The sequence below is a fragment of the Lysobacter yangpyeongensis genome (assembly GCF_042655745.1).
Taxonomy (GTDB): domain Bacteria; phylum Pseudomonadota; class Gammaproteobacteria; order Xanthomonadales; family Xanthomonadaceae; genus Agrilutibacter; species Agrilutibacter yangpyeongensis.
The window spans coordinates 627,920-685,590 of sequence record NZ_JBHSNM010000001.1 but is presented as its reverse complement, the minus strand read 5'-3'; the positions used below and the strand labels follow the sequence as shown (position 1 = coordinate 685,590).

Annotated in this window: 23 protein-coding genes (2 of these 23 running past the window's edge); 5 read left to right on the top strand and 18 right to left on the bottom strand. The window is 65.6% G+C overall.

Annotation, left to right across the window (positions count from 1 at the left end; all coding sequences use genetic code 11):
• The 18 genes from ACFPN1_RS02975 to ACFPN1_RS02890 all read right to left on the bottom strand — a co-directional run.
• Positions 1 to 1,508: the 5' end (the start) of an autotransporter outer membrane beta-barrel domain-containing protein gene (locus ACFPN1_RS02975; RefSeq protein WP_386752854.1), read on the bottom strand. It extends 3,379 nt beyond the left edge of the window; only the first 1,508 of its 4,887 coding nucleotides appear in the window; its start codon is at positions 1,506 to 1,508; its stop codon lies off the left edge, out of view.
• A gap of 86 nt (positions 1,509 to 1,594) precedes the next feature.
• Positions 1,595 to 3,139, bottom strand: a complete 1,545-nt coding sequence (locus tag ACFPN1_RS02970) for a M4 family metallopeptidase (protein ID WP_386754016.1) — start codon at positions 3,137 to 3,139, stop codon at positions 1,595 to 1,597.
• 389 nt (positions 3,140 to 3,528) lie between these two features.
• Positions 3,529 to 4,578, bottom strand: coding sequence for a Csu type fimbrial protein (locus ACFPN1_RS02965; RefSeq protein WP_386752853.1), 1,050 nt, complete (start codon positions 4,576 to 4,578; stop codon positions 3,529 to 3,531).
• Positions 4,575 to 6,938, bottom strand: a complete 2,364-nt coding sequence (locus ACFPN1_RS02960; protein WP_386752852.1) for a fimbria/pilus outer membrane usher protein — start codon at positions 6,936 to 6,938, stop codon at positions 4,575 to 4,577. The genes ACFPN1_RS02965 and ACFPN1_RS02960 overlap by 4 nt, the downstream gene beginning before the upstream one ends.
• Positions 6,935 to 7,741 carry a fimbrial biogenesis chaperone gene (locus ACFPN1_RS02955; RefSeq protein WP_386752850.1) on the bottom strand — a complete coding sequence of 269 codons (807 nt, stop codon included), beginning with the start codon at positions 7,739 to 7,741 and terminating at the stop codon, positions 6,935 to 6,937. Before ACFPN1_RS02955 ends, ACFPN1_RS02960 begins: the two co-directional genes overlap by 4 nt.
• A 14-nt stretch (positions 7,742 to 7,755) precedes the next feature.
• Positions 7,756 to 8,283, bottom strand: coding sequence for a Csu type fimbrial protein (locus tag ACFPN1_RS02950; RefSeq protein WP_386752848.1), 528 nt, complete (start codon positions 8,281 to 8,283; stop codon positions 7,756 to 7,758).
• Between the two features lie 58 nt (positions 8,284 to 8,341).
• The gene (locus ACFPN1_RS02945) at positions 8,342 to 8,884 is read right to left on the bottom strand and encodes a Csu type fimbrial protein (RefSeq protein WP_386752846.1); all 543 of its coding nucleotides are present in this window, start codon (positions 8,882 to 8,884) and stop codon (positions 8,342 to 8,344) included.
• Between the two features lie 220 nt (positions 8,885 to 9,104).
• Positions 9,105 to 10,004: a LysR family transcriptional regulator gene (locus ACFPN1_RS02940; protein WP_386752845.1), complete on the bottom strand. Its 900-nt coding sequence runs from the start codon at positions 10,002 to 10,004 to the stop codon at positions 9,105 to 9,107.
• Between the two features lie 583 nt (positions 10,005 to 10,587).
• Complete coding sequence (locus ACFPN1_RS02935; protein WP_386752844.1) at positions 10,588 to 11,334, bottom strand: MHYT domain-containing protein; 747 nt, start codon at positions 11,332 to 11,334, stop codon at positions 10,588 to 10,590.
• Between the two features lie 28 nt (positions 11,335 to 11,362).
• Positions 11,363 to 12,178, bottom strand: a complete 816-nt coding sequence (locus ACFPN1_RS02930) for a hypothetical protein (protein WP_386752842.1) — start codon at positions 12,176 to 12,178, stop codon at positions 11,363 to 11,365.
• 426 nt (positions 12,179 to 12,604) lie between these two features.
• Positions 12,605 to 25,525, bottom strand: a complete 12,921-nt coding sequence (locus tag ACFPN1_RS02925) for an autotransporter-associated beta strand repeat-containing protein (protein WP_386752840.1) — start codon at positions 25,523 to 25,525, stop codon at positions 12,605 to 12,607.
• A 166-nt stretch (positions 25,526 to 25,691) separates the two neighbouring features.
• The gene (locus tag ACFPN1_RS02920; protein WP_386752838.1) at positions 25,692 to 26,504 is read right to left on the bottom strand and encodes a sulfotransferase family protein; all 813 of its coding nucleotides are present in this window, start codon (positions 26,502 to 26,504) and stop codon (positions 25,692 to 25,694) included.
• A gap of 198 nt (positions 26,505 to 26,702) precedes the next feature.
• Positions 26,703 to 26,954: a hypothetical protein gene (locus ACFPN1_RS02915; protein WP_386752836.1), complete on the bottom strand. Its 252-nt coding sequence runs from the start codon at positions 26,952 to 26,954 to the stop codon at positions 26,703 to 26,705.
• A gap of 498 nt (positions 26,955 to 27,452) precedes the next feature.
• A complete protein-coding gene (locus ACFPN1_RS02910; protein ID WP_386752834.1) occupies positions 27,453 to 40,823 on the bottom strand; it encodes an autotransporter-associated beta strand repeat-containing protein in 13,371 nt (4,456 codons plus the stop codon).
• A gap of 618 nt (positions 40,824 to 41,441) precedes the next feature.
• Positions 41,442 to 45,167 carry a PAS domain S-box protein gene (locus ACFPN1_RS02905; protein ID WP_386752832.1) on the bottom strand — a complete coding sequence of 1,242 codons (3,726 nt, stop codon included), beginning with the start codon at positions 45,165 to 45,167 and terminating at the stop codon, positions 41,442 to 41,444.
• 269 nt (positions 45,168 to 45,436) lie between these two features.
• Positions 45,437 to 45,847 carry a hypothetical protein gene (locus ACFPN1_RS02900; RefSeq protein ID WP_386752830.1) on the bottom strand — a complete coding sequence of 137 codons (411 nt, stop codon included), beginning with the start codon at positions 45,845 to 45,847 and terminating at the stop codon, positions 45,437 to 45,439.
• Between the two features lie 253 nt (positions 45,848 to 46,100).
• Positions 46,101 to 46,724: a response regulator transcription factor gene (locus ACFPN1_RS02895; protein WP_386752828.1), complete on the bottom strand. Its 624-nt coding sequence runs from the start codon at positions 46,722 to 46,724 to the stop codon at positions 46,101 to 46,103.
• A gap of 13 nt (positions 46,725 to 46,737) precedes the next feature.
• Positions 46,738 to 47,052 carry an Hpt domain-containing protein gene (locus ACFPN1_RS02890; RefSeq protein WP_386752826.1) on the bottom strand — a complete coding sequence of 105 codons (315 nt, stop codon included), beginning with the start codon at positions 47,050 to 47,052 and terminating at the stop codon, positions 46,738 to 46,740.
• A gap of 156 nt (positions 47,053 to 47,208) precedes the next feature.
• Here ACFPN1_RS02890 and ACFPN1_RS02885 point away from each other — a divergent pair, with 156 nt between their 5' ends.
• The 5 genes from ACFPN1_RS02885 to ACFPN1_RS02865 all read left to right on the top strand — a co-directional run.
• Positions 47,209 to 48,426, top strand: a complete 1,218-nt coding sequence (locus tag ACFPN1_RS02885; protein ID WP_386752824.1) for an EAL domain-containing response regulator — start codon at positions 47,209 to 47,211, stop codon at positions 48,424 to 48,426.
• Positions 48,427 to 48,587: 161 nt separating this feature from the next.
• Positions 48,588 to 53,753: an ATP-binding protein gene (locus ACFPN1_RS02880; protein ID WP_386752822.1), complete on the top strand. Its 5,166-nt coding sequence runs from the start codon at positions 48,588 to 48,590 to the stop codon at positions 53,751 to 53,753.
• Between the two features lie 446 nt (positions 53,754 to 54,199).
• A complete protein-coding gene (locus ACFPN1_RS02875; RefSeq protein WP_386752820.1) occupies positions 54,200 to 54,997 on the top strand; it encodes a methyltransferase domain-containing protein in 798 nt (265 codons plus the stop codon).
• Positions 54,998 to 55,245: 248 nt separating this feature from the next.
• Positions 55,246 to 56,046 carry an NAD(P)-dependent oxidoreductase gene (locus ACFPN1_RS02870; protein ID WP_386752818.1) on the top strand — a complete coding sequence of 267 codons (801 nt, stop codon included), beginning with the start codon at positions 55,246 to 55,248 and terminating at the stop codon, positions 56,044 to 56,046.
• 78 nt (positions 56,047 to 56,124) lie between these two features.
• Positions 56,125 to 57,671: the 5' portion of an EAL domain-containing protein gene (locus tag ACFPN1_RS02865; protein WP_386752816.1), read on the top strand. 190 nt of this gene lie beyond the right edge of the window; only the first 1,547 of its 1,737 coding nucleotides appear in the window; its start codon is at positions 56,125 to 56,127; its stop codon lies beyond the right edge, outside the window.

Here is a 57,671-nt window from a genome sequence, read left to right as displayed (position 1 = left end):
TAGCCCTGGCTGGTCAGGGCGTTGGCAGTGATCGAGCCGGAATTGGAAACCCCGGTCTCCGAGTAGCTGTTGGTCGCGAGGGCCATGACGCCGATTGCCTTGGCCTGCAGGAAGCCGTAGCTGCCGGTCATGTCGTCCTGGGCGAGCGCCGTTGCCTCGATCGACCCGCTGTTGTCGACCTGCGACGCGTAGTAGACGGCCATGTTGTACACGCCCAACGCGTAGGCCTCCGCTTCGCCGTAGCTGGCTTGCCCGCCTTCAGCGACCGCCAAAATGTCACCCTGGTTGATGGTGATGGCATCGCCGATGTAAAGCGACGCATTGACGGAGCCGTACGCACGAGCCGCCTCGCCCTGGGCTTCGGCGAGGATGCTTCCGGTGTTGGTGGTGTAGGCACTGAATGCCATGCCCACCGAATAGGACCCCATCGCCGTCGACACATCCGCGCCCGTGGCACTGACGTGGATGTCGCCTGCGTTGTAGACGGTAGACCCGTAGAAGCCTGCCGAATCCGCGCCGCGTGCAACGGCAGTGCCGCCGTCGGCAGTGGCGATTGCGGTGAGATCGCCATAGCTGTAGACAGCCGAATACGAGCCGTAGGCGCGCGCCGCACGGGCCTCGGCGGAACCGCCCTCGCCCGCCGTGGCAATGGCGGTGCTGCTGACGTCGTTGAATACGCTGGCGACATTGGCGTAGGCATATGCGCCGGTCGCATAGGCCAATCCGCCGGCGCCGGCAGTGGCTTCCGCCAGCAGGTCGCCGCCATTGATGAGGACGCCGATGCCGCCGTTATAGGCGCCATCGGCCACCGCCGCATACGCCTGGGCATCGCCGCCTTCGCTCGTCGCGCTGGCGGTGATTCCTGCGTAGTTGTACAACGTGGCGGCGTCCCAGCCCTGCGCCAGCATGCCGACGGCGAGCGCGTCGCCATCTTCGGCGGTAGCCGTCGCCGAGATCGAATCGTAATTGCTGGCGAGCGTGAAAGACTCCGTCGCCTCGACGCTGCCATAGCTGATCGCGTCGTCGGTGCCAGTGGCGGTCACCCTCTCTTCGATGATCGCGAAGGCTCCCACCATCGGCGCGTCCGCCGAAACCGCGGCCGTATCGCCGTTCACCACCGTCAGATCGTCGACCATCGAGTCGAGACCACCGTGCGCATCCCACCTGGCGGATGCACCGGCATCGCTCGCAAACGAGACGCCGATACCCGTCGACGACGACAGCATGTCGACTGCAGTTGCATCGCAACCCTCGCTTACCAGCGTCGGATCATCGATGGGTGCGAAATCGTTGTCGCCGGTTTGCTGGCCGATGCGTTGGACGGCCTGTGCGTGCGACGTCGACAGCGTGCAGCTGCCGATGACCTGGGCCGACACGGGTGCCGACAGCACCAGCATGGTGGCCGAGACTGCCAGAGCGCCGCGCACGGCGCGCGCGATGGGAGCGATGGCAGGAGTCGCCTGGGCGCGTCGCGTGGACGCACCGACATTACGGATGGAACCGATCATTTATGCCCCTGGGAGATTCGTTGCTTGTCTAAGAACTGAGCCAACCGGCGGTTCGGCCTCGGCCGAACCGCCCACGCCCGATCCGCTCAGTTGACCTTGACCGCGGTCCACGCCCTCGCGACCGCCGTCGCTTCGGTGGACGTCGTGCCGTACAGGTCTTTTGCCGCCTGGATGGTCGCTGCGCGCGCGCCCGCGTAATCCGTGCTGGAGGTGAAGTACAGGCTCAGCGCGCGATACCAGATCTTCGCCGCCTTGGCGCGGCCGATACCCGAGAATGTCGCGCCGTTGCACGTCTTGGGAGCGTGTTTGACGCCGCTGAACGTCCTGGCGCTCGTACCTTCCGCGAGCAGGTAGAAGAACAGGTTCGCCACACCCGAGGAATGATGGACATCGAGGGTGCCGATGTCGCTCGAATAGCAATTACGGGACAGGCCGTCCGCGGCCGGATTGAACATGAAACGCAGCGCGCGCTGGTCCGCGCTTCCCGGCACGTTGGTCACCACGACTTCTTCGCCGATCATGTAATCGGGCGTGTCCTGCGGATTGTTCGCATGGAACTCGACCATGGTCCCCAGGATGTCCGAGTTCGCCTCGTTCAGGCCGCCGGATTCGCCGGAGTAGATTAGATTGGCGGTGTTCGCGTTCACGCCATGACTCATTTCATGGCCGGTGATGTCCAGCGCGACCAGGGGACCGATAGTCACGCCATCGCCGTCGCCATAGGTCATGCAGAAACAGTTGTCGGACCAATAGGCATTGCTGTAGCGGCGGCCGTAATGCACGCGGCTATAGCTGCCCTTGCCGTTGTTGGCGATGCCGTTCCGGCCGTGGACGCTCTTGAAATAGTCCCAGGTGACGGAAGCGCCGTACTGGGCATCCGCCGCCGCAGTCGCGCGATCGTCGTTGCTGTAGTTGCCCCAGGTGTTGTCCGAATCCTTGTAGACCTGCCCCGCGGTGCGGCTGTTGGATCCATCGATGGTGAAAAGCCCGCCACGCGAGGGATCGCGCAGCTCGTACCCGCCGGAGACCGAATTGGTGACGATGGAGACTTCGCCCGAGTACAGCGTCCTGGCCTTGCCGGTGACGGCCGCCGTGTGAAGGTTGCTCCATCGCTCGAGAATGCGGCCGTTTACGGCATCCACGATGTATGTCGAATCGGCGTTCTGGTTATGCAGGCGCACCTGCCAGGCCAGCCGGGGCGCCTTCTTGCCTCGTGCATACACCGCCAGGACGGTATCGGGAGCGCCGACGAAGTCGGCGCCGAATTCGGTGCCCGCGATCACCAGCGCAACGGTCGCCTTGATCGACGGACGGGTCGACAGCTTGAGGGCAGCGCCCTGCGTGACGGAGGTGGATTTGTACTGCCCATTGCGCGAATGCACGACCAGGTCGCCGCCGATCACGGGCAAGCCTTCGTAGGTGCGGTCGAAGCGGACATGCTCGGTGCCGTCGGCATCCACCACGACATCCCGGGTCACGAACTGATCGCCGGCCGAGGTACGGGTCGCCGCCTGATGATTCCTGATATGGCCCAGTGCCCGGCCTGCGGCGGCGGAGCGGTCCACGACCGCCGCCGAGGCGGTACTGGATCCCAGAATAGCCAGCAAAATCGACGACGACAGCTTGCACATCAACGACATGAACGCCCTCCCCTTGCACGAATAGCCGGATGCTCCCGGCAGTTCGACGGGAAGCACAGTGAGGGTTCGAGTAGAGCCGCGCCCGGGCGGAAACTCGCCCCCCATTTTCGGGGGGGGCTCTCAGTGCGATGGGCGGGGCCGGTCCGGAAGGCCTCGAAATGGGGGCCGCGAGCGCCAGAAGGCGTGGTGACGATGGCGCTTTCGTTCTACCCGCAAAAAGGACAGAAAATGCAAAGTGGCGACTCAGCGCCCCCTGCCACACGACCCACTGGCCACGCCCGTCCCGTTCCGCTCTCGGAACGGGTGACTAGGCCGGCGCGGTACGCGCGACGACCGTCTTCGCCCGCTTCCGGGGAAGCCACAGGCACGGGAGCCCGGGTTCAGAACTCGACCGTCACCTGCACACTGTCCACATACACCCCTGGAGGAGGCGTTGATTGGGAGGCACTGATTTCCGCCCGGTATACGAAACCCTGACTGGAAGTCCCGTCCGGAGTCCCGGCATTGACGTCGGCATCGGTGTTGCTTCGACGCTCGCTGCCCAAGCCCCCCCACCGCGCAGTCGTGCCCGACTTGTAGATTTCATACGCAAGGGAGCCGCTCCCACCCTGCAGGAGTCGCTGGCCATTGAGCGCGTGCAGCCCATCGGTCAGCCCGACCTGATACGCCTGGTCGCGCGTGCAGCGCACGTTGATTGTCTGGGTGACGGGATTGAACACGCTGACGAGAGGGGCGCTGCCGAAGTCGATATCAGGGGCATCTATCAGACAGTCCGCGGTGACGATCAGGCTGATGTTGATGAGCGTGGCCTGGCCGCTGCCCCAGTTGGTGACCTGTCCGGTCAGCAGATTGACGGTAAAGCCAGGGCTGCTGCTCTGCCCCAGGCAGATCCCGAGCGCACCGATGCCCGAGCACGTGTAGTAGTACCAGCGCACGGCGACGACGCCCGTGTACACACCGGCCTTGAGTGCGGAACCCGGCCCCGCACGCACATACATCGGGATACTGCTGTTCGGACCCGAGAACAGGCCGAGCAATGCACTGATCAGGGCGGTCTGGGACACGAAAACGACTTCGTCGCCGTTCCCCAGCGGCGCGCCGCCGGCGCTCGTGGCCAGCCGGAAGGAGACGGTGATGCCATCGGGGCCGGTCAGCACGCCACTGCCTCCCGGCAGCCCGCTCTCGATGAGTGCCTTGATGTGGGCCGGCGTGCCGATGCCGATCAGGCCCGGATCGCAGGCCAGGCCGCTGGCGGTCTGGGTATCGCCCGTCGGTGCGGACTCCAGTGCGAGCGACGTGTAGCTGCCCAGGTTGGCGGAGGCGGCCGACACCGAACAGGCCGCCTCGACACCGGGAGCGCCCAGCAAGGCGACGATGAAAAGCAGCAACTCGATGCGCGGATACGCGCGATGGACGAAGCGGAATGTCATAGCCTTGCCTCCGCACGGCAAACCAGCGGCCCGATCTGCGCCACCTGCGGTGTACCCGTATCGGCCTCGAACCGGATCACGCAGCGCCCGGTCGGCGCATCGATCGAGATTTCGTTATCGGCGCCGACCGATTCCAGATACAACACGCCATCCCAGCCGATGGTTCGTCGCTGCCCGTCCGCAGTCGTGGCCACGGTGCCGACCGGCATGGGGTTGCCCTGCTCGTCGTGCACGGTGATCACCGCGCTGGTCACTGCGCGCAGAGGGAATCGGACGACTTGCCCGCTGCCACCCCGCACGGCGACGCGTTGCTCCACGACGGGCGTCTGCATGTAGGCGGGCAGCCGCTCGGCCTCGATTTCGTACTTCGCCGCATACCAGGCAGTTACCCACGGCACGAGCAGGCGGCCGTTGCGGTCGGTGGTTCCCACCAGCTGGTTTTCGTAGCGGACTCTCACGCCCGGCTGCCCGTCAGTCGTCACCAGGACGAAGGCATCGTTGATCCGGTTGCTGGGGAATATCCCGCCATCCATCCAGACCAGCGATCCGGTCGCATTGCCCCAGACCGTGTGCGCATCCTCATCGCCGTAGACGCCCACGCGAAGCTGCAGATTCGGGTTGCGCCAGTGCAGGCCCGCCTGGCCATAGCGTGAACCATCGGGTTCGCGCGCGACACCCAGCTGCCACCCCAGCCCGCCGTAGGTGGGCACGGCCTGGTCGTAGTCGAAACGCAGTCGATTCTTCCCGAAGCGGTTGCGGTCGTAGCCGGCGTGGGCGGTTCTGCGATCGCCCAGCGACACCAGCCATTGCAGGCCGAACGACCAGCCGTTGTCGTCATCGAGATCGCGACTTCCGGACAGATACACGTAGCTGTTGCCGAAGCTGCGGCTCCAGGACAGGTTCCCCAGCCTGCTGCGCGTGCCGTCGGCCGCTTCGATATCGAAATATCCCAGGCCGACGTTGCCGAACGAGAACAGATTGAAGGCTCCGGTTGCTTGCAGTGTCCTGCGCGACATGGTCGAGCCATCGGGATAGGCGGCCAGGTCCGCATAGAGGCGATCGCGATGCGTGTCCTGGATCGCCACGCTGAAACGGCGCGAGCTGTATTGATAGCCGACGCTCGTCTGCCTGCCTCTGTCATCGTTGCGCTGGCTGGACGCGTAGGACGCATTCACGACGCCGTAATGCCCCAGCGCCATCACCGCGCCCACTCCGCCCAATTGCAGACCCTGCGCGTGCTCCGCGTGGGTCTCGAGCGTCAGGCGATCGCTCAATCCGTAACGCAGCGAGCCAGCCACCGCCGCGTCTCCGTACGCGAAATTCTCCCGCCCGTACTCCTGCCGCAAAGCCCCCGCGGCGATCGAATAGTCCATGAAGCCATCGGCGAGCAGCGAACTGCTCACGTAAAAGGGCAATGTGGTCGAAACCTGGCGCCCCATTACGTCGGTCGTCACCACCACCGCTTCGCCTGCTCCGTTGATATAGGGCAGGCTGGTCAACGTGAACGGACCGGGTTCGAGCGGTCGGCTATCGATCTTCTGCCCCGCGATGAATACGTCCAGTGTGCTTGGCACCGCTGCCTCGCCGGAAAAGACCGGCAAGGGATACGTCACCACGTCGGGACGTATCGCGAAATTGCGCGACACGCCTACACCGCCGAGACGAACCGTGCTGTTCCAGCTCAGTCCACGCGTGATCATGTCGCCCGCTTCGAAGGTGAGCATCCGCGCGGGGTCCGAGTATTCCCATCGCGTATCGAAGCGGGTGTACCCGTTGCGGCCAGGGCCATATGAATAGGTACCGCTGCTGGTGATCGATCCCCATGGACCGAACAACCTCAGCTCATTGGCGATAGATGTCGTCGTGGATGCATCGCTCGGCGCATTGACGAAGGCGTCGTAGTTGAAGATCGCGCCCGTGCCGCTTGTCGCGGGCTCATAGGCGTTGCGACGGTAGTCGCCGACGTACTGCATAGGCAGCATATCGGCGGGCACCTCAAGCAACAGCCGCAAGTTGTTCTCGTCGTAACTGAATTTCAGCCAGGACAGATCGTTCAGCGTGACCAGATCGGAATCGTTGCCGAAGACAGGCAGACCGAATGCGCGCAGATCGCCGACCGCCACCCGGAACCCATCTCCGCTGCGAAGCACACGGACCACTTTCCGTGTGGACTTCTGGTTGACGACCAGTTCGAGGTACTGCGGCTGTGCGTCATCCAGCGAGGCGGGATCCGGAGGCGTCACCACCTGCGCCTGGACACTCAGGCACGTGACGGTGGCGAGCCCACCCAGAATGGCCGACCACAGGGGCCGGTAGCGCCGGCACCTCTCTCGGGCGAGATGCCTGCGCGCGCCGATCACGGCATCTCCCTGTCCAGTTGCCTGACCTCTCCCCCATCGATGCCGGACAGCACAGCTACCGGCGCGGCCGCGTTCACGGGCAGTTGCCAGCGGGCGTAGCTGCCTGCCAGCACGTAGCCGAGCTTGCCGTTCTCGGCATCCAGTGTCTTGCCATTACTGTCGCGCACGCTGATGGCAGCCAATTTGGCATGCGTCTGGCCGAGGTTGCGCACTTCGATCCAGCGCCGGCCATCGTCCGTCCCTTGGCGCCAGACCAGTTGCGGAGCGTTAGCGCCGCTGTTCTTCGAAGAGGCCAATCCGGCGCCGTAGCTGAAAAGCGGAATCGAATACCGAACCTGGAAACGCAGGCCGGCGGCCGGGGCTGACACAGCCGAGGTTTGCGCCGAAGCGACGGAAGCTTGGTCGGGGACCTCGTCGATCAGCAGCCGGTAAGCCACTTCCCGGGCCGATGCGGGCATCTGCGTCCGCGTCAGACGGATCAGCTGGCGCTTGCCGGGTTCGACCCGGAACATCGCAGGCGTGCCGACTAGCGTCGACTGCGGCATGTACACGTTGCGTCCTGCTTCCTGTGTCCAGGAGAGCACCCGCAGCTGCATCGTCTGGCCCTGAGTGCCGCGATTCTCGACCCATAGCGCAACCCCGGTCTGATCGCCTTCGATCACGGGATCCAGCGGCCAGATCATCACTGCCCCGAACGCGCCCACGGGCAGCAATCCGGACGCCAGCCAGAATGCGACGACAAGGACGATTCGCCGCAACGAGCGCGGTGATGTGAAGCGGTTTCGGGAGAAGTTCTCCTGCATGCAGATTCCTTTGCCTACCAGGTCACCGTCACCACCAGCGTGTCCTGGTAGGTACCTGGTTCGGCATTGCCGGGCAGGACCACGCAGCCATGAATGGGGATGACGACGTTGTCGGACGAGTTCGTCGTATCGATCTGGAGGTCGAGGGAAACCGGAATCTCGTCCGTGCAGTTCGCCTGCCGGAAGATCCGATACGACAACAGCGTGTCGGCATCCAGACGCAAACGACGGTTGCCGTTAAAGTTCTGTCCACCATCCACTTGCATCGCCAACTCGGTTCCCGGCGTGCACGACAGGACTACCCCGGCATTTCGGATCAGGCTCGCCTGGACCGTAGCCGTGGACAGGCTGGAATGAGTTCCGAAGTCCAGGATGCCCAGATCGCCCAGATCGGCCCCGTCAGCGGGAATGCCTGCATTGACGAGGCAGCCCGCTTCGATCTGCGCACTCACCTGGAACTCTCCCGGTGTCACGGCCAGACACGGCACTGAAAACGCCGCAAGCAGCCACCCGACGAAGGCCCGGAAGGGATCGATGCGCATGGAGGAGCGCTGCACGCCAACATCTCGTTGCCATGCGCCGACAGGAAGGTCGACCACGTCAGAAGGTCAAAGTGACAGCGATTGTGTCCGTGTAGCTGCCTACGATAAGGCCGCTTTCGCCGAAGGCGCGGCCGTAGACATTCACCGTTTGCGCGGTCCCATCCGCCGTGAACGGCCCGATGGTTCCGTTGACCGCCAATGGCGTCACGCGTGCCTGATCGTCATACAGGTTGTAGGTCACGAAGGCGTTGGCGGCAGTGTGCTTGAGTGCGCGCAAACCCAGCGCCGCATTGGCATCGGCGGAATTCTGGCCGCCATCGAAGGCCATGCTGTACTCGGTCCCCGGCGTACACCGCACGCTGATGCCCGGGCCGTTATCCGAGATTTCGCCATCCGCTTGGGCGAACAGCGTGGGATGGGTTCCGTAGTCCAGGGTGCCGAAGTCGACACCGGACGTGCCGGGCGCGCCATTTACCTCGCAGGCGGCCTCGAGGGTAATGGATGCATCGACCGAACCGCTGACCACCTGGGCCGCGACAGTGCCGTGGAAGGCAAGAGCAAGGACACAGAGAACGAGAGACTCGCAGACACGGACTTTCATGGCTTTCCCCCTGGACGAGCAATGAAAAGGCAAGTGACGAATTGCGTTCGACTACGTCTGATGCTGGTGTCCTGCGACCTCCTTCACGATGAGCGTGTTCGGGTCATTACTATCCAATCGTCAGCGCGGCGTCCAGACACTCCACGCGCAACTGGTGTTGCAGGATCCGCAACACGCACTGTGCGTTCGAGTCGAACGGACTCGGCTCCCAATACCACCATCAGAGACCGGGAGACTGCAGTTCCCACGCCGACGGTCGCGGAATCCGCTCGGCAAGAAAATCGGCCAGCGCCTGCACTTTCGGCGACTTCCTTCGTCCCGGGGGATACACCACGGAGATGGGGCGATGGGGTGGCGCACAAGCCTGCATCACCACGCGCACCTGGTCTGTCGCGACGGCATCGGCAATCAGGTAGCCCGGAAGTAGCGCGATGCCCAGCCCTGCCACGACGGCGTCCAGCAGCTGCAAATAACACGCGCTGCGAAGCCGCTCGCGCACACGGTACAGGCGCGTCTTTCCGCCGCATCGCAGCACCCAGCCGGAGAGCAGTTCGCCGCCCGAATGCATGAGGCATGCGTGCTGTTCCAGTTCGTCCGGAGTTTCCGGGACGCCGTGATGCTGCAGATAGCCCGGACTGGCGCACAGCCAGGTGCCGGTGGAGCCTATCGCCCGGGAAATCATGCTCGAGTCCGGCAACTGTCCGATTCGAACTGCAATGTCGAATCCGGTGTCGCGCAGGTCCGCGTCCCGCTCCTCCACATCGATCTCGACCCTGAGGTCCGGATACTTTCCGGCGAACTCGGTAAGCGCAGGCGCGGCAACGCATTCGCAGAAGTATCGGGGAACGGAGACCCGGAGCGTGCCCCTGATATCTCCGTTGAATCCTGCAACGAAATCGTTGGCAGCCTCGATCGACTCCAGGATCTGGACACACCTGGCGTAATAGACCGAGCCGATTTCGGTGGGTGTGACGCGAGCCGCCGAGCGATCGATGAGCCTTGCGCCGAGGTGGCGCTCGATCTCGCTGATCCGGCGGCTGATGACGGACTTCGAAGTACCCAGCTTGCGGGCGGCCCCCGTGAAGCTTGCCGAATTGACGACGGCGACGAACGCGGACATTCCCGCCACATCGACAAGTGGAGCTCCGCGGGAGATTTGAGGGGCTGCTTCCTGATTCATCGCTTCGGCCTGTGAGACATGTTTTCAGGCGCGACGAATCCGCACCTCACTTCGCCGTTTTCACGGCTATCAGGTGTCCAAGTTCGATCCCCCCTGTGAGTCCCGGCCGTTGTGTCGGAGGAATGGTCCCGGACGCTGGCCAATGGCTGGTTCGTGCTGGGACTTTTGCTGTTCAAGTCACTCCCCCACCCCCCCCATGGCGGGGGGCATGAGGCCCGAGGCGCACACGAGTGCATTTGCGGCGACTGTTGCTGTGGGCTTCGATACGAAGCGTCTCCAGTTCGGGGCACAGGTGTCCGGACGTTGCCGGTTGGACAACGTCGCGTTGCCGCCGCCGTTTCCTTCGCTGTCATAGTCTTGTCGCGCGCCCGGGGAGCTCGCGACCACCCCTGTGTCGCGACCTGACGCACCATCCGCCCGCCCCAAGGCGGATAGGGACTGTCGTGAGGCAGCCAGGACGAGGTGGTCTTTCGGCCACCTCGTCCAAGTTCCTGGTCAGGCGGGCACTGTCCGCATGGGAAAATCAGATCTGCACGAGGTTGCGCTGGCGTTGGCGGATCAGGCTGGTCGACAGCACCGCCACCAACAGCACTGATGTCACCGCGAAGATGCCCATGCCCAGGTTGGCGCCGCTGAGTCCGAACTGCTCGGCCTGACTGCCATTGGGAATAAAGGTGGCGGCCTGCATGCCGGTGTAATGCATGCCGCACACCGCCAGTCCCATCACGAGCGCGCTGCCCAGCATCTGCCACCGGCCACGGAGGTTGAATGCCAACCAGAGCGCGACGATCGAAGCCACAACCGCGATAAGCGCGGAGGCCGCCACGATGGTCATGTCGTAATGGGTGTTGGCAGGCATCAACATCGCGGCCATGCCGGTGTAATGCATGCCCGTCACGCCCAGGCCCATGAACAATCCGGCCAGCACCAGCTTGCCCCAACTGAAAACCCCGGCGCTGGCGATCGCAAGGCCGGCCATGCACGAGGCGATCCCGATGACCGCGGAAGCGGCCGTAATGGCCAGGTCGTAAGACACCTGGAGATCCATCTGGCAGGCCAGCATGGCGATGAAATGCATCGCCCAGATCGCACCGCCCCCCATGGCGGCACCGGCATACGTGATTGCGCTCCACCGCTGCATCAAGCCGCGTGCGGCCGGGATGGCGATCGCCAGCTGCAATGCGGTAAACGAGCCAAGTACTGAAACCAGGTAAGACAGCATCATCAGCAGCGGATCATGTACGCACTGGATCGCGTGTTCGTGCAGCATTGGTTCTCCCCCGTTTTTGTGGCCGGTTTCAGTGGTGGAATTCGAATGCGCAGGCGGCCGCCCCCGCATTGCGGCATTGGGCCTCGACGACCCGGAACGTGTTGGTGCCCTGCGCGGTATCCAGCAAGCCGGCGAGCATTCCCCCAAGGAAGTGGCAGCAGGCGCCCTTTCGCCCGCGACCACAGAAGGGACTGTTGGTCACATGCAGCTGCTGCCCCTGAAGTTCGGCCTCAAGGACCTGGCGCATCGCCGGAAGCGCGATGCGCCTGATCGCCTCGCCGGGCGGTAGTTGTCCGCCCAGCGCAAAGTCGCGCTTGTAGACCCAGGCACCCACGCGCCGACCGATGTACTCAAGCGTCGCGTCGTATTGCTCGGCCGTCAACTCGTACTCCAGCGCCCGCAGGTGCACGAAGATGTTCGGATACTCGCGGGCCAGCAGCGGCAGCAGGGCCTGCACGCGGGGCATCTGTGCAGGATCATGGATGATGACGGGCGCCTTCGATGGTGCGGTGGCAGGCGCCGCCATCGGTGCCATCGTTTCCCTGGGCTCCGGCCTGACGGCAGCGCCATCGATCGGCGATGCCTCGAAACTTCGCACCAAGGGATGCGAACCGAGATTCTCTTCCAGTTGCAGCAACCGGTTCTCGGGACCACGCACATGCATGGTCAGCGAAGCCCCCTCGCTGCCCGCCACCATGCGTTGTCGCAACAAGGTGAACCCGTTGGCGATTACGACCTGCCCCAATGCCAGCAACAACCCTTCGCGCTGTCCCCCGACCACGCGAAACTCGACATCAATCATGAGCCCCCGAAATTTGCAGATGAAATGACCGGTGCCATGCACGCCCTTCCCCGCGGATGCGCATTCGCATGAACTCCGACGCGGGTGCCATGGGCTTGTCGCCTAAGTGCACCATGTGCCGGCACACCTTCACACAGGCCATCGTTCCACGGCCAGACGAAAGTCGGAAACATTAGGTTTCTCCGCCAGCAACGCTTCCGGAATATGCGCACATTGCATCCGGAGCTGCGGGCCTGCGTCGCTGCGATGCGACCTCGCAATGCCCGGCAGGATCGTCGATCGGCTTGCCAGAATGCGATCCGTGAAGTCGCGGTGCGCGTTCTCCACACCATGTTCGCGACAGATGCCGCGCGCGTTGGGACCAAGCCATGCGGAAGACAGTTGCCTCACGTCGCCCGACCCGCTGGAATCACACTGCTGGAATCACGAGCTGCACCGCCGCTCCCGGCGGTGCAGCTCGTCATAGCGTTACCAGCGCACGCGCATGCCGAGATAGCCGCCAGCCTGTTGGTAATCGGTGCCGTCCAGTTCCTGACCCAGCGACAGGACGCCGAACGCGCTGACGCGCTGGTTGAACGTTGCCTCGAATCCGATGTCGAGCGTCGCCGACGTGCCCAGGTCGTGGTTCGGAAATGCCTGCGAATCGCCGTCCACGGGCGCCAGGGACACGCTGTCGCGGTTCTGGCCCATCACCCGCTGCACGGCCAGCGTCGCCCACGGCCGGATCACGCCGCCGTTGGCGCGCGCGATCTCCTTCTCCACGCGCAGGCCGGCGCGGCCGGTCGCGATCAGGTCATCGTCGAAGATCACTTCCTTGCCGGATGCATCCACCTTGCCGCCCCAGCTCTGCGCGCTGACGTCGAGTTGCAACTGCGGTTCCAGCTTCCAGCCGTCGCCCAGTTCGTAGCGGTGCCCCGCGCGCGAGCTCAGGGTCAGGCTGTTGCCGACGATGCGTTCGCTGAAGCCGTCGGGCGTGTGGATGCGGGCGTGCGGGAGCTGACCGGTCAGCACGAAGTTGACATAGCCACCCTTGTCCCAGGTGTGGCTCATGTACATGCCGCCGACCGCGGTATCGATGTCGACATTGGCGATGCCCGAGCCCGGCAACGCGGTGGAGTTGACGCCGGTCGTCCAGTAATTGCCGTGGCGATAGCCCAGGAACACGCCGCCGCGCAGCGTGCGGCCCGGACGGTCGAAGGCGCTGTCGGCACCGACGAACAGGCCGATATCCTCGCCGGAGACCTCGAAGCCCGGATTGGCGCCCAGCTTCACGTCGTTGTAGGACACCGCGGTCCAGATGCCGCGGCAGTCGTCGATCACACCGGTTCCCGCGCGCTCGACCGGCCATTGCGGCCGGGCACCGCATTCGGGCAGATCGTCGCCACGCACGCCGGCCAGGCGCTGGTGGATCAGGTTGTCGTTGTTCTGTGCGGCCAGCAGGCCCAGGGTCGGCAGCACCGCGTAACCGGGCGTTTCGGGCAGCACGCCCGCTTCCGCGTTCAGGTACCAGTTGTTGTCCGCTTCCTGGCCGAAGCTCCACGGCAGGATGCTGCCCTGCAAGCGGACCACGCCGTCTCCGGTGCTGTCCGGCACGAAGCTGCCTGCCGTCGACGTGTCGTCGTTCGGGCTGTCGATCACCAGGATCGATGCGGTGCCGCCCGCGGTGAAGTCCGTGCCGTCGCTGTCGAACACGATGTTCGTCGTGCCGGTCACGTCGCCGTCGATGTCCAGGCCGCCGGAACTGAGCGTGCCCGGCGATACCGTCACATGCAACGCGCCTTCCTGGCCCGCGTAATTGCCGCTGATCGCCAGGCGGTTCGCGCCCACGTCGATCAGACCCGCGTTCTCCACGTTGCCGTCCAGCGACGCAGCCGCGTCGGCCAGCCACTGCGAGCTGGCATCGATGAACAGGGTGCCGCCGTCCAGGTCGAAGGCGCTGTCCTGGCTCAGCGTCGTGTCGCCCAGCAACTCAATGCGCTGCCACTGGCTGACCACGGCGAGGTTCCCGTCGTCCAGGTCCTGCGCGCTGAAGCGCAGCACGTTGTCGCCATCGCCGCCTTCGATCGCGGTCAGGCCGCTGATGTCGCCGCCGATGAAGTGCGCCGTGTCGTTGCCGGCGCCGAAGTCGAGCGCTCCGTTCACCGTGCCGCGCGAGGTGAACGTGTCGTCGCCCGCCGTACCGGTGTAGCTCCCGTCGATGTTCAGCGTCGCGCCGGCGGCGACGGTCGTGTTCTGCGCCGCCACGCTGCCGTTGGCCGTCACGTCCAGCGTGCCGCCCAGCACGTTGACGGTGGTGAAGTCCGAACTCATTGGGCCGTTGACGTTGAGTTCGCCCGCGCCCGTCTTGCTCAGCGTCTCGAACTGCTGCACCGCGCCCAAGCCGGCCACGCCGGCGATGTCGGCGTTGAAGGTGTCGTTGCCGGCACCGGCTACCACGGTACCCACGATGCGGGTGTCGTCGTGGATGGTCAGGGTGTCGTCGCCATCGCCGAGCAGCACGGCCCCGCCCAGCGTGTCCAGCGTACCGGCCACATCCAACACGTCGTTGCCGTCGCCCAGGTCGCCGCTGGCCAGCAGCGTGCCATCCGCGCCCACCGTCACCGTGTTGCTGCCGGCGCTGCCGGTCAGTTCCACCGCGGTGCCGCTGCCGGCGTCCAGCTGCCCATCGACGTTCAGCGTGGTGTCGTCGGCCATCGCGACGGTCGGCGTTGCCAACGTCCCGGCCACCGTGAGCGTGCCGCCGTTGATCGTGGTGCCCCCGATGAAGGCCTGCGCGCCCACCAGCGTCGCTTCGCCGGCGTTGTCCTTCTGCAGGAATTCGAAGTTGATCGTGTTGGTGGCGTCGAAGGTGAAGTCCGCCGCGGTATCCAGCACCACCGTATCGCCGGTGCCGTGGCTGCCGCCGCTGATCACGTTCTGCAACTCGGCGCCGTCCTGCAGCGTCAGCACGTCCTCGCCGCCGCACAGGTCGATGATGCCGTTGCCCGCCACGGTGCCGGCCACTGTCATGTGGTCGTTGCCGTCGCCGCAACCGTAGGCACCGTCGACGTGGAGCGTTGCGCCGCTGGCCACGACGGTGTCGAGCGGACCACCGGCGATCGCCACCACGCTGGCGTCCTGGCCGACGTTGAGGATGCCGCCCAGCACGCTCACTTCCTGCAGGTCGGTCGCGCCGGGACCGTTGATGTTGAGCACGCCGGTGCCGGTTTTGGTCACGCCTTCGAAGTTCACCAGCGCCCCCAGGTCGGCGGTCAGGTTGATGTCGTAGACGCGCGTGTCGAGCCCCGCGCCGCCGTCGACCGTGCCCTGCACCACCGTGCCGTCGTGGACGACGAAACTGTCGTCGCCATCGCCAAGCGCGAAGCCGCCGTCCAGTGTGTCGAGCGTGCCGACGATGTCCAGCACGTCCTCGCCCCCGCCGAGATCGCCGGTGGCCAGCGCGATGCCGTTGACGGTCACCGTGTTGGTGCCATCGCTGCCTGTGATGGTCGCAACCGTGCCGCTGCCCGCATCCAACGTGCCATCGACGGTGAGCGCCGTGTCGTCGCCCAGCGTCACGGTCGGCGTGGACAGCGCACCGACGACCACGAGTTCGCCGCCGGCGATGCCTGTGCCGCCGCTGAAGGTCTGCGCGCCGGCCAGCGTCGCTGTGCCGGTGTTGGTTTTGGAGAGGAATTCGAAGTTGACCGTGTTGGACGCGTCGAAGCTCAACGCCCCGGCGTTGTCCAGCACCACAGTGTCGCCCGCGCCATGCGCTCCGCCGTCCACCACCGCGGCCAGCACCGCACCGTCGTGGAGGATCAGCGTGTCGTCGCCGTCCGCCAGGCTGATGAGGCCGTTGCCGCTGACCGTGCCCGACACGTCCATCGCGTCGTCGCCGGCCGAACCCTGGAAGCTGCCGTCGACGTGCATCGTCGCGCCGGCGCTCACGGTGGTCGCGACCACGCCGCTGACGTCGCCGTCGACGCCGACGTCCAGCGTGCCGCCTTCGACATTCACCGTGGTGAAGTCCGACGCCGCCGGGCCGTCGATGTGCAGGGTGCCGACGTTGGTCTTGTCCAGCGTCTGGAAATTGGTCACCCCGCCCAGCGTGGCGCTGCCGGCGATATCGGTGACGAGCGTATTGCTGCCTGTGCCGCCGTCCACGGGGCCGGCCAGCCCGGACAGGTCCGCGCCGTCCTGGATCACCAGCGTGTCGTCGCCATCGAGCATGTCAATGGTGCTCGTGCCGGTGACCGTGCCGGCCACGGTGAAGAGATCGTCGCCCGGGGTGAACAGCAGGTCGCCGTCCACGTTGAGGGTCGCGCCGCTGGCGACAGTCGCGTTCTGCACGCCGGCGATCTCGCCGTCGATGCCGATGTCGAGCGTGCCTCCGAGCACATTGACGGTGGAGAACGCCGACAGCGCCGGCCCGTCGACGTGGAGCGTGCCGGTATTGGTCTTGGTCAGCGTCTCGAACTCGACCGCGCCACCGAGCACCGCACTGCCGGCCAGATCGGCAACGAAGGTGTCGATGCCGAGACCGCCGCTGACCGGCGTCGCCAGGCCGGACAGCTCGGCGCCGTCCTGGATGGTGAAGGTGTCGGCGCCGTCGCCCAGATCAATCGTGCCGCTACCGGTGACCGTACCGGCCACGGTCATCGTGTCGTCGCCATCCGAGCCGGCGAAGGTGCCATCGACGTTCAACATCGCACCGCTGGCGATCAGCGTGTCCTGTACGTTCTCGATTCCGCCGGCCGGGCCGATGTTCAAGGTGCCTTCCAGCACGTTCACTTCGTCGAAGCCCGATGCACCCGGGCCGTTGACGTTGAGCACGCCCACGCCCGACTTGGTCAGCACTTCGAAGTTGTTCAGCGCGCCCAAATCGGCGACGCCGTCGATGTCGGGATTGAAGATGTCCTGTCCCGCACCGCCATCCACCGTGCCGACCACCTGGGTGCCGTCATGGATGGTGAAGGTGTCATCGCCGTCGCCCAGATCGAAGGTGCCGCCGCCGGAGACGTCGAGGTTGCCCGCCACGTCCAGGACATCGTCGCCGTCGCCGAGGCTGCCGTTGGCACGGAGCACCGCTCCGGAGTCCACGATGACGGTATTGGTCCCGCTGCTGCCGGTAATGGTCATGGAGTCGGTGGGCAGCGGACCGCCGCCCGCGAAGCCTCCGATCTCGAGCATGGTGTCGTCGGCCATCGTCAGTGTCGGCGTCTCCAGCGTGCCGGCCACCATCAGGGTGCCGCCGTTCAATTCGCTGCCGCCGGTGAAGGCGTGGTTGCCAGTCAGCGTCGCCTCGCCCGTGTTGTCCTTCTCCAGGATTTCGAAGCCGGCGATGTCGCTACCGTCCAACGTGAACCCGCTGGCGTTGTCGAGCACCACCCGATCGTCGCCGGCATCGCCGTCGATGGGGTTGGCCAGTCCTGCAATATCCGCGCCGTCATTGAGCGTCAGTGTGTCGTCGCCGGCGCACAGGTTGACGGTGCCGCTGCCGCTCACGGTTCCGGATACGGTCATCGTGTCGTTGCCGTCGCCGCAACCGTAGTCGCCATCGACATTGAGGGTGGCACCGCTGGCCACCGCGGTGTCCAGCGCACTGCCCGGTGTCGCCACGATGCTCGCGCCGGCGTGCACGTCCAGCACGCCTTCGAGCACCTGAACTTGCTGCAGGTCGGTCGCGCCCGGACCGTTGATGTTGAGCGTACCGGTGCCCGTCTTGGTCACCCCCTCGAAGTTGACCAGTGCGCCGAGATCGGCGTTGAGGTCGATGTCGTAGACGCGTGTATCGAGCCCGGCGCCACCGTCGATGGTTCCGGTCACCGCGGTACCGTCGTGGACGACGAAGTTGTCGTCGCCATCGCCGAGGAAGAAGGTGCCGGTACCGAGGTCCAGCGTGCCGGCCACGTCCAGCGTGTCGGTGCCGTCGCCGAGGACGAAGTCGCCATCCAGGGTGTCGAGCAATCCTTCGACCAGCACCGTATCGTCGCCGTCGCCCAGGTCGCCGGTGGCGACCAGCGTGCCCCCGCTCCCCACGGAGATCGTGTTGCTGCCGGTGCTGCCGGCAATGAGCGTCGGATCCGCCGGACCGGCGTCGACGCTGCCGTCCACGTTCAACGTGGTGTCGTCGGCCAGGGCGATCGTCGGTGTCTCCAGTGCGCCGTCCACGTCCAGCGTGCCGCCGTTGATCGTGGTCCCGCCGAGGAAGCTCTGCGTGCCCGTCAGTGTCGCGGTGCCGGTGTTGTCCTTCTGCAGCAGCTCGAAGTCGGTGGTGTTGGTCGCATCGAAGGTCAGTGCCGTCGCGTTGTCGAGCACCAAAGTGTCGTCGCTGCCCAGACCACCGCTGATGGCGTTGTCCAGAACCGCACCATCCTGCAGGGTCAGGGTGTCGGCGCCGTCGCACATGTCGATGGCGCTGCTACCCGAGACGATGCCGGCCACGGTCATGCTGTCGTCGCCGTCGCCGCAGCCGAAGCTGCCGTCGACGTTCAGGGTCGCACCGCTGGCGACGAAGGTGTCGAGGGTGCTCCCCGGCGCCGCGATCACGATGCCGCCGGCAGTGATGTCGAGCGTGCCCTCGAGCACGTTCACCGCACTGAAGTCGGAGCTCAGCAGGCCGTTGATGTTGAGTTCGCCGGTACCGGTCTTGCTCAGCGTTTCGAAGCCCTGCACTGCGCCGAGGTCCGCCACGGAGTCGATGTGGGTATCGAGCGTGTCGTTGCCCGCCCCCGCCGACACGGTGCCGATGATGTTGGTGTTCTCGTGGATGGTCAGCGTGTCGTCGCCGTCGCCCAGCGCGAAGGTGCCCGCGCCGGTGTCGAGGAGGCCGGCGACGTCGAGAACGTCATTGCCTGTGCCCAGATCGCCGCTGGCCAGCAGGGTTCCGTCCGCGCCGACGCTCACGGTGTTGTCGCCCGCGCTGCCGGTGATCGTCGCCGTCGTGCCGCCAACCGCCTGCACGGTGCCGTCCACGTTCAGGGCGGTGTCGTCGGCGAGAGTGATCGTCGGCGTTTCCAGCGTGCCGTCGACATCCAGCGTGCCATCGAATATGCCGGTGCCGGCGCTGAAATCCTGGCTGCCGGTCATGGTGGCGGTACCGGCACCGAGCTTGTTGAGTCGTTCGAAGCCTTCGGTCTGGCTCCCGTCGAAGACGAGAGCATCGTTGTTCAACAGTTGCAGTGTGTCGTTGCCGGTGCCCGCGTCGACGCCGCCGCCTTCGAGCACGGCGCCGTCCTGCAGGTTCAGGAAGTCGTCGCCATCGCCCAGCGCGAGGACGCCGGCGCCGGTGTCGAGTGTCGCGTCGTTGAGCAACACGCTATCGACACCGTCGCCCAGGTCGCCATCCGCGCGCAGGGTGCCACCGAGCGTGACCTGGATGAGGTTGGAACCGGCGCTGCCGGTAATGGTGGCCGGGTCGCCGCCATCCGCTTCCAGCGTGCCGCCGGACACCAGCAACTGTGTGTTGTCGGCCATGCTCACCGTCGGCGTTTCCAGACTGCCGAGCACCTGCAGCACGCCGCCGTCGATGGCGGTGCCACTGCCGAAGTCGTGATCACCCGTGAGCACCAGCAAACCGGTGTTCTGCTTGGTCAGGATGTCGAAGGTGTCGATGTCGCCGCCGTCGAGCGTGAAGCCGAGCGCCGTGTCGACCACCAGCGTATCGGTGCCGCCGGCGCCCGCGGCATTCACACCGCTGCCCAGCATCTCCGCGCCATCATGGAGCACCAGCGTGTCGTCGCCGTCGCCTAATCCGAGCGACCCGTTGCCGGTGTCCAGCGTGCCGGTGAGGTCGATCGTGTCGCTGCCGTCGCCGAGGTCGCCGCTCGCCAATAGGTTGCCGCCCGCACCCACGGTGATCGTCTGATCTCCGGCATCGCCTGTGAGCGCGGCCTGCCCGCCAGTGTCAGTCTGCACCGTGCCATTCACGGTCAGTGCCGAAGTGCCGCTCATGTCGATGGTAGGCGTTTCGAGTCCACCGTCCACCTGCAGCGTGCCGGCGGTGATGACGGTAGCCGCGATCTCGTTATCCAGCGAGGTCAGCACGCTGGTGCCGGTGCCGATCTGCGCCAGCGTGCCGCAGGCTACCGGGCCGCACATCAGGGTGCCGTCGAAGGTGAAGGTGTCGCTGCGGTTGAGCGAAAGGACGGACGTCTCGGAATTGATGATCACGTCGCCCGCGCCGGCGTTGCCGGTGGTGCCGCCGTTGCCGATCACCAGGTTGCCGTCGTTGATGACGGTGTTGCCGGTAAAGGTGTTGTTGCCGGTGAGGATCCAGGTGCCACTGTCGTTCTTCGCGAGCGTGGTCTTGCCGGTACCGTTGTCGCCGATGGTGCCGCCCAGCGTGTTGTCACCTGTGTTGGTACCGCCTAGCGCGATGGTGCGCGCGGTGTTCGTGCCGGTCAGGGTGACCGCACCGGTGTTGGTGAACTGCAGTGCGCCGGTGCCCGAGGACTCGATGAAGGTGGTGCCGGTATCCAGGGTGAAGCGGCGGTCGGTGCTGTCGCCTGCCCCGGTGTAACGCAGGGTCGAACCGTTGCCGATCACCAGGTTGGCCGCAGCGTTGGTGGCTGCGCCGATGCTGCTGGCCTGTCCGCCGTTGGCCATCTGATCAACGCTGAGCACGCCACCATTGATGCGCGTGACGCCCGTGTAGGTACTGCTGTTGTTGCTCAGGCGCCAGGTGCCGGTTCCGGTCTTGGTCAATGAGGTGACGCCAGTCCCGTTGTTGTTCAACTGCCCCGAGAACAGGTTGTCACCGGTGTTGGTGCCGGTCAGCGTCAGGGTGCGGGCGACGTTGGAGCCGGTCAGGGCCACTGCCCCGGTATTGGTGAACTGCACCACGCCATTGCCGGACGCATCCAGCGTGCCGCCGTTGGTACTGAGCGTAAACCGGCGATCAGTGCTGCTGCCGGCACCGGAATAGAGCAAAGTGCCGCCGTTGATGATCAGGTTGGCCGGATCGGCCGAGGAGGCGCCGATGGAGCTGTTGAGGCCGCCGTCTTCCAGGCAGGTTACCTGCAAGGTGCCGGCATTGATCGTGGTGGTGCCGGTGTAGGCGTTGTTGCAACTGCTGAGCGCCTGCAGACCGGTGCCGTTCTTGACCAGGTTGCCGGTGCCGCTGATGACGCCGGCGTAGGACCGGTTGTCGACGCTGTTGATGGTGAGGGTGGCGCTACCCAGGTCGATGTTGCCGCCGGTGGTGCCGCCGCCGATCAGGGAGGTCACCACCGTATTGAAACCATCCAGGTCCAGCAGCACGCCCGCCGTGTTGTTCAGCGTCATGTGTCCCTGCGGGCCGAATGCATTGGTCGTTCCCGCGCGCAGGGTGCCGCCTTCGACTCGGGTATTGCCCGTGTAGGTGTTGGTGCCCGACAGCACCAGGGTGCCGGCGTCACGTTTGATCAGCGTCCCCCCGCCAATCACGGAGCCCCCGAACTCCAGGGTGGTGCCGGCGCTGGTCACCTGGATGGTGCCGCTACCCTGCAACTGGAAGCCGCGGTCAATGGACACACTCGCGCCGGTGTAGAGCAGCGACCCATTGTTGAACACCAGGTTGGTGGAGCCGGCGCCGGAGGCGCCGATGCCACTGGCCAGCCCTCCATCGGCCAGACAATCGGTGCGTAGGTTCGCGCCCTGCAGGGTGGTGGCGCCGGTGTAGGTGTTGTTGCAGCCGTTGAAGGTCTGAGTGCCGCCATCGGTGCGCCACACGCCACCGGTACCGCTGATCGCGCCCGAATAAGTTCCGTCACCGCTGGCGATACGCAGCGTGCCGGAACCGAGCGTGATGTTGCCACTACCGAAAAGCGGCCCGATCCGGTTGTCAAAATTGTTGAGGTCCAGGGTGGTGCCGGCGGCAAGGTTGGTGGATGCGTTGGTCGCTCCGCCGAATGCATTCGTCGCACCGGCACGCAGAATGCCGCCGTTGACGGCGATGCCGCCGAGGAAGGTGTTGGCCGTCCCGCTCAGCACCAGCGTGCCTGCGCCATCCTTGGTCAGTCGGCCGCTCTGGTTCGTTGTCCCGGTGCCCACCACGTTCCCGCTGACGGTCAGCGTGGTCGCCGCATTGCTGACGTCCACTGTGCCGCCGCCGGTGCCGTTGGCCCCCAGGGTGAATCCGCGGTTGGTGCTGGTGGTGGCGCCGGTGTACTGCAGGCCGCCGCCGTTCAGTACCAGGTTGGACGAAGCGGCCGAGGCCGCGCCGATGCCGCTGGCGATGCCGCCGTTCGTCAACGTGTTCACGGAAAGCAGGCCGCCGTTGACGGTGGTAACGCCGGTGTAGTCGTTAGCGCTGTTGGCCAACGTCAGCCTGCCCCCGCCGGTCTTGGTGAGGCCGGCATCGTCCGGGCTAGTGACCAGGCCTGAGAAAACGAGGTTGGCACTCGAATTGTTGACCTCGATGGTGGCGCCCAGGCCGCCGGACCTGGCGATGGTGAAACCACGATCACTGGTGTCGCCGGTGCCGGAATAGCGCAGTGTGCTGCCCTGCAGCAGCAGGTTGGCGGCGTCGGCGGACGAGGCACCGATACTGCTCGCCAGGCCGCCGTCGGCGATCTTGTCGACCGCCAGTGTGCCCTGGAGGACCTTGGTGCCACCCGTATAGCTGTTGCCCATGTTCGTCAGCCGGACCACCCCCTCGCCCGATTTGACGAAGCCCAGGTTGTTGCCGTTGTCGACGATCTGCGAGGCGATCGTGAAGTTGCCGGTACCGTTCTGCTGGACCGTCAGCGCATCACCTGTGCCGTTGCCGCCAGTGATCATGCCGCCGGTGATCAATTGATCGGTGTTCAGCACTGAAGGGGCTACGATGATCGGCGCATCCACGCCCAGAGTGTTGCCCGGCGTCACGGTCACGGTGGTGGACACCGGCATCGTGTATTGCAGACCGCCCAGCTGCACGCTGCCGGTGACGGTGCCGAAGTAGCCGTCGGTGTCGCCGTCGCTGTCGGAAATCACCTGGCCGCTCGCCCACAACGAGGCATCGTCCTGGTCGGTGTAGTCGGACTCCAGGAAGGCGCGGATATGACCATCCTCGACCTTGGCGTAGTCGGTGTTGTTGACCGTTGCCCAGGCTAGGAACATGTCCGCGTTGCTGGTGAGGATGCTGCCAGCGTCCGGCAGCTCGAAGTTCATCAGGCCGCCAGTTCGGGTAATGGTCCCCAGGTCGATGGTTACGCTGCCACCGCTGCCCGAGCTGGCACTGATGGTGTTGTTGCCGCCGGTGACGAACAGGCCGTCGAAGGTCTGCGTGTTGGACTCGCCCGCGGCGCCAGTCACGCTCAAGGTGCCGCCGCTCATGTCCAACGCGGAGTCGTTGCCGATGATGTTGCTGGTCGGGCCGCCGGCCGCACTGAAGTCCAAAACCAGGGTGCCGCCCTCGATGCGGGTATCGCCGGTATAGGTGCTGGCGCCGGTCAGCGTCTGCGTGCTGGCGCCACGCTTGATCAGGTCGCCGCTGCCGGCAATGCTGCCCGCATAGCTCGCAGTGCCGCTCGCCGCTTCGATCGTCAGGTTGGCGCTACCCAAGTCCAGCGTGCCGCCGGTGCCGGACAACCTCGTCACGGTCCTGTCGAAGCCATTCATGTCCAGCGTGCCGCCATTGACGACGAAAACGCTCGACGCGCCGAAGGCATCGGCCGTACCTGCACGCAACACGCCGCTGTCGACGATGGTCTGGCCCGTGTAGGTATTGGCGCCAGTGAGCAACCAGGTGCCGTCGCCTGTGCTGCGCAGGTTGCCGGTACCGGAAACGACACCGCTAACGACATTCTGGGCGCCAGTGAAGCTGCCGCCGAGACTCGCAGTGTTGGTGATGGCGACCGTGCCGCCCAGCGTCAGGGCGCCGGTTCCATTGTTGGCCAGCGTACCGTTGTTGATCGTCCAGTTCTTGTTGCTCGACTCGCCTGCACCCACGTAGGCAAGCGTGCCGTTGGAGGAGATGCTGATCGAACCGATGCCCAGCGAGCCGGCAACACCGGCATCGGAAAGCAGCGCTGCTTCGACGGTCCCCTCGCCCGTGATCTGCGCCTGCCCATCGAACGTATTGGCGGTACCCAGCCGGATCGTACGCCCGCTGCGGCTGCTGAACTGGACGGGATGGTTGTTGCCGCTGATCACACCCAGCACTTCCATGTCCGCCGAGTCCGCGAGGAAGCCGATGGCATGCCCGCCCGCGCCAGTGGCGGTAATGTTGCCAGTCAGCCGCAGCGTGCCGCTGCCGGCGTTGTGCAGGTAGGCAGCGCCGGCGTAGGCGCCCGGATTCATCTGCCAGTTGCGGTTGGAACTGTCGCCACTGCCGGTGTAGTAAACCTGGGTCGCACCCAGGTCCTGGCCGCCGCCGCGCCCGATCACGATGGTTCCGTTGGCCACGGTAGTAGGGGCTCCGAGGGCGCTGGCCTCCCCCAGGTCTCCGATCGAGCTGAAGGCGTTGTAGCTACCGCCCCAGTTTGTCGCGGTCGTGAATCGGGTTTGTCCTGTGTAGTTGTTGGCGTCGTTGGTCAGCGATATGCCATCGCCGACGGTCAAACCACCCGCTCCCGTGTAGAAGGCGCCGCCGGTTCCGGCGCCATTGATGGTGGAAAGGCCACTGACGAGGTTGATCGTGCGATTGGCCGAGATCGTGCCGGTCGACGTGAGCGTGCGCCCGTTCCCGAGATTGAGCACATTGCCGATGTTGCCCAGTGCCGGATCGCCGATCGTGCCGAGGTTGAGATTGCCGCCGGTCGCGTTGATGGTGCCGATGAAGTCGTTGGCTGCGCCCAGCGTCAACGTACCCCCATTGATATCGATGCCACCGTTGAAGGTGTTGCTTCCGTTCAACGTCAGCGTGCCGGCACCGGCCTTGGTCAGGCCACTGGTGCTGGTGATCGACGAGGCGATGGTGCTGGTGCCGGTGGTTACCGTGATGGTCGGACTGGTACCGCCCAGGGTCAGGCTGCCCCCGGTGAGCGTGTAGCCATCCGTCTGGAAGGTCAGGTTGTGAACGCTGATCGCTCCGCTCAAGGTCACCGTGCCTGCGGTACCGCCGAAGAAGGCATTGTCGAGCGCCGCGTTGTTCCAGGCACCGAAGGGCCCGCTGACGCCGTCGTTGTTGGGACTCCAGAAGGTATTGGTGGTGTTCCAGGTTCCCGTCCCGCCGGACCCGACGGCGGTGCCGTTGACGTCCCAGTACCGATCCGCAGCGCGCGCCGGTGCGTATTGCACAGCCAGTGCGAGCACGATCGCCAAGCGCAGCGGCCATGCCATGGGGGGGCCTGTTTCGGCCAGGATGCGATCGTCTGCGTGGTCGGTTACGGCGACACGCTTGTCGACGCCGCCGCTGCGCTTTCCGCGTCGCTTGCTCAGTTCAGACGTCACTACCCAAGCCTGGAGGACGTACGACCAGACGATGCGAAACACATGATTCATTTTCCCTGCTCCTCTGGTTGCACCAATGATTGCCATCCATCGCAACGCGTCAGCATTGGCACGAAATCACCAGACATGCCGTGCATCTCGTATCGGGTGGCAAGCCCTTCGATCCGCATGCACTGCGGAAACCGCGCGCAGAACGGGATACTGGAAAAAATCCGGCTCATACCACGCGCACCCCGCGGACGTTCGCCCGTTCGTTGAGCCAGAACGCCTCGTTCTCGAAGCGCCGGAAGATGTCTGGAGGCAGCACCGTCGCACGCTCAGGAGCAGCCACCCTCCTGCCGACCTTGTGCAGGCCGGGCATGCCTGTGCGTGCGTCGAACTCGTCGGCATCGAACTGCACGTCATCGAAGTCGTGCCGGAACGGCGGCTCGCCGATGAAGTCGTAGACCGCCGCCATTGCCCTGGCCGGATCGCTCACCAGCGTTTCGTACTGCAGCACCATCAGCTGTCGCGCGTGCTCGCCGTAGAACGCTTGCTTCAATGCGTTGTAGGAGAACCCCAGGATGCCATCGCCGTTGGCCATGCCTTCGGTCCGGTTGTAGACCGTACCCGCGGTCTGGAAATTGAACATGAAGGATGGGCGCAAGGCATTTTTCTGGATCGCTCGTTCCACGCTATCCACGATCCACGACACATGGCGCACGCAGGCGATCGTCTTCGATTCGGGAAATATCCCGGACAGCACCGGCTGCTTCGCGCACCATGTACGACTGGTATCGAAGACAACTTCCGCCGCGAACGCCTCGCCGTAGTAACCGGTGAAAAGGCCCTTCAGCACGCGCCGGCGCTGCTCGTCGCTGACGAACATGGAAAGCTCGTTCCGGCTGCTCATTTCCCCCAGCAGGACATCGACCATGCCGGCAAGCGGGCTGCTCATGTGCGCGTGGAATCGCGGATTCTGTCGCAGCAAGGCCGCCAGCAGCGTGGAACCGGACCTTGGCAGGCCTGAGATGAAATGAACGGATCGCATCCTATCGCCTCGCTTTTTCAAACTTGGGGAAGTCATGCGGCAGTGGCGGGCGTCCGCAGGGAACTGGGACCCCCAGAATTCGACACCCCTCCCCCCACGTGCGAGCAGATGATGCGCAACACGTGGCTCATGCCCTTTTCCCTGGATGTGCTTTCAGGCCACGCTCGGCCGGTTGTGCAAACTTGTGATTCGATGCGATCAGTCGAAGGCGACCGGGTAGTGCTCAGCGACCGCTTCCGCGTGCTCGGCGAGGCGGGCCAGGTCGTCGCGATACAGGCGGTATTCGTTGCGCATGCTGCGGGCGTCGCGCAGGCGTGCCAGCGAGCAGATTGCGAATTCGGCGCGGTGTTCGGACACCTGTTCGCAATCGATGGAGATGCGTCGCGCCAGCATACATACCGATTGCCAGTCGCCCTGCTCCGCGGCCTGCTCCATGCGCTGCAAGTCCATCAGGATGGAGCGGTATAGCGAACGCGATACCAACTGCAACTTTCTGGCGTCACCACCCAGAAGCGAATGCAACCCGGAGATGCCCTGCGGTGCATCGCGTAATTCCGTCCCACTCATCTGACCCCCTTTTCGACCCGAGAGCGGCTAGCGGATGCAGCGCGCACGGATTGGCGATGGGTTGCATATTAGGAGCGCCGGCACCCCACAGGTATTGGGAAAAGTCTTAGCTCTCTGCAGCCGTATTACTCCGCTTTTCGGCAGATGTCGCTGAGGGAAATCACCTATGCACAGCGATGGCGGCAAGACGATGCAAGGCGCTCCGATGCGCAAATCCATGCGTCAGGATGGCTTGCCGGACGCGACCGTCTGCATCGCTCTGGCAGCAGCCGAGCTTGCTTTTTTTGCCCATGGCGAACAGGAGTTCGCGGATTGGCGCCGAGGACGCCTCCGGCAGACCGAGCCGTCAAGCGGCCCGGCCCGGTGTCTTCTGCTCCCTCATTACCACTTGATGCGGACACCCACGTTCACCGAGCGCTGCTCCTGATCAGAACCGCTCACGCTGCGGCCGTAGGACGCGGCGCCAAAGAGACTGACGCCCTCGCCCAGACGGGCTTCGACACCCAAATCGATCGTCGCGGAGGTGCCAACGTCATGGGCGGGGAACGGTTGCGTTTCGCCGTCCGCACCCGGCACGACCAGCGCATCGTCCTTCTCGCCTACAGTGTTCTGCACGCCTACCGTCACCCACGGCCGGATGGTGCCGCCGTTCGCGGTCAGCCGGGTCCGCTCGACGCGCAGCGACGCGCGCGCGGTCCCGAACACGTCGTCGTCGATGACCAGTTGCTTGTCGCTCGCGTCGACGGTGTCGCCCCAATGCATGGCTGTGGCCGCGAACTGCAACTGCGGTTCCAGCATCCAGCCGCCCGAGAGGTGGAACGAATGTCCGGCACGGGCGCTCAGGGCCAGGCTATTGCCGGTGATGGTCTGGCGGAATCCGTCTTCCGTCTGGATGTCGGCATGCGGCACTTGAGCGGTCAGCGTTAGATCGACGTAGGACGACGTGTTCCACGACGTGCTGGCATACAGGCCACCGGCAGGCGCGCCCACGTTCACGTTGGCTTCGCCCAGGCCCGGCAGGTCGGTGGAGTTCGCACCTGTCGTCCAGTAGTTGCCCTGCTGGTAACCGAGGAACATGCCGCCGCGGAACGTGCGCCCGTCGTGCTCGGAAAGCATCGCATCCACGCCGGCATACAAGCCCACGGCGTCGCCACTGAAGGCGAAACCCGGGTTGGCGCCCATTTTCAGCTCGCTCGCCGTCGCCGCGATCCAGACGCCATGGCAGTCGTCCACCAGTGCGGCGTCAGCGCGACGCGACTTCTCTTCAGGACGACCGCAGGCCGGCGTGGCGTCTTCGCGCATGCCGCTCATGCGGTCGTGGACGAGGTTGAAGCCCTGCTCGCCCAAGGTCCGGCCTACGCTGGGGAGGATCGCGTAGCCGGAGATTTCCGGAAGCAGCCCGTCGGCCGCCGACGACAGGTACCAGTTGTGGTCGGCCTGTTGGCCGAACGTCCACGGATAGACGCTTCCGCTCAGGCGCACGTTGCCGTCGACCGCACCGCTGGCGACGAAGCTGCCCTGGGTGGAGAGGTCGTCGTTGGGGCTGGAGATGACGAGGATCGACGCAGGCCGAGTGGGGACTTCCGAACCGTCGGGCTTGAACACCACCGAGGTGGTGCCGGTAACGTCGCCCTGGATATCCAGCCCGCCCGCGCTTTGCGTGCCCGGCGAGACCGAAATCTCGATCGCGCCATTGCTGCCCGCGTAATTGCCGCTGATGCCCAGGCGGTTGTCGCCGACATCGATCCGGCCCGCATTCTCGACGCTGCCGGTCAGGCTCGCGCCGGCGCCGACGATCCAGCTAGACGTGTCATCGATGGCCAGCACACCGCCGCCCAAGTCGATGGCGCTGTCCGACGTCAGCGTCGTGTTGCCCAGCAGTTCGACCCGCTCCCAGTTCGCGATGCTGTCGAGGTTGTCGTCCTGCAGGTCCAGCGCACTGAAGCTGAGAACATCGGCCGTACCGCTGCCGCCGTCGATGCCGGTCAGGCCGCTCAGATCGCCGCCGACGAAATGCACCGCGTCGTTGCCGTCGCCAAAGGCCAGTGAACCTTTCACCGTGCCCATCGACAGGAAGGTGTCGTCGCCGCTGGTTCCGGTGAAGTCACCCTGCACATCGAGCGTCGCGCCGATATCTACCATGGTGTCTTGGCTGGCCAGAACCGCGTCCGCAGCCACTTCGAGAGCGCCGCTGCCGACCTGCGTCAGCGCGTAGGCCTGGTTGCCTTCGAGCACCAGGGTGCCGGCGCCGTCCTTGTACAGCGCCTCGAAGTTGACGGTCGGACCGAGCGTCATCGTCGTGTCGACCTGCGCCAGCACCGTATCCGAGCCCGCACCGCCGTCCAGGGCGTTGCCCAGGCTGCCGAGGTCCGCGCCTTCCATCAACAACAACCGGTCATTGCCGTCGGCAAGCGAGATCGTGCCATTGCCGGTGACCGATCCGGCGACCTCCATCAGGTCGTCATCCGCGCTGCCAGCGTAGTTGCCGTCCACGTTCAAGGTCGAGCCCGACGCGACGATCGTGTGCTGCACGCCAGCGAGGCTGCCGGCCGCGCCGATGTTCAAGGTGCCGCTGTCGACCTCGACCGTGCTGAAGGACGAAGCGGCGGGGCCGTCGATATTCAGCGTGCCGGTGTTGGTCTTCGTCAGGGTTTCGAAGTTGATCGCACCGCCCAGCGTGGCCGTGCCGGCGAGGTCGGCGATGAAGGCGTCGGTGCCCGCGCCGCCATCGATCGAAGTGGCCAGGCCGGACAGATCCGCCCCGTCCTGGATGGTGAAGCTGTCGTTGCCAGCAGCCAGATCGACGCTGCCACTGCCGGCCACGGTACCGGCGACCACCATCGTGTCGTCGCCGCTGGTGCCGGTGTAGCTTCCATCGACCTGCAGCGTGCCGTCTGCTGTCACGATCGTGTTCTGCGCGGCGACGCTGCCGCCGGCACTGACCTCCAGCGTGCCGGCCATAACCTCCACATCGATGAAGGACGAGGGACCGTTGATCTGCAGCGTGCCATCGCCCGACTTGCCCAGGGACTCGAAGCCCAGCAGGCTGCCCAGCGGCACGAGATTGCCGGCGCCGACGTTGACGTTGAGCATGTCGTTGCCGAGCCCGCCATCGACCGTACCCGTCATCGCGGTGGTGTCGTGCACCACGAACATGTCGTCGCCGTCGCCGAGCGAAAACACGCCGCCGTCGGTGTCGAGCGTACCGGCGACATCCAGGACGTCATTGCCGTCGCCCAAGCCCCCAGTGGCCTGCAGGAGCGCGCCGTCCGCCACGTTCACCGTGTTGGTGCCGTCGCTTCCGGTGAGGGCGGCATAGCCGCCGCCGCTGCCCTGCAACGTGCCGTCGACATTGAGCGTCGTGTCGTCGTCCATCGCCACTGTCGGCGTCTGCAGCGTGCCGGCCACGGTGAGCGCACCCGCGTTGATCGTCGTGCCGCCGGCGAATTCCTGCGTGCCGGTCAGCGTCGCTTCGCCGGTGTTGTCCTTCTGCAGCTTCTCGAAGTTGACGACGTTGCTGCCGTCGAAGCTCAGTGCACCGGCGTTGTTCAGCACCACCGTGTCGCCGCTGCCATGGCCGCCGCCGCTGATGGTGGTCGCCAGCACGGCGCCATCGTTGAGCGTCAGCGTGTCCTCGCCGCCGCACAGATCGATGGTGCCGCTGCCGGAGACCGTGCCCGCGACCGACAGCGAATCGTTGCCGTCGCCGCAGCCGAAGCTGCCGTCGACATTCAGCGTGGCTCCGGCGCCGACCACGGTTTCCAGCGTGCCACCGGGTGCCGCGGCGACAGCGCCGCCGGGGCCGATGTTCAGCGTGCCGCCGAGGACATCGACTGTCTGCAGCTCGGTCACGCCAGGGCCGGTGATGTTCAGCGTGCCGGTACCGGTCTTGGCGACGCCTTCGAAGTTGACCAGCGCGCCAAGATCGGCCGTGCCGTTGATGTCGTAGACGCGCGTGTCCAGTCCCGCACCGCCGTCGACCGTACCCAACACCACGGTGCCGTCGTGCACGACGAAGTTGTCGTCGCCGTCGCCGAGCGCGAAGGACCCGCCGGTATCGAGCACGCCAATCACGTCGAGCGTATCGTCGCCGTCCCCCAGGTCGCCGCCTGCGATTGCCGTGCCGACGATGGTCACTGTGTTGGAACCCGTGCTGCCGGCGATCGTCGCGGCGCTGCCGCCTCCTGCTTCGAGCGTGCCGTCGACGGTCAGCGACGTGCCGTCGCCCATGGCGACCTCTGGCGTCGTCAGGCTGCCCTCCACCACCAGTTCGCCGCCAAGGATGTCGGTGCGCAGGCTGTAGTCCTGGGTGCCCACCAGCGTGGCGGTGCCCGTGTTCTGCTTGCTCAGCACCTCGAAGTTCGCGACCGATCCGGCGCCGAACGTCACGTCCGACGCGTTGTCGAGCACGATGGTGTCGCCGCTGCTGTCCGCGCCGCCGTCGAGCACGCCGGTGAAGCCGCTGAGGTCCGCGCCATCGCGCAGGATGAGCGTGTCGTCGCCGTCGTCGAAGCCGACGACGCCGCTACCGCTGATCGCGCCGGCCACGTCCATGGTGTCGTTGCCGGCCGAACCCAGGTAGCTGCCGTCGACGTTCAGCGTTGCGCCACCGGCGACCGTCGTTGCGACGACGCCGTCGATGCTGCCCGCCGCGCCGACATCCAGCGTCCCTCCTTCCACGTTGACCGTGGTGAAGGCGGAAGCCGCCGGGCCGTCGACATTGAGGACACCCGTGTTGGTCTTGGTGAGCGTCTCGAAGTTGATCGCCCCGCCCAGCGTGGCGCTGCCGGCGAGATCCGCAATGAAGGCGTCGATGCCGGCGCCGCCATCGAGCGATGAGGTCAGGCCCGACAGATCGGCGCCATCCCGCAGCGTGAAACTGTCGTCGCCGTCGGCGAGGTCGATGGTGCCGCTGCCCGTGACCGTGCCGGCGACGACCATCGTGTCGTCGCCATCGGTGCCGGTGTAGCTGCCGTCTACCTGCAGCGTCGTACCCGCGCCGACCGTCGTGTTCTGCGCCGCGACGCTGCCAGTCCCGCTGATTTCGAGCCTGCCACCCGTCAGGTCAACATCGATGAAGGTCGAGGGACCGTTGATCTGCAAGGTGCCATCGCCTGACTTGCCCAGCGATTCGAAGCCCAGCATGCTCCCCAGCGGAACCAGGTTGCCGCCACTAACATCGACGTTGAGCAGGTCGTTACCGGCACCGCCATCCACCACTCCCAGCATCACGGTGCTGTCGTGCACGACGAACGTGTCGTCGCCGGCGCCCAGGTCGAAGATGCCACCGCCCGTATCAAGGGTGCCGGCGACATCGACTACGTCGTCACCACCGCCCAGGTCGCCGCTGGCCTGCAGTAGTGCGCCATCGGCGACGTTGACCGTGTTGGTCCCGGAACTGCCGGTGATGGAGGCATAGCCGCCGGCATCGCCCTGCAGGGTTCCCGCGACGTTCAACACGGTGTCGTCGGCCAAGGCAACCGTCGGTGTCGACAGCGCACCGGCCACCGTCAGCGCACCGCCGTTCACCGCGGTGCCACCGGTGAAGCTGGTAGTCCCGGTCAGCGTGGCTTCGCCGATGTTGTCCTTCTGCAGGAACTCGAAGTTGACCGTGTTCGCAGCGTCGAAGCTCAGCGCGCCGGCGTTGTTCAACACCACCGTGTCGCCCGCGCCGTGCGTGCCGCCGCTGATGACCGCCGCCAGCGTCGCGCCGTCGTTGAGCGTCAGCGTGTCCTCGCCGCCGCACAGGTCGATGGTGCCGCTGCCGGAGACGGTGCCCGCGACGTCGAGCGTGTCGTTGCCGTCGCCGCAGCCGTAACTGCCGTCGACATTGAGCGTGGCGCCGGCCGCTACAGTCGTATCCAGCGTGCCACCGGCAATCGCCGTGACACTGCCACCCAGGCCGACGTTCAGTGTGCCGCCGTCGACATGGACGATGTTGAAGGACGACGCGGCCGGGCCGTCGATGTTTAGGGTCCCGGTGTTGCTCTTGGTCAGCACTTCGAAATCGACGACGCCACTCAGCGTGGCCGAGCCGGCGAGATCGGCGATGAAGGCATCGGTGCCCGCGCCGCCATCGATCGCATTGGCCAGCCCGGAGATATCCGCGCCATCCTGCAGGGTGAAGCTGTCGTCGCCCGCGCCCAGATCGATGTTGCCGCTGCCGATGACGGTACCGGCGACCACCATCGAGTCGTCGCCACCGGTGCCGGCGAAACTGCCGTCCACCTGCAGCGTGGAGCCGATACCGACCGTCGTGTTCTGCGCGGACACGCTACCGCCGGCACTGACCTCCAGTGTACCGGCCGAGACACCCACGTCGATGAAGGACGACGGGCCGTTGATCTGCAGCGTGCCTTCGCCGGATTTGCCCAGCGATTCGAAGCCCAGCAGGCTGCCCAGCGGCACGAGATTGCCCGTACCGACATCGACGTCGAGCATGTCGTTGCCAAGTCCACCATCGACCGTGCCCAGCATCGCGGTGGTGTCGTGCACGGCGAAGGTGTCATCACCGGCGCCTAGCGCGAGCACGCCGCCATCGGTGTCGAGCGTACCGGCGACATCCAGCACATCGTTGCCGTCGCCCAGGTCGCCGCTGGCATGCAAGAGCGCCCCTTCGGCGATGTTCACGGTGTTGGTGCCCGTGCTGCCGGCGATGGTGCTGTAGCCGCTACCCGATCCCAACAGCGCGCCCTCGACATTGAGCGTGGTGTCGTTGGCCATCGCGACCGTCGCTGTCTCCAGCACTCCGGCTGACGTCAGCGCGCCTCCTTCGATGTCCACCGACTGCCAGTTCTGCGTCCCCGTAAGGGTCGCGGTGCCGGTGTTCTGCTTGCGGAGGATTTCGAAATTGACGGTCTGGGTATCGCTGAAGACGTAGTTGCCGGCGATGTTCAGGGCCACCGTATCGCCGGCGCCATGGGCGCCGCCGTCGATGGGATTGGCTCCGGTCAGGCTGGCGCCGTCGTTGAGGACGAGCGTGTCGTCGCCGTCGGCGAGACTGATCGTGCCGGCTCCGCTCACCGTGCCCGAGACATCCATGACATCGTCGCCGCTGCTCGCGGTGTAGCTGCCGTCCACGTTGAGGGTCGCACCGAGGGACACGTTGGTGTTGAGGAGGTTGCCGGCCTGCGCGACGACCGTCGCGGCGGCTTGCACGTCCAGCGTTCCCTCTTCGACGCGCACGTCGGCGAGCTCCGACACGCCGGGTCCGGTGATGTTGAGGGTGCCCGCACCGCGCTTGGTCAGGCCTTCGAACTCCTGCAATGCGCCGACATTGGCCGTGCCGGCCAGTTCGAAGATTCGCGTGTCGGTGCCCGCGCCGCCGATCACCGTGCCGAGCACCAGCGTGCCGTCGTGGACCAGGAAGGTGTCGTCGCCGTCGCCGAGATCGAGCGTCCCCGCGCCGGTATCCAGTACGCCGGACACATCCAGCACATCGCTGCCGTCGCCCAGATTGCCGCTGGCCAGCAGAGTACCCGTGGCGCCGACAACAATCGCGTTGTCTCCCAATCCACCGTCGAGCACGGTCTGCGTGCCGCCGGTGCCCTGGACGAGACCGTCGACGTTGAGCGTCGTGGTGCCCGTCGTATTGGTCAGGGCGAGCGTCGGCGTGGTGAGGCTGCCGTCCACGTCCAGGGTTCCCGCATTGATGGTGGTGCCGCCGCTGAAGTTGCTCGCGCCGGTGAGCGTGGCGACGCCCTCCTGGTCCTTCACCAGGAACTCGTAGTTGGCGACATCGTCGCCGTCCAGCGTCATCGCCAGCGCGTTGTTGAGGATCACGGTGTCGCCCACATCGTGCGCGCCGCCGCTGATCGCATTGACCTGCACCAGGCTGGCGCCATCGTCGAGCGTGAGCGTGTCGTCTCCACCGCACTGGTCGATCGTGCCATTGCCGGCAACGGTGCCCGCGACCGTGAGGGAATCGGCACCGGTGCCGCAGCCGTATGCACCGTCCACGTCGAGCGTGGCGCCATTGGCGACCGTGGTCGTCAGCGTTCCGCCCGCGGCGGCTTCGATGGCGGCTCCCGCCGCCACGTGCAGCGTTCCCGCATCGACATTGACGTTCGCGAAGTCCGATGTGCCGGGTCCTTCGACGTGCAGCGCGCCGCCGCCCGTCTTGGTCAGCGTTTCGAAGCCTTGAACGACGCCGAGACTGGCGGTGCCCGCGATGTCGGCGTCGAGCGTGTCGATGCCTGCGCCGCCGATGACCGTGCCCACGACGTCGGTGTCGTCGTGGATGACGAAGGTATCGTTGCCATTGCCCAGGTCGAAGCTGCCCGCGCCGGTATCCAGGGTGCCGGCCACGTCGAGCCGGTCGGTACCGCCGCCCAGCGCGCCGATGGCGAGCAAGGTCGCGCCGGCGTTCACGTTGACGACATTGCTGCCCGCACTGCCGATGATGAGTGCCTGTGTTCCGCCATCGGCCTCCACACTCCCGTCGACATTGAGCTGCGTCGTTCCGGTCGCGTTGGTCATCGCGATGACCGGGGTGGTCAGGCTGCCGACCACGTCCAGGGTGCCGCCACTGATCGTCGTGTTGCCCGTGTAGGTGTGGCTGCCGCTCAGCGTTGCCGTGCCCGTGTTGCTCTTGAGCAGGTTTTCGTAGTTGGTGACCGAGCCCTGGGCGAAATCGAGCGTGCCGGCGATGTCCAGTTGCACGGTGTCGCCGATGCCCGGCGTGTTCGCGCCGCCGTCGAAGACGCCGGCGTAGCCGCTGACATCGGCGCCGTCGCGCAGGGTCAGCGCGTCGTCGCCATCGCATTGATCGATGGTGCCGGTGCCGGTGACGTTGCCGGCGATGTCGATCGAATCGTTGCCGTCGCCGCAACCGAACGCGCCATCGACGTTCAGCGTGGCGCCGGAGGCGACCGTCGCATCGAGCGTGCGGCCTGCGGTGGCGATGATCGCCGCGCCAGCCCGCACGTCCAGCGTCCCGGCGTCGACATCTACGGTGCTGAAGTCGGAGTCGCCGGGGCCATCGAGATGCAGCACGCCTGCGCCGCTCTTGGTGAGCGTTTCGAAGCCCTGCACCACATCGAGGGCCGCGGTGCCGCCGATGTTCGCTTCGAGCGTGTCGATGCCGGCGCCGCCGAGCACGGTGCCGATGACATCGGTGTTGTCATGGATCAGGAAAGTGTCGTCGCCATCGGCCAGGTCGAAGCTGCCCCCGTCGGTGTCGAGGGTGCCCGCGACGTCCAGGCGGTCGTCGCCTGCGCCGAGCGTGCCATTGGCCAGCAGATTGCCGGCGGGGTCCACGCGAACGGTGTCGTCGCCCGTGCCGCCGGTGATCGCGACCGCATCGCCGGTCGAAGTGCGCATGGCGCCGGCGACTTCCAGCGTGGCGCCGCCATCGTCGCTGAAGGTGACATCGTCGGTGAGCAGGGTGCCGGGCGTCACCAGCCTGCCGTGCTCCATCACCACGTGATCGATATCGCTGTTGCGCGTCATCGTAGTGGCGCCGGTACCGCGCTGGACGAGCGTTCCGTCGCCGATGATCGCCTGGGCCAGATTGAAGGCGTTGGAATGATTCGCCACGAGCGTCGCGCCGGAGGCCACCAGCGCAGTCGTGCCCGTGCCCATGTTGCCGGTGGTGCCGCCCGTGCCCAGTTCCAGCGTGCCGGCATTGATGGTGGTGGTGCCGGTGTAGGTGTTGTTGGCGCTGAGCGTGAGCGCGCCGTCGCCGGTCTTGGTCAGACCACCGAGCGCGCTGGTGCTGCGCAGCACACCGCTCATGATCGCGTCGCGACCGGCGGTGCCGTTGTTGACGCGCACGGTCCGGCCAGCGGCGCCCAGGTTGATGCCGTTCTGGAAATCCACTGTGCCGTCGGCAGTGACATAGCCAAATACCAGCTCGTGGCTGGTCGGCACGAAGCCGCCGCTGCCCCAGGTCAGCTCGCGTGCGTCGCCGAACAGGTTGACCACCTGGGTGCCGTCCCAGGCTGCGAACCCGCCGGAGCCGATCCAGCGCACGCCCTGCTCATAGTTGTCGTCGTCCAGCGCTTCGGTTCCGTATGCCGGCAGCGGCCCCGTCGCCCCATCCGGATCGACGCCAACCGTCGTGCCGTTGTTGTCGATGAAGGCGAGCCCTCGGGTGCTGGTGCCGCGGAAAAACCCGCCGCTGGCGGCGGTCAGGCCCAGCACGCCACCGGTGCCATCGGCGGTGCCTTCGAAGCGGATCAGGCTGCTGCGTTCGCTGGAGCCGGTCGTGCCATGGCTGCTGGTGACGCCGAAGCCGCCAGTGATCGCGCCGGCATCGTCCGCGCGCAACGCACCGCCGAAGATGCGGGTAAGGCCCGCATAGGCATTCGCATGCGCGTTGTTGTCGGTGACCAGGGCCCACAGACCGGGGCCCTCCTTGATGAGATTGAAGATGTTGTTGGGGTTGTGGAACTCGGCCGGCGTGAGGCCGTTGACCAGCGTCGGCGCAAACAGGTTGTCGCCGGTATTGGTGCCGCCCAGGAACTGCGTGAAGCCGCCATTGCGGTCGACGATCAGCCCGGTGTTGGTGAGCACCAAGGCACCGGAGCCGGAGGATTCCAAGTGGGCGTTGCCCCATGACCAGAACAGGCGGTCGGTCGTATCCCCGCTGCCGACGTAGCGCACCGTTCCGCCAGCGCCGCGAAAGTCGGCGATTAGGTCGCCGCCGCCCACAGCGGAGGCGTCGCCCGCATTGGCGATCGAGGTGACTTCGAAGGTGCAGCCATTGGGATTGAAGCGGCCGGTGAAGGTATTGGCGCCGCCCAGGCGCCACACGCTGCCGGCGGCGCATTGGGTGCCGATGAGCGAGGTCGTACCCGCGCCGTCGGAAATGACGCCCGAGAGGATGTTCGGATCGTCGGCCACACCATCGCCGTTCGCATCCGTGCTGACGAAAGTGCCGCCGACGCGCAGTTCGTTGCTCGCGCCGCTGACGGTCGTGGCGATGTCACCGCCGATCTCTAGTACGCCGCCCCCACGATTGAACAGATGCAGCAGTGCGCCGCTACGTCCGGACAGGCCGATATTGCGGTTGCCGCTGGCGGGGCCGGCGCCGGTGTACACCATGGCGCCGTTGTGGCTTCCCAATTCAATGGTGGCGCCGGTGCCGAACGAACTGGCCGTGCCAATGTCCGTGAAGGTGTTGAAGTAGACGTACATGCCATCGGTGGCGCTTGTAATGTCGCCGCCGTTGATCCGCGTGGTTCCCGAATAGGTGTTCAATCCGAACAGGTCGATATCGCCCTGCCCCATCAGGTCCAGGCCACCCGCACCCTGGATCACGCCCTGCAGGCGGACATCGCGATCGAGATTGTTGCCCTCGTTGACATTGATCGCGCGCGCCGCTGCGCCCAGATCGATGCCGTTGTCCCACACCACGGTGGAATCGGCGAAACGGCCGGCGAAACGCAGCATCTGGCCATCGGGCACGAAGCCGCCGGCACCCCAGGTGAGGGTCGCGCCGGCACCGCCGATATTGACGTGCCGTTCGCCACCGATGGCGCCGAAGCCGCCGGAGCCGGTCCATTGGATCTGGTTGCCGCCGGCCCCTAGAGACTCGGTGAAATCGCCGTAGGCAGCGGTCAGCAGCAACATGCCACCGTTGTTGATCGTGTCGGGACCGTCGAACTGGATGTTGCTGTTGGCCGAGTTGGCCCCTGCGCTGCCGAGAATCAGATGGCCAACGCCTGCGGTGCCATCGCCGATGACCGTGGCACCCGAGTAGGTGTTAGTAGCGGTCAGCTCCAGGCCGCCGTTGCCCAGCACGTGAAGACCGCCACTGCCCACCAGCGCGCCGCTGATCATTGCGTGGTCGTTGACGTTGCCGTTGTCCGCGCGCACCTCGCGCAGACCGCCGGAAAGGTCGATACCGTTCTGGAAATCCACCTGGCGGGCGTCGCCGCCGGTGGCATTGGTGCCCAGGATCAACGCGTGGCCGTCGGGCACGAAGAGACCGTCGTTCCAGGTGAGCGTGGCGCCGGCTCCGCCCAGGTTGACGGTGACGTCCGACTGGTTGTTCAGCGCATAGAAGCCGCCGGTGCCAGCCCAGCGCAGCTCGCCGCCGCCGGCGCCGTTGGGCATGGTGATGCTGGGTTCCGCATTGGTGCCGTAGATGAGGGTATTGCTACCGTTGTTCAGGCCCTCGAAGCGGATGTTGCTGTCGGGCGACAGGCTGGTGCTGTTCAGTACCAACTGCGCGGCGTTTCTGATGATGGTGTCGCCGCTGTAGGTATAAGCGCCGCCATCGAACCAGATGGTGCCGCTGGCCAGGGTCAGGTCGCCGGTGAAGCTCAGCGGTCCGTTGAAACGGACATTCCCGCCTTGCGTCTGCACCGAAAGCTGGTTGGCACCGGTATCCTGCAACGGTCCGCGCACGGTCAGGTTGTGGCCGCCGACGCCCAGGTGCAGCAGCGTGTCGGCCGTGAGCACCGTGGCGCCGCTCCAGGTGGCGTTGCCCAGGCCATCGATGTAGCGGTCGCCCCCGGTGAGGGTCACATCGTGGTTGAGCGTGTTGTTGGTCTCCACGCGCAGGGTGCCGCCGTTGAGGACCAACTGCGCGGCGTCCGTATCCCCGCCGAAGGCATCGCCTTCCACACGGAGATAGCCGCCGTTGAGAGTGACCACGTTGCCGGCGGCGGCAGCGGCCGCATCGGTGCCCCTCATGAAGAGCTGACCGGCATTCACCGTGATGCCGCCGGTAAAGCTGTTGGTGCCGTCCAGGTAGAGACTGCTGTCGACGCCGCCGCCTTCGTTCAGAACCAGGCTGAGCTTGTTGGCGCCGGTATCCGTGAGGTTGCCCGCAAAGACGGTATTGCCGTTGGCACCGGTGTTGGTCACCTGCAGCGTGGTATTGGCCGTCAGGACGAGATTGCCATTCCAGGTGCTGGTGAGATTGGCGAATGGCTGGTTGATGTTGATGGTGCCGCCGCCGGCAGCGGTGATGTTGTGGGTCAGACTGACGCCGCCCAACCAGAGGTTGCCGCCGTCGTTGACCACCAGGTTGGCGGCCGCGGTATTGCCGCCGAATGCATTGGCGTTGTTGACCTGCAGCACGCCCCCGTTGTTGACGGTGACTACGTTGGCGGCGCCGTTGAAGCTGTTGCTGCCGCTGCCCACCAGGCGCGCGTTGTTGTTGACGGTGATGCCGCCGGTCAATGTGTTGGTGCCGCCCAGCATGATCCAGCCGCTGGTGGAGGTACCGTTCACGGTCAGGCCATTGCTGCCGGCCAGGACCGAGTTGATCGTCGCCGTGTTTCCGCCGGTAGTGCTGATGAACGGGTTGGTACCGGCCAGAGTCAACGTGTTGCCGGTGATCGTGTAACCGTTGGCGAGGAAGTTCAGGCTGTGAGCTGTGATCGGCGACCCTAAGGTAACCGTGCCGGCGGTGCCGCCGAAGAAGGCGTCGTCGAGCCCCGCATTGTTCCAGCCAAACACGCCCCCGCCCGTACCGGTAGAGCTGCTGTTCCAGAACAGGTTGGTAGCGCTCCAGACGCCCGTGCCGCCCAGGCCTGCCGTGTTGCCGTTGATATCCCAGTAGCGGTCGGCGGCGCGGGCCGGAAGATGGAGCCCGAGCAGAGCCAGCGCTATGGCCAGACGCAACGGCCATGGGCCTGACGGCGCGTTGTCTGTCGCACCGCGTAGCGGCTGGTGGCAGTCGACTTCGACGTGCCTTTCGATTCCGCCGCTCCGCTTGCCGCGACGCGAGGCCAGTTCCGAGACGACGACCCAAGCGCCCTGCACGTGCGACCAGATGATGCGGAATACGTGGTTCATGCCCTTCCCCTGGATGTTTCAGGCGCTGTTGCCGACGCCTGGTTGGAAGTTGCTACTCGATGTGGCGGGTCAAGCGCGATCGGTTAGTGCCAGGCGACCGCGCTATGTGTCCAATCCGGCGACCCGACAGCCGTTTATCCGGTTCGCATGCCGGGTACGTCGTGCAAGGCACGCCAGCGAGCGCGCCCATTCAGCGAGTGCCCAAAGTCGGCTCGTCACCGCTGGCAATGCTTCGCGCCTGCGTTGGCACGCGCGGCCAGCGTCCATGCGTGCCGACACGTCGTATGGAGCAATGACGCGAAGGCGCCACCTCGCTCGGAATGTCGCCGACCGGCAGCGAAAGCGACCCGAAGATGCCGTAGACACCGCAAGATTCCATCCCACTCATTCGCCCCCAAATGCGATCCGGGCGCGGCCACGGATGCGACACGCACGGTCCGGCGATGGATCGCATGATAGGAAATGCCCGGGGTTCGCCGGTATTGGGAAAAGTCTTACCCCTGAGCGTCAACGTCTTACTCCGCTTTCCGGCGCATGTCACCTGAGGGAAATCCCCTACATGACGCCGCTGATCTGCGCGAAAACCGACTTCCGCCGACGGCCATTACTGACATCGCTTCAGCGCAATTCCGGCTCGATCCAGCGCTGGAGCACCGCGAGCAGTTCGTCGGGATCGATCGGCTTGGCGATGAAGTCATCCATGCCCGCCGCCAGGCAGCCTTGTCGCTCTTCCTGCATCACGTTGGCGGTCATGGCGAGAATGGGCAGCCGTTCCCTGGGTTTGAACAGGCGGATTTCCCGCGTGGCGGTCAGGCCATCCATTACCGGCATCTGGATATCCATCAGCACGATGTCGTAATACCGGTCCTCGACCAAGCGCACCGCCTGTTCGCCATCGCCGGCGACATCGACCACGAGACCGGCGTCGCCGAGAATGGCCCGGGCGACTTCCTGGTTGAACTCGTTGTCCTCGACGAGCAGGACACGAACGCCGTGCAGGGATCTTTCCACGGGCGCCTGCTGCATCGGGTGCGGCAGCGCCGTGTGACCTTCGTCCACGCTCACGCGCGCGGTGAACCAGAACGTGCTGCCCTGCCCCGGTTCGCTGTCGACGCCAACTTCGCCGCCCATCAACGCGGCCAGACTCTTGGAAATCGCGAGCCCCAGGCCGGTGCCGCCGTAACGGCGCGTCGTCGAGCTGTCGCCTTGGCGGAAGGCCTCGAAGATGACCCTACGCTGTTCGGCATCGAGCCCGATGCCCGTGTCCTGCACGCAGAAACGCAGAACCAGTCCGCGCTTGCTGCGTTCGACCGTTTCCACGGCGACGCGGATCGAACCCTGCTCCGTGAACTTGATCGCGTTGTCGACATAGTTGATCAGGACCTGTCCCAGCCGCAGCTGGTCGCCGACGAGATCCTCGGGAACGTCCGGCGCGATGTCGAACGAAATCGGCAGCCCCTTGGCGATGGCCTTGTCGGCAACGACGTTGGCGATGTTGTCCAGCAGCTCCTTCATGCGGAAGCGCGAGCGCTCGACGGTCAGCTTGCCCGCTTCGATCCTGGAGATATCCAGGATGTCGTTGATCACGCCGAGCAGATGCTGTCCGGCAATGTGGATCTTTTCCAGGTATTCGCGGGTGACGTCGTCGGCGCGTCCTTTCAGCGCCAGGTGCGACATGCCCAGGATAGCGTTCATGGGCGTGCGGATCTCGTGGCTCATGTTGGCCAGGAAGCGGCTCTTGGCGGCACTGGCGGCGTCTGCGGCGAACTTCGCGGCCATCAATTCTTCCTGCACGCGCACCAGTCCGGTCACGTCCTGGGTCGTGCCGCTGACGTGCACTGGCTTGCCCTTCTCGTCGTAGTAGGTGCGGCCGCGAGCCGAAAGCGAATGCACGCTTCCGTCGTCCCAGATCACGCGGTAGTCGAGCGCATAGGGTTCGCCGCGCAGCGATGCTTCCAGCGCGCGTTCGCCCGCTTCGCGGTCGTCCGGATGCACGCGCCGGAACAGCTCCCGGCGCGTCCACTGCCGCTCGGCCGACACGCCGAACATTTCCAGCGTGCGTTCGGACCATGTGAGTTCGTCGGTTGCGACGACATACTGCCAGGTGCCGAGGTCGCCGCCTTCGATCGCCAGGCTCAGGCGCATCTCGCTTTCGCGCTGCGCCGCTTCGGCCCGTTTGCGCTCGGTGATGTCGCGGATCCAGGCCACGATCAGCGTGCGTTCGTCGTCTTCCGCCAGCGTGGCCACGATCTCGACATCGCGCAGCGAGCCGTCGCCGCGCAGATGCCTGCTTTCGAACATCTGGGGATGATTGCTGCCGCGCAGGATCTCGAGCATCGGCTCCATGCGCTCTGGCGAGAACTCCGGGTCAAGGCTCAGGATATCGGCGCCGACCACCTCCTCTGACTTTCGCCCCAGGTGCTCGAGCGCCGCCGGATTCGCGTAGACGATCCTGCGATCCTGCGGATCGATCCAGAGAACCGGTCCTGCCGTTTCCACCACCTTGCGGTTGAAAAGAATCCGCTGCTCCGCGCGGCGCCGGCGGGTGATGTCCTCGATCGCAAACTGCAGCAACTGCCGGCCGCGATAATTGAAGCTCATCAGGTGCACCGACGCATCCCAGATCTCGCCGCTGGGCCGCTCGTTGCGCCACTCGAACAGGTCTGCGCCATCGGCCAGCGCGCTAGATACGTGGCGCGCTAGCGCCACGCGTGATCCGACGCCTTCGTACTGGTGTTCTGCAGACAGTTCCAGCGGCCCGACTTCCAGCAGTTCGTCGCGCGCGCCCAGTCCATGCAAGCGCACGGCCGCGTCGTTGCAATCAATGAACCTGTCCTGCAGTGGGTCGTAGACAGCCATCGCCAGGCGCGAGCCCTGGAACAGCAGCCGGTTGAACGCTTCGCTTTCCTTCAGCATGTCCTCGGCGAGTTTGCGCTTGGTCACGTCGCGCACGATGACGAGCACGCCATCGCGGCTTTGCAGCCGTATCGGCTTGACGACCTGCTCGGCGAAGAAGGGCATGGTTCCGCCGCGCAGGTGCAGCCATTCCACCTTCACCGCATCGTCCACGACCTGCGCGGGAAGGTCCGCAGGCAACGGCGCGCCGGTTCCCTCCAGGAAATGGCCGAGCAGATAGTCGCGCAGCCGCTCTCCCAGCGCGGCGCTGCTCTGTCCGCTGGGTTGGATTGGCGGGGTGAGACCGGGGTCGGACAGACGACGGCCGATCAGATCCGCCTTCGAGCCAACGCCATACAGGCGCACAGCCGCGTCGTTGGCATCGACGATTCCGTCTTCTGTGACAAACAGGTAGCAGTCCGGCGATCGTTCCCAGAGCATGCGGATCTGTTCCAGCGCGGCGCTCGCCTGTTGCTCGGCTTCGTGCCGACGGGTGATGTCGACTGCTATACCGCATAACGAATACGGCTTGCCGGCGTCGTCCGTGAGCGGGAACTTGGTGCTCATGAAAACGCGTGACCCTTCCGCGCCGGGCACGTGCTCCTCCACCTCCATCGCCTGCCCGCTGGCCAGCACCTGCGAATCGGCTTCGCGCACGCGCAGGGCGGCCTCGCGGGGAATGATCTCGAAGTCCGTCCTGCCAACGGCCGCGCCCGGCGGAAGCCTGAAGAACTCGTCGTAGGCGCGATTGGTCAGGACCAGGCGTCCTTGCAGGTCCTTCACGAACACGATCGCGGGGTATTCATCGATCACGCCCTGGATCAGGCGTCGCGAGCGTCGTTCCTGCCGCATCGCCCGGAACAGCAGCCACGACAGGGCCACGCCCGTGATCAGGCAGACGATCATAGAGCCCGCGATGATGGCGACAATCCAGGCGTATTCCTGCTGCGCCTTTTCGTTTTCCTCGCTGGCCACGCGCGACTGCAGTTCGATCAGGCTGAGCAGGAGGATCCGCGCGCGATCGGCGGAAGCGAGCAGCTGCTCGCGCCGTGCCGCGGATGGTACGACTCCCTCATTCGCCTGGCGCCCGTCGAGAAGCGCCTTCACTTCGATGCCGGCCCGTTCCGCCAGCCGTGCCTCTTCGGAAGTCAGGTAGGTCTGCAGGTACGAGGTCCAGATCCCCGGCATCCTGCGAACCGCATTGTCGGCGCGCAGGCTCGGTCTGTTGTCGTCGGGATGCGCACCCGTGGCTTCGCGCATGGCGGAAGCGACGCTCTCGACACCATCCAGCATTTCGGCGAGCAGCCCGGAGGTCACGGTGCGATCGGCGTAGACCGTGTTGATCCGCGCCTTGGCATTCTGCAGACCGACGATGCCCGCTATGCCCGACAGTACGGCTGCAAGAAACGGCAGGACCAGCAGCAACGTGAACTTGTCGACGACTCTCACCGGGCCCCCGCCTGTTCGCTCACCACGTCTGCCGCCAACACTTCTGCCCGTGCTCATCCGCTACGGGCCCGCATACGCCGACATGCGCATCGCGACGCGATGATCGCAAAACAGGCGTTGCGGACCCGGTGCCTTCCGGCGCCGGATCCGGGTTCTGTCCGTGTTGGCGGACGCGGCCAACCTAGCCCCTTCCTCAGCGTCGGGATATGGGGAAAAGTCTTAGACCGTTGGCCCGCCTGGCGTGCCGCCGACCTCTCGCCCGCGAGGCGCTATCCCGGTCTGGGGGCCGGCGCCGTGGTGGCTCGCGCTTTCCCTGCGGCCGGAGGGGAACAAAGTTGTTGGGGTGCCGTGCTTCCCATGGCGTCCATGTACTGCGATACCCGCGCGATGGCGTCGATCAACGCACCCCGCGCCCGGACGATGAGCTGCGTCATGACCGGATCGATCGTGCCGGAGTTGCCAGCCCTGGAAATGGCCTCGAGCTGCGATCCGGCGCTGCCTTCGCCGACCAGGTAGCAGCTCATCGCCGAACGGTAGGCGACCTGCCTGACGATGTCGCCCTTGCCCTGCCGGACCGCTTCGTCCAGCTGCAGCAGGTCGTTGTTGGTGGCGTGGCAGAACGCCGCGAGGATCCGCAGCACCCGGGTTTCGTCGCCTTCCATCAGATCGTAAAGCGTCATCGCGTTCCCCGCTGGCCCGGGAGTGACAGTCGACATGGTTTCACCCGTCCTGGGTCATGGTGTGTTTTGCACCGCACCGTCCGCGCAGGCCCGGTCCAGGCAGCAAGCCTAGTGAGCCCGGGCGCGCACAGGAACTGGGAAAAGTCTTAGCCGCGGCAGCCGCAGCAGGCCGCCGGTGCATTCGTTCTGTCCGAAATGCCGCAGCACTCCCGCGCATCGAGGCCATGCATCGCGGAGGCCGACTCGCTTCTGCTCAGCCCAGCAGATAGTCCAGGCCGTGCGCCGCCAGATACGGGCCGATTTCGGCATTGGAACGCAAGCCGAGCTTGTGCAGCGCGTTGTACTTGTGCGTGGTGACGGTCTTGTAGCTGCGTCCGCTTTCGATGGCGATCGCCTGGAGGTTGCGGTTGTTCGCAAGCGCCAGCAAAACCTGGCGTTCGCCGCTGGTCAGCTGGTGCCAGGGGTGCACGCGGGCGGACTCGATATCCACCGCGGGGTCGAGGAAAGTGCGGCCTTCCGACACGGCGCGAATGGCTTCCATCGCGACGTGGGGACCGCTCGATTTCAGCGCGTAACCCTTGGCGCCCAGATCGAACGCCGCCAGCGCCAGCGACGGATGCGTCTGCCCGGTATAAACGACCACCTTCAGGTCGGGCCGGCGGGCGACGATGGTTTCGAGCAGGCGAACGCTTTGCAGTTCGCCCGGCATCTGCAGATCGAGCACCAGCAGGTCGTGCGAAGCGTCCAGTCGCGACAGCAGCGCATCGCTGTCGCTGACCACTTCGATGCCGGTGTCATCGCCGGAAAAGACGGTCTTCAGCATCTCGCCCAGGGCGATGCAGATGATGGGATGGTCGTCGGCTACAAGAATCCGCATTCCAATACCCTGCTCAGCTCTCCATCGCGAGGTAGCGGGCTACGCGCTCTTCTACCCGCTCCAGCTCTTCACGCACGATCGCATAGGCGCGTGCCCGCGTATCGGGGTCGGCCGCCGCTCTCTCCACGGCCACTGCTGCTTCCGCCGCCGCCCGCTCCCCGATCTGCAGGCAGGCGGATTTCGTCTTGTGCATCAGTTGCGCGATCTTCTTCCAGTCGCCCCCGGCATGGGCGCCATCCAGTTGCCGCAGGTCTTCCCTCGTCACCCGCAGAAAGATGTCGAGCGTGCGCCTTATCCGCTCGCGATCCCCACGCAGGAGGCTGTTCAACGGTTCGAATGCCGGTGCCCCGTCCGTCATGGCCCCTTCCCCATGCTTCCCGCCGGTTCCGATGAGACACGCCAGAGTGTACCCGCGAACCGGCGCCGAACTGCTACTGTTCGCGTCAGACAGGATCCGGCCTGCCCCTGAGAGGACGGCACCGCCATGCCCCGCGCCCACCTTAATGGATTAAGCACGCTCGTCGTCGACGACGATCCGCTCATGGTGGAGGTCATCTCCACAGTATTGCGCGACCTGGGACTGGCCGTCATCGACGGAGTCGCCGACGGCGCCGCCGCGCTGCAACGCCTGGACGAGTCCACCATCGACCTGCTGGTGTGCGACCTCAACATGCCGGGGATGGATGGCATCCGTTTGCTGAGCCGCGTTGCCGCATTGCCCACGCGCCCTGCGATCATCCTGCTCAGCGGCGAGGATCCGCGCATTCTTGAGGCCGCCTGCCGATTCGCCGAAGCCAAGGAACTGACGATCATTGGCGCGGCTTCCAAGCCGATCACGCCCGAATCGTTGATGGGACTGCTGGAAGCGTTCCGGCGCCCGGAGATCAAGCCGGTGAACTCCCTGCAACAGATCGTGGACTGCCAGAAGGTCCGTCTGGGACTGACCGAACACGCCATCGCCCTCGCCTACCAGCCCAAGGTCGATCTCGTAGATGGACGGCTCATCGGCGTGGAAGCGCTGTTGCGCTGGCACGACGCCGAACTGGGCGTGCTGCCGCCGCCCGACATCGTGCGCGCCGCGGAGAGCTGCCACCTGATCGACGAGCTCACGATCGGCGTGCTCGCCTGCGCCGTGCACGGCCGCGCCGCGATGGTCCGCAACGGCATCGACACCAACATCGCCCTGAACGTGTCGATGCACAACCTGCACAACCTGTCCATCGTCGACCGCATGTCCGAACTGGTCCTCGATGCCGGCGATCAACCGAGCCACTTCACGCTGGAAGTGACGGAGACGCACCTGATCTCCGACCTGACCTCGGTGCTGGAAGCCCTGCTGCGACTGCGGCTGCAAGGCTTCAAGATCGCGATCGACGACTACGGGACGGGCGCGGCGACAATGCAGTTCCTGATGCAGCTGCCAAGCACCGAACTGAAGATCGATCGCTGCTTCGTTGCAGAGGCGACCCGCAGCGAAGCCGGGCGCGCGATGCTGCAGTCGGCGATCGACCTGGGCCTGCAGCTGGGACAGGACGTGATTGCCGAAGGCGTGGAAACGCCCGGCGAAGCCCGCTTGCTGCAACAGCTCGGCTGCCGCTTCGCACAGGGGTATTTCTACGGACGGCCGATGACGCTCGAGGCTTTCACCGCCTGGATCATGCAGCACCGCCTTCACGCGGCAGCCGCACGCACGCCGGAATGAGGGTCGCCCGGCGCGACGCGCGCCCGGCAGCAAATCGCCGGTCTTGACAGTGGCATCAGGCGCCGCGCAGTCTCCATCGCACATGCGCGAGTCCAGGAAGGGCTCAGGAACTGGCGGTCGAGCGGCGCGGGTGCGACGCGGTCACTGCCGTGGAATCCTTAATGCGGCGACTGCTTATCGGTTCGATCCTTGCAGTAGGCCTGGTCTGGGCGAAGCCCGGGCATGCGTTCGAACAGGCGGCCCCTTTCCGGTACCCACGCGTGCACGAGGTGACGATCGGCGAACCCGCCTTCGACATCTTCGACCGCACGCACGGTCTGCAGAGCACGCAGCTGTTCGACGTCTACACCGATCCGAACGGATTCATCTGGCTGGCGGGCGACCGCGGCATCCACCGCTTCGACGGCCATACGTTCTTCGATCTCGACCGCGATCCCAATCGTCGCGATACGCTCGACAGCCGCTACAACTACCTGGTGGCCCCGTCGCGTCAGGCCCTATGGATCATCGCACCCAACGGCACGGTCCAGGTGCTCGATTCGAGCACGGGAACACTGTCACGCGTGGCGACGCGCGGCGCCAGCCAGAAAGACATTGACTGGCTGGAAGCCGACACCCGGGGCCGGCTCTGGTATCTCAATCCGGAGGGAGTGATCCGCCTGGATCGCAGCGGCACGGCCACGCGCGTGGCGCCTCCGATGCTCGGCGCCGTCTTCAGCAGCGATCGCCAGCGGCTGTTCGCGGTGGCTGCCGATCAGGTGATCGCCATCGATACGGCAGGGCCGACGAGAACCACCCGCGTGCTCGATCTGCCCGAGGCGTTCGAAGGGCCCATCGTGCGCATGACCTCGGATGCCGACGGCCTGTGGGTGGCGGTTGACCGGGGGCTGTGGCGTTTCGATCTGACGACGCATTCCACGCAGTTCATCGAAATGCCATTCCCCCTGTCGCTGATAACCGGCCTGGTGCGCGCCAGCGACGGCACGCTCTGGTTCGGCGGTTACGACGGGGTGCTATATCGCTATCAACCCGAGACCGGTGCGCTCTCGGCCATCCGCAACAATCCCAACGATCCAAGGAGTCTGCGACTCGGCTCCATCGCCGCAATCACGCTCGATCGCAGCAACAATCTCTGGCTCGCGCTCGGCGGTGCGGGTCTGGCGCGTCTGCGTCTCAACCAGACCGCGCCATCGCACTATCGGCTCAAGGGCGGCTTGCGGATCTGTTCGGTAGGCGAAATCGACAGCCGCAGACTGGTGCTGGGACTGTGTCCCGGCGGCATTGTCGAAATCGACCGTAAAACCGGGCAGCAGCGTCCGTTGCCTGCATCGAAGCCGTTGCCGGAACGGTCGCGGGCCCTGATCAGCGACCGTCACGGCGGACTGTGGATCACCAGCCTGCGCGAAGGCCTGATCCACTGGCGACCGGACGGATCGACTGAACGCTATTTCCTCAAGGGCCGCGAGAACCGCCATCTCTTCCTCAGCGGAATCCACATCGATGGCCAGGATCGCGTATGGGTTTCGCACCTGCGCGGACTGGCGCTGCTGGACCGAGAGGCCGGGGAATTGCGCAGCGTCGGCGGCGACCAGTTCTACATCGTCAACGACGTGTCCGGCGGTCCCAGAGGCACGCTCTGGCTCGGCACCGTGAATGGCCTGGTCAGTTTCGATCCGGTTTCGGGCGGCACGCGCCGCTATGGACACGATCCGAACGATCCCACCACGCTGTCGGACAACGACGTCATCCAGGCTTACACCGACAAGCGCGGCACGCTGTGGGTCGCGACACGCGCGGGCCTCAACCGCCTGGTCGGCATCCGCGACGGGCGGCCGGTGTTCAAGCGCTACGGTCTGGCCGACGGGCTGCCCGACATCACCATCTCAGCCGTCGTCAACGACGCGCAAGGCGCGCTCTGGGTCGGCACCTACCGCGGCATCGCGCGATGGGATGCGAAGACGGACCGCTTCCAGAGCTACCTGCCCGCGGACGGGCTCCCTTCCAGCGACATCTATGCCAAGGCGGTGCTCAACAGCGCCGATGGCAACCTCTACCTGGGAACCTGGTCCGGCCTGTGGCGGGTCGATCCGAAGACCATCCATCTGGGCGAGCCGGTGCCGGTAGTGCTCAGCAGCTACGAGGTCGGCGACCGCGCCACGATCAACCTGCAGGGCAAAGCCCTTTCGCAGATCAGGGCCAAATACAGCGACAGCCGCGTGGCCTTCCACATCGCGGTCCTGGGCGACGCGCGCCGGCTCTCCTACCGCCTCGCGGGGCTGGAAAACGACTGGCGCGACATGCCCGGCGATTTCAACATCAGCTTCTACCGATTGCCTCCGGGCGGGTACAGCCTGCAGATCCGGCAGTTGCAGCGCGACGGCAGCTGGGGCGCACCGGAACTGTCCCTGCCGGTGGAAATCATGCCGCCGCTGTGGCGCACGACCTGGGCCTACCTGCTGTACGGCGTGATTGGTGCGGTCCTGCTGATCGCGATGGCGCGCGCCTTCATGGCATGGCGTCATCGCGCGCTGAGGGAGCAGTTGAAGGAAAGCCATGCGCGCCTGTCGGTCGCATTGCACGCGGCCCGGTTCGGCATGTGGGCCTGGGACGTGGATACCGACGTGGCCCAGCTCGATGCGTACGCGAAGGAACTGCTTTCGGTGTGCGCCGACGCATCGCCGGTGGCGGACGTGTTCGCGCGGATGCACCCGGACGATGGCGAGCGGGTTCGCGCACAGATCGACCGTGCATTGCGCGAACGCGAAGCGGTCGACTTCGAATTCCGCATGGCTTCGGACGACGCGCAGGGCCAGTGGCGCTGGATCGAAGGTCACGCCGTGCCCTACCAGGGCGCCGGCAAATCCGCCTACGTCATTGGCGTCAATCGCGACGCCACCCAGCGCAAGCACGAACTGCTGGAACTGGAACAGTCCAAGCAGGCCGCCGAAAGCGCGCTCGAGGAGCTCAAGCGCTCGCGCCAGGACCTGTCGCTGGCGCTGGAAAGCGGCGACCTTGGCGTCTGGCGCTCGGCACTGTTCCCGACCGGACCGGGGCCGCGGAAGTGGACGCGCGACGTACCGCTGGATTGCGACAGCAACGTCAACCGCATTTTCGGCTGGGACACGGATTCGCCAACGCGCCGCGATTTCCTGCGCTCGGTCCACCCGGACGACCGCAGGCGCGTACTGGAAAAACTGCTGGACGTGCACACGCACGGCGGCGGCTACGCGGACCAGTACCGCATCGTCCATCCCGATGGCGAAGAGCGATCCGTGTCGGTACGCGCTGTGCTCGCGCAGCATGCCGCGCCGACGCCGGGACAGGGCAAGCAACTGCTGACTGGAATCGTGCATGACGTGACCAACGAGGAAGCGCTGAAGGCCGATCTGCAGCACACCGCCGCGGAAGCACAACTGGCGACGGAAGCGAAGGGCCGCTTCCTGGCGATGATGAGCCACGAGATCCGCACGCCCATCAACGGCGTGATCGGCATGGTGGACCTGCTGTTCGACAGCCCCCTGAGCGAGGAGCAGCAGCAGATGCTCGGCATCTGCCGCGACTCCGCCTACATGCTGCTGGCAATCATCAACGACATCCTGGATTTCTCGAAGATCGAAGCGGGCAAGCTGAAACTCGAAATCGCACCGCTGTCGCCGCGCAAGCTGGTCGAATCGGTCGCCGACGCCTTGCGTACCCAGGTCGCGCAGAAGGACATCGACCTGGACATCTACATCGCCGGCGACGTGCCCCGCCGCCTGCTCGGCGATCGCGTGCGCCTGCGCCAGGTGCTCAACAACCTCATCGGCAATGCGGTCAAGTTCACCGAAAAGGGCAACGTCCGTATCGACGTGAGCGTGGCGGGATCGTCCGGCGACAGGCCGGTGATCCGGTTCGATGTGGTGGACACCGGCATCGGCATGGACCGCGCCACCCTGGACACGCTTTTCCAGCCATTCCAGCAGGCCGACGAAGCCACGACCCGCCGTTTCGGCGGAACCGGCTTGGGGCTGACGATCGTCAAGCACCTGGTCGCACTGATGGACGGACGCATCGAGTGCGAAAGCACGACCGGCGTCGGCAGTCGCTTCAGTGTGTTGCTGCCGTTGCGGGTGACGGACGCCGGGCAGAGACTGCATCCGTTCCCAGGGCTCCGGATCAGGGCCCTCTGTAAATCCCGAGAACGCGCGATTCTGCTGAAGGCACTTGCCGCAGATCTCGGCGTCGCCATGGAGGTGGAGAGCACGTTTGATCGATTCCTTGAAGTACAGCAGGCAGATGCCGGCCAGGCATCACAGCTTCTGCTCATCGATCGAAGCCATGCGCTTGAGCATTCTTCGCTGTGTAGGGCGATCCGACGCAATCCACGCACAGGGCGTCTTCCCGTAATTCTCGTGCGCGGGGTCGATCCGACAGGTATGGTCGGCCCTGAACCGGGCATTACGGTCGCCCCGGGAAGCCCGCTGACAGCTGCCACGCTGGCAAGGGGCATCCAGCTTGCCTTGGGTCTAGAGAGTCCCGCGGTTCCGGCCACAGCAACTCTGACGCCCAAGTCAACAGCGAATGGACACACACCGGCCGTGCAGATCCTCCTCGCCGAGGACAATGCCACCAACCGCGAGGTTCTCGTCCGGCAATTGCGACGCCTTGGATTTGGCTGCGACGTTGCAGAAGACGGTGAGCAGGCGTTGGCGCTCCTGCAAGCACATCCTCGTCGTTACCGCATGCTGCTGACGGATTGCCATATGCCCCGCCTCGATGGCTATGGGCTGACTGAAAGGATCCGACAATATGAAGCGGCGACAGGCGATGAGCATCTGCCTATAGTCGCAATCACGGCTAATGCGCTCCTGGGCGAAGGCGAACGCTGCCTCGCCTTGGGCATGGACGGGTACTTGTCCAAGCCCGTGCAGATCCCGGATCTGCAGAAGATGCTGGCACGCATGCTCCCACCCGAGGCGCCACCAACGATGGAGGGCCCGGGCCTCGCCAACCTCACCGGTCTGCTGGGCCAGCGCGAAGGCAGGCTCCAGCGCCTGCTCGATGTTTTTGTGAAGAGCACCCGCTCGGATCTGGAATACTGGGAACAGGCGCGGGCTGCAGGCGATCAAGAAGCGCTGCGGAAGCTCGCACACAAAATTAAATCAGGATGTCGACAGTTGGGGGAGGACGCAGCAGCGAATGCGCTTGATGCCGTCGAACACCACGCCGGGTCGACCGCCGAGTTCGAAGTCCTTGCCGACCACGCGCAACGGGAGCTCCAAAGGAGTCTGATTCGGATGGACGCCACGGCCGCGCAGTCACGGAAGGAAACCGATCTGGAAACCTGAGTTCAAAGCGTTCCTACCCATCGCAGGCATGCGTGAGGCAGTGAACTGGTGAATGATCGAATACAACGAAACCCGGCCCCCACAATGCACCCGACGGCATGCGCCGTCGAATCGCGCAACACGTCCGCCAGAAGTTCTGATGGGGGGGCTTACGCTGCTACCGCGTGGGGACATGTCGCTGAACGACGCAATTTCCAAATAGATCGAGCCCAACCGCCGCTTCTTGAAAAGTTCTAGTCATTTGGCGCGGAATGCCATTAGTTCGTGGCAATTCGTTTCGATAAGCGACCACAAATATTCATTTATAACTTAAATATATTCTATTAAGTAACTGTGTTTAAAGCAATTTTATTGCAAGAGCACAGACTGATCAAAGCGACACAGACTCGGCAAGGCTCCGCCCTGAGGAACGCGGTCTCATACCCTTCCGGCCTGGCGGATATCCGATGACGACCGACACGACCTACCTGCTGGAAAACCGCAACCTCGAAGCCGGACAACGCTTCGCCGCGCTCTCGGCGCTGTTCGATCCGGTCAGTCTTCGCCAGTTCGACGCCTGCGGGATCGCCGAGGGCTGGCGTTGCTGGGAAGTCGGCGCGGGCGGATCGGCGCTGGTCCAGGCCGTTGCGGATCGCGTGGGATCGACCGGTCATGTCCTGGCCACGGATATCGACGCGTCGTGGACGCAGCCGGCGGCGCGCGGCAACGTCGAGATCCGCATCCACGATGTGGCCGACGATCCGCCGCCCGCGACGTCGTTCGACCTGGTGCACGCGCGGCTGGTCCTGGTGCACGTCGCCCGGCGCGAACTCGCGTTCCGCAACATGGCGTCCGTGCTGAAGCCCGGCGGCTGGCTGGTCGTCGAAGATGCCGATCCGGCGCTGCAGCCGTTGAGCTGCATCGACGTCCATGGTCCCGAGCAGGAATTGGCCAACCGCGTCCGCGCGGGCTTCAGGACCTTGCTGTCGGGGCGCGGTGCCGATCTGTCCTTCGGACGGAAGCTGCCGCGGATGTTTCATGAGGCCGGACTGGAGGATGTGACTGCCGAGGCCTACTTCCCGATCCGCCACCCGCAATGCGTGCCGCTGGAAATCGCCACGGTGCGGATGCTTCGAAAGGATCTTGAGGACCGAGGCATCGTGACATCGGATGAAGTCGAGAAGCATCTGGAAAATGTCCGGGGGGGGCGGCTGGATCTCTCCCAGCCGCCGATGATTTCGGTGCGCGGACGTAAACCGCGCTAGCGCCCTGCTCTCGCGCCCGCCGGTTTCGGCATGCCACTGCATCCAGGCACACGTCCTCGCTGCACGCAACGGGTAAATCGCATAGCCTCGCGAACATGTCGCAAACCTCGCGCAACAACAGGAACGGCCATTTACGCATCGTGGTCTGCACGGCCAAGGAGCAGGCGGAATGGCGCGATGCGCTCGCATCGTGCCTGCCGGATGCCGCGGTCCATGTCGGAGCGGACGCACCGCCCTGCGATTACGCGGTGGTGTGGAAGCCGCCCGCGGCGCTGTTCGAGGCCCAGACGGGCCTGAAAGCCATCTTCTCGCTCGGTGCCGGCGTGAACGGATTGCTGGACATGCCTTCGCTGCCCAGGCAGGTGCCGCTGGTGCGCATGGAAGACGGCGGGATGCGCGAGCAGATGATCGAGTACGCGCTGTACGTGGCGCTGCGACAGCTGCGTCGCTTCGCGGCGTACGAGCGTGACCAGAATGCCGGGACGTGGCAGCCGCGCGGTGCGCGCACCCGAAGCAAGCTGCGGATCGGCGTGCTCGGCGCCGGTGCTCTCGGTGGCCAGGTGGCGCGTGCCCTCGCCGATTTCGGCTTCTCCGTGAGCGTGTGGAGCCGCACGCCGAAGCGGCTGGACGGAATCCTTTCCTGTCAGGGCGACGACGGGCTCGATCACGTGCTCGCCAACAGCGACCTGATCCTGATGTTCCTGCCGCTGACGGACGCGACCCGCGGTCTCGTCGGCCACGCGCAACTGCAGAAGCTGCCGCACGGCGCCAGCATCGCGAATCTGTCCCGCGGCGAGGTACTCGATGACGACGCGCTGCTGGCGCTGCTCGATTCCGGACACATCGACGAGGCGCATCTCGACGTCTTCGCCCGCGAGCCCCTGCCCGAAGATCACCCGTACTGGCGTCATCCCCGCGTCCGGATCACGCCGCACGTTGCGGCGCTGACCGATCATCGCATGGCGGCCGAACAGGTGGCCGCAAAGATCCGGCAGCTCGAAAGCGGACAGGCGATCACCGGCGTTGTCGATTTCGAACGGCAATATTGAGGTGCAGACGTTCGGGCCGCGGCCGTTCAGCGACGCGGGCACTACCGCCCTGCTTCCAAGCCGTTACCCTGTGGAGCGATGAGTACGTACTACGACCCGCACAGCGGCATTCCCGTCGATCCGGTGACTTCGCTGTACCGGCTGGGTGCCGGTGGCCCGAGCCTGCCGGCCGGCCTGGCCGCCGCCGGCGCGACCGGGCGCAAGGTCGCGCTGCTGCACATCGACATCGACCGATTCGGCGCGATCAACGAAAGCATGGGCCCGATGATGGGCGACCAGGTGCTCGCCACCATTGCCCATCGCCTGAGCAAGGCGATGCCGGCCGGGGGCTGGCTGTGGCGCCTGGGCAGCGACGAATTCCTCGCTGGCATCGGCTACCGCCACGAGGAGCCCGATGGCGTCGCGCTCGCCGAGCGACTGCGCGATGCATTCGATGCGCCGCTGTCGATTCCTCCGTATGTGCTGCGCGTGAACCTGGCGATCGGGATCGCCGTGTATCCGGAGGATGCGCAGGACGCAGCCGGCCTGCTCGCCCAGGCCGAACAGGCCGTGCGCCTGGCCAAGCGCGAAGGCCGCAACGGCGTGGGCATGTCGTCCCTGCCCGACGCGCCGGCGCAGACGCCCGAAACCGTGTCGCGCACGGTGGTCGATGCGATGGCGAACAACGAATTCACGCTGTTCTATCAGCCGACCGCGAATGCACAGGACGGCAGCATCGACGCGGTGAGCGTGCTGCTGCGCTGGCAGACGCCGATGCACGGGATGTTGCGTCCCAGCAGTTTCCTCGACCTGATCGAGCGCAGCGGCCTGTCGGCGCGCGTGGATTACTGGGTGGTCAACCGTGCCCTGGCGCAGCTGGCGAAGTGGCGCGACGAGGGCATGGACTACCTCAACATCGCCGTGCACCTGGCCAATCCGATGCTGCTGCGGCCCGACTGCGTGGACCTCATCGGGCAGATGCTGCACAAGTTCCAGATTCCGGCGCAGGCGGTCGAATTCGAGATTTCCGAAAGCGTACTCGCGCTCGATGCGCGCAACGTCGCTGACACGCTGGCGGGATTGCGCGCATTGGGCGCCACCTTGACCGTGCGGGATTTCGGCATGGGCGGACTCGGTCTGGCCGCGCTCGCGCAGTATCCGCTCGATCGCCTGAAGATCGATCGCAGCCTGATCCACAATGTCGCCAGCGATCCGCGCGCCGCCGCGATCGTGCGCGGCATCATCGCGCTGGGCCATCGCCTCGGCATGAAGGTCACCGCCAAGGGCGTGGAGACCGAAGCCGAGCTCAATTTCCTGCGCCGCAACCACTGCGATTTCTTCCTCGGGCACCTGTTCAGCCCGCCCCGCCCCGCCGAGGACATCGGCGACCTGATCCGCCGCCGCTTCCTGTTGCCGGAAGCCTTCGCGACGACGCGGCCGGAGCGCACGCTGCTGCTGCTCGACGACGAGACCAACGTGCTCAACTCGCTCGTGCGCCTGTTCCGCCGCGACGGTTACCGCCTGCTGACCGCCGCCAGCGTTCGCGAAGCCTTCGACCTGCTCGCCAGCAACACCGTACAGGTGATCGTGTCCGACCAGCGCATGCCGGACATGAACGGCACCGAGTTCCTCGAGCGGGTCCGCGA

Excerpts from the sequence above, each read along its gene's own strand:
- ACFPN1_RS02900 (WP_386752830.1), bottom strand. The coding sequence starts at position 45,847 with ATGACGCTTTACGATCTGATGGAAGGCGACGAAACCCGGGTGCTGCGG.
- ACFPN1_RS02940 (WP_386752845.1), bottom strand. The coding sequence starts at position 10,004 with ATGTCCGCGTTCGTCGCCGTCGTCAATTCGGCAAGCTTCACGGGGGCC.
- ACFPN1_RS02950 (WP_386752848.1), bottom strand. The coding sequence starts at position 8,283 with ATGCGCATCGATCCCTTCCGGGCCTTCGTCGGGTGGCTGCTTGCGGCG.
- ACFPN1_RS02970 (WP_386754016.1), bottom strand. The coding sequence starts at position 3,139 with ATGTGCAAGCTGTCGTCGTCGATTTTGCTGGCTATTCTGGGATCCAGT.
- ACFPN1_RS02920 (WP_386752838.1), bottom strand. The coding sequence starts at position 26,504 with ATGCGATCCGTTCATTTCATCTCAGGCCTGCCAAGGTCCGGTTCCACG.
- ACFPN1_RS02935 (WP_386752844.1), bottom strand. The coding sequence starts at position 11,334 with ATGCTGCACGAACACGCGATCCAGTGCGTACATGATCCGCTGCTGATG.
- ACFPN1_RS02925 (WP_386752840.1), bottom strand. The coding sequence starts at position 25,525 with ATGAATCATGTGTTTCGCATCGTCTGGTCGTACGTCCTCCAGGCTTGG.
- ACFPN1_RS02895 (WP_386752828.1), bottom strand. The coding sequence starts at position 46,724 with ATGCGGATTCTTGTAGCCGACGACCATCCCATCATCTGCATCGCCCTG.
- ACFPN1_RS02880 (WP_386752822.1), top strand. The coding sequence starts at position 48,588 with ATGCGGCGACTGCTTATCGGTTCGATCCTTGCAGTAGGCCTGGTCTGG.
- ACFPN1_RS02945 (WP_386752846.1), bottom strand. The coding sequence starts at position 8,884 with ATGAAAGTCCGTGTCTGCGAGTCTCTCGTTCTCTGTGTCCTTGCTCTT.
- ACFPN1_RS02955 (WP_386752850.1), bottom strand. The coding sequence starts at position 7,741 with ATGCAGGAGAACTTCTCCCGAAACCGCTTCACATCACCGCGCTCGTTG.
- ACFPN1_RS02915 (WP_386752836.1), bottom strand. The coding sequence starts at position 26,954 with ATGGACTTGCAGCGCATGGAGCAGGCCGCGGAGCAGGGCGACTGGCAA.
- ACFPN1_RS02875 (WP_386752820.1), top strand. The coding sequence starts at position 54,200 with ATGACGACCGACACGACCTACCTGCTGGAAAACCGCAACCTCGAAGCC.
- ACFPN1_RS02885 (WP_386752824.1), top strand. The coding sequence starts at position 47,209 with ATGCCCCGCGCCCACCTTAATGGATTAAGCACGCTCGTCGTCGACGAC.
- ACFPN1_RS02910 (WP_386752834.1), bottom strand. The coding sequence starts at position 40,823 with ATGAACCACGTATTCCGCATCATCTGGTCGCACGTGCAGGGCGCTTGG.
- ACFPN1_RS02965 (WP_386752853.1), bottom strand. The coding sequence starts at position 4,578 with ATGACATTCCGCTTCGTCCATCGCGCGTATCCGCGCATCGAGTTGCTG.